Source organism: Streptomyces sp. KM273126, assembly GCF_004337435.2.
Classification (GTDB): Bacteria; Actinomycetota; Actinomycetes; order Streptomycetales; family Streptomycetaceae; genus Streptomyces; species Streptomyces acidicola.
Genome location: NZ_SJXB02000002.1, coordinates 1664206 through 1721219, shown reverse-complemented (window position 1 = coordinate 1721219; position 57014 = coordinate 1664206). Strand labels below are relative to the sequence as shown.

General features: G+C 70.0%; 50 protein-coding genes and 5 pseudogenes (2 of these 55 only partly in view). 31 read left to right on the top strand and 24 right to left on the bottom strand.

What is annotated here, in order from left to right; all coding sequences use genetic code 11:
- The 4 genes from E0500_RS38305 to E0500_RS38290 all read left to right on the top strand — a co-directional run.
- On the top strand, positions 1-628 hold the 3' portion of the coding sequence (locus E0500_RS38305; RefSeq protein WP_131564409.1) for a hypothetical protein. 203 nt of this gene lie to the left of the window's left edge; the window shows 628 of its 831 coding nt (coding positions 204-831); its start codon lies beyond the left edge, outside the window; the stop codon is at positions 626-628.
- Positions 625-1854, top strand: coding sequence for an ABC transporter substrate-binding protein (locus E0500_RS38300; protein ID WP_131564411.1), 1230 nt, complete (start codon positions 625-627; stop codon positions 1852-1854). Before E0500_RS38305 ends, E0500_RS38300 begins: the two co-directional genes overlap by 4 nt.
- Before the next feature lie 17 nt (positions 1855-1871).
- On the top strand, positions 1872-2222 hold the full coding sequence (locus E0500_RS38295; protein WP_131564413.1) for a CU044_2847 family protein: 351 nt from the start codon (positions 1872-1874) through the stop codon (positions 2220-2222).
- A 991-nt stretch (positions 2223-3213) separates the two neighbouring features.
- Complete coding sequence (locus E0500_RS38290; RefSeq protein WP_131564415.1) at positions 3214-4047, top strand: SDR family oxidoreductase; 834 nt, start codon at positions 3214-3216, stop codon at positions 4045-4047.
- 76 nt (positions 4048-4123) lie between these two features.
- Here E0500_RS38290 and E0500_RS38285 read toward each other — a convergent pair whose 3' ends face one another.
- On the bottom strand, positions 4124-4690 hold the full coding sequence (locus E0500_RS38285) for a nucleoside deaminase (protein WP_131564417.1): 567 nt from the start codon (positions 4688-4690) through the stop codon (positions 4124-4126).
- Positions 4691-4801: 111 nt separating this feature from the next.
- On the opposite strand from E0500_RS38285, the gene E0500_RS38280 reads away from it, so the two are divergent.
- Positions 4802-5722 (top strand): antibiotic biosynthesis monooxygenase, encoded by a 921-nt coding sequence (locus E0500_RS38280; RefSeq protein ID WP_131564419.1) that lies wholly within the window; start codon positions 4802-4804, stop codon positions 5720-5722.
- A 223-nt stretch (positions 5723-5945) separates the two neighbouring features.
- Positions 5946-6461, top strand: coding sequence for a DinB family protein (locus tag E0500_RS38275; RefSeq protein WP_131564421.1), 516 nt, complete (start codon positions 5946-5948; stop codon positions 6459-6461).
- 18 nt (positions 6462-6479) lie between these two features.
- Here E0500_RS38275 and E0500_RS38270 read toward each other — a convergent pair.
- Positions 6480-6621, bottom strand: a pseudogene (locus tag E0500_RS38270) (IS5/IS1182 family transposase); the annotation flags it as partial.
- Positions 6622-6995: 374 nt separating this feature from the next.
- Here E0500_RS38270 and E0500_RS38265 point away from each other — a divergent pair.
- Positions 6996-8558 (top strand): phosphodiester glycosidase family protein, encoded by a 1563-nt coding sequence (locus tag E0500_RS38265; RefSeq protein ID WP_309505290.1) that lies wholly within the window; start codon positions 6996-6998, stop codon positions 8556-8558.
- A 114-nt stretch (positions 8559-8672) separates the two neighbouring features.
- Entirely contained in the window at positions 8673-8915 is a 243-nt protein-coding gene (locus tag E0500_RS38260; RefSeq protein WP_131564425.1) for a hypothetical protein, read from the top strand.
- A gap of 85 nt (positions 8916-9000) precedes the next feature.
- Here E0500_RS38260 and E0500_RS38255 read toward each other — a convergent pair whose 3' ends face one another.
- Together E0500_RS38255 and E0500_RS38250 are read right to left on the bottom strand one after the other, a co-directional pair.
- Entirely contained in the window at positions 9001-9990 is a 990-nt protein-coding gene (locus E0500_RS38255; RefSeq protein ID WP_131564427.1) for a DUF6397 family protein, read from the bottom strand.
- Positions 9991-10126: 136 nt separating this feature from the next.
- The gene (locus E0500_RS38250; RefSeq protein WP_131564429.1) at positions 10127-10528 is read right to left on the bottom strand and encodes a roadblock/LC7 domain-containing protein; all 402 of its coding nucleotides are present in this window, start codon (positions 10526-10528) and stop codon (positions 10127-10129) included.
- 96 nt (positions 10529-10624) lie between these two features.
- Here E0500_RS38250 and E0500_RS38245 point away from each other — a divergent pair, with 96 nt between their 5' ends.
- Positions 10625-11053, top strand: a complete 429-nt coding sequence (locus E0500_RS38245; RefSeq protein WP_131564431.1) for a PPOX class F420-dependent oxidoreductase — start codon at positions 10625-10627, stop codon at positions 11051-11053.
- A gap of 10 nt (positions 11054-11063) precedes the next feature.
- Here E0500_RS38245 and E0500_RS38240 read toward each other — a convergent pair.
- Positions 11064-11195 (bottom strand): annotated as a pseudogene (locus E0500_RS38240) (ATP-binding protein); the annotation flags it as partial.
- A gap of 19 nt (positions 11196-11214) precedes the next feature.
- On the opposite strand from E0500_RS38240, the gene E0500_RS38235 reads away from it, so the two are divergent.
- From E0500_RS38235 to E0500_RS38225, 3 genes are all read left to right on the top strand, one after another.
- Complete coding sequence (locus E0500_RS38235; RefSeq protein WP_131564433.1) at positions 11215-11814, top strand: class I SAM-dependent methyltransferase; 600 nt, start codon at positions 11215-11217, stop codon at positions 11812-11814.
- A gap of 130 nt (positions 11815-11944) precedes the next feature.
- On the top strand, positions 11945-12241 hold the full coding sequence (locus tag E0500_RS38230) for a hypothetical protein (protein ID WP_131564435.1): 297 nt from the start codon (positions 11945-11947) through the stop codon (positions 12239-12241).
- Positions 12242-12375: 134 nt separating this feature from the next.
- Positions 12376-13218, top strand: coding sequence for a hypothetical protein (locus E0500_RS38225; RefSeq protein ID WP_131564437.1), 843 nt, complete (start codon positions 12376-12378; stop codon positions 13216-13218).
- 42 nt (positions 13219-13260) lie between these two features.
- Here the strand turns inward: E0500_RS38225 and E0500_RS38220 are convergent, their stop codons facing one another.
- Positions 13261-13449 carry a hypothetical protein gene (locus E0500_RS38220; RefSeq protein ID WP_165935034.1) on the bottom strand — a complete coding sequence of 63 codons (189 nt, stop codon included), beginning with the start codon at positions 13447-13449 and terminating at the stop codon, positions 13261-13263.
- Between the two features lie 245 nt (positions 13450-13694).
- On the opposite strand from E0500_RS38220, the gene E0500_RS38215 reads away from it, so the two are divergent.
- Positions 13695-16547: a DEAD/DEAH box helicase gene (locus E0500_RS38215; RefSeq protein ID WP_131564441.1), complete on the top strand. Its 2853-nt coding sequence runs from the start codon at positions 13695-13697 to the stop codon at positions 16545-16547.
- The gene (locus tag E0500_RS38210) at positions 16544-17806 is read left to right on the top strand and encodes an SWF or SNF family helicase (RefSeq protein WP_131564443.1); all 1263 of its coding nucleotides are present in this window, start codon (positions 16544-16546) and stop codon (positions 17804-17806) included. The genes E0500_RS38215 and E0500_RS38210 overlap by 4 nt, the downstream gene beginning before the upstream one ends.
- A gap of 162 nt (positions 17807-17968) precedes the next feature.
- On the opposite strand, the gene xylA is transcribed toward E0500_RS38210, so the two are convergent.
- Complete coding sequence (gene xylA, locus E0500_RS38205; protein ID WP_131564445.1) at positions 17969-19135, bottom strand: xylose isomerase; 1167 nt, start codon at positions 19133-19135, stop codon at positions 17969-17971.
- A 210-nt stretch (positions 19136-19345) separates the two neighbouring features.
- Here xylA and xylB point away from each other — a divergent pair, with 210 nt between their 5' ends.
- From xylB to adh, 5 genes are all read left to right on the top strand, one after another.
- Positions 19346-20791 carry a xylulokinase gene (xylB, locus tag E0500_RS38200; RefSeq protein ID WP_131564447.1) on the top strand — a complete coding sequence of 482 codons (1446 nt, stop codon included), beginning with the start codon at positions 19346-19348 and terminating at the stop codon, positions 20789-20791.
- A gap of 113 nt (positions 20792-20904) precedes the next feature.
- Positions 20905-22113, top strand: a complete 1209-nt coding sequence (locus tag E0500_RS38195; protein ID WP_131564449.1) for an ROK family transcriptional regulator — start codon at positions 20905-20907, stop codon at positions 22111-22113.
- Between the two features lie 335 nt (positions 22114-22448).
- Entirely contained in the window at positions 22449-23048 is a 600-nt protein-coding gene (locus tag E0500_RS38190) for an N-acetylmuramoyl-L-alanine amidase (RefSeq protein WP_131564451.1), read from the top strand.
- Positions 23049-23186: 138 nt separating this feature from the next.
- A complete protein-coding gene (locus E0500_RS38185) occupies positions 23187-24479 on the top strand; it encodes a GAF domain-containing protein (protein WP_181587362.1) in 1293 nt (430 codons plus the stop codon).
- A gap of 197 nt (positions 24480-24676) precedes the next feature.
- The gene (gene adh, locus E0500_RS38180) at positions 24677-26200 is read left to right on the top strand and encodes an aldehyde dehydrogenase (protein ID WP_131571131.1); all 1524 of its coding nucleotides are present in this window, start codon (positions 24677-24679) and stop codon (positions 26198-26200) included.
- 158 nt (positions 26201-26358) lie between these two features.
- On the opposite strand, the gene E0500_RS38175 is transcribed toward adh, so the two are convergent.
- Both E0500_RS38175 and E0500_RS38170 read right to left on the bottom strand, forming a co-directional pair.
- Positions 26359-27927: a glycoside hydrolase family 10 protein gene (locus E0500_RS38175; RefSeq protein ID WP_131571133.1), complete on the bottom strand. Its 1569-nt coding sequence runs from the start codon at positions 27925-27927 to the stop codon at positions 26359-26361.
- Between the two features lie 269 nt (positions 27928-28196).
- Complete coding sequence (locus E0500_RS38170; RefSeq protein WP_131571139.1) at positions 28197-28937, bottom strand: peptidoglycan-binding domain-containing protein; 741 nt, start codon at positions 28935-28937, stop codon at positions 28197-28199.
- 822 nt (positions 28938-29759) lie between these two features.
- Between E0500_RS38170 and E0500_RS38165 the strand changes: the two genes are divergently transcribed.
- Positions 29760-30188, top strand: a complete 429-nt coding sequence (locus tag E0500_RS38165) for a VOC family protein (protein ID WP_131571141.1) — start codon at positions 29760-29762, stop codon at positions 30186-30188.
- Positions 30189-30264: 76 nt separating this feature from the next.
- Here E0500_RS38165 and E0500_RS38160 read toward each other — a convergent pair.
- The 11 genes and pseudogenes from E0500_RS38160 to E0500_RS38115 all read right to left on the bottom strand — a co-directional run.
- Positions 30265-30372: pseudogene (locus E0500_RS38160) on the bottom strand (IS5/IS1182 family transposase); the annotation flags it as partial.
- Positions 30373-30499: pseudogene (locus E0500_RS45625) on the bottom strand (IS5/IS1182 family transposase); the annotation flags it as partial.
- Between the two features lie 417 nt (positions 30500-30916).
- Positions 30917-31876 carry a sugar kinase gene (locus E0500_RS38155; protein ID WP_131571144.1) on the bottom strand — a complete coding sequence of 320 codons (960 nt, stop codon included), beginning with the start codon at positions 31874-31876 and terminating at the stop codon, positions 30917-30919.
- Positions 31873-32226, bottom strand: a complete 354-nt coding sequence (locus E0500_RS38150) for a hypothetical protein (protein WP_131571147.1) — start codon at positions 32224-32226, stop codon at positions 31873-31875. The genes E0500_RS38155 and E0500_RS38150 overlap by 4 nt, the downstream gene beginning before the upstream one ends.
- The gene (locus E0500_RS38145; RefSeq protein ID WP_399121054.1) at positions 32223-33455 is read right to left on the bottom strand and encodes an MFS transporter; all 1233 of its coding nucleotides are present in this window, start codon (positions 33453-33455) and stop codon (positions 32223-32225) included. The genes E0500_RS38150 and E0500_RS38145 overlap by 4 nt, the downstream gene beginning before the upstream one ends.
- A gap of 338 nt (positions 33456-33793) precedes the next feature.
- Positions 33794-34828, bottom strand: coding sequence for an NAD(P)-dependent alcohol dehydrogenase (locus E0500_RS38140; RefSeq protein WP_131560944.1), 1035 nt, complete (start codon positions 34826-34828; stop codon positions 33794-33796).
- A gap of 33 nt (positions 34829-34861) precedes the next feature.
- On the bottom strand, positions 34862-36382 hold the full coding sequence (locus E0500_RS38135; RefSeq protein ID WP_131560942.1) for a mannitol dehydrogenase family protein: 1521 nt from the start codon (positions 36380-36382) through the stop codon (positions 34862-34864).
- A gap of 1 nt (position 36383) precedes the next feature.
- Entirely contained in the window at positions 36384-37607 is a 1224-nt protein-coding gene (gene manD, locus E0500_RS38130; RefSeq protein WP_131560940.1) for a D-mannonate dehydratase ManD, read from the bottom strand.
- On the bottom strand, positions 37604-38584 hold the full coding sequence (locus E0500_RS38125) for a 2-hydroxyacid dehydrogenase (protein WP_309505289.1): 981 nt from the start codon (positions 38582-38584) through the stop codon (positions 37604-37606). Before E0500_RS38125 ends, manD begins: the two co-directional genes overlap by 4 nt.
- Positions 38585-38622: 38 nt before the next feature.
- Positions 38623-39636: a LacI family DNA-binding transcriptional regulator gene (locus tag E0500_RS38120; protein ID WP_131560938.1), complete on the bottom strand. Its 1014-nt coding sequence runs from the start codon at positions 39634-39636 to the stop codon at positions 38623-38625.
- Positions 39637-39914: 278 nt separating this feature from the next.
- Positions 39915-40505, bottom strand: a complete 591-nt coding sequence (locus E0500_RS38115; protein WP_131560937.1) for a TetR/AcrR family transcriptional regulator — start codon at positions 40503-40505, stop codon at positions 39915-39917.
- A 103-nt stretch (positions 40506-40608) separates the two neighbouring features.
- Between E0500_RS38115 and E0500_RS38110 the strand changes: the two genes are divergently transcribed.
- Together E0500_RS38110 and E0500_RS38105 are read left to right on the top strand one after the other, a co-directional pair.
- A complete protein-coding gene (locus E0500_RS38110; protein WP_131560935.1) occupies positions 40609-41040 on the top strand; it encodes a tautomerase family protein in 432 nt (143 codons plus the stop codon).
- On the top strand, positions 41033-42043 hold the full coding sequence (locus E0500_RS38105; RefSeq protein WP_131560933.1) for a zinc-binding dehydrogenase: 1011 nt from the start codon (positions 41033-41035) through the stop codon (positions 42041-42043). Before E0500_RS38110 ends, E0500_RS38105 begins: the two co-directional genes overlap by 8 nt.
- 108 nt (positions 42044-42151) lie before the next feature.
- On the opposite strand, the gene E0500_RS38100 is transcribed toward E0500_RS38105, so the two are convergent.
- Positions 42152-42817, bottom strand: coding sequence for a TetR/AcrR family transcriptional regulator (locus E0500_RS38100; protein ID WP_131560931.1), 666 nt, complete (start codon positions 42815-42817; stop codon positions 42152-42154).
- Positions 42818-42918: 101 nt separating this feature from the next.
- Here E0500_RS38100 and E0500_RS38095 point away from each other — a divergent pair, with 101 nt between their 5' ends.
- Positions 42919-44355, top strand: a complete 1437-nt coding sequence (locus E0500_RS38095) for an FAD-binding oxidoreductase (protein ID WP_131560930.1) — start codon at positions 42919-42921, stop codon at positions 44353-44355.
- Positions 44356-44399: 44 nt separating this feature from the next.
- On the opposite strand, the gene rraA is transcribed toward E0500_RS38095, so the two are convergent.
- On the bottom strand, positions 44400-45353 hold the full coding sequence (gene rraA / locus E0500_RS44590) for a ribonuclease E activity regulator RraA (RefSeq protein WP_309505288.1): 954 nt from the start codon (positions 45351-45353) through the stop codon (positions 44400-44402).
- Between the two features lie 116 nt (positions 45354-45469).
- On the opposite strand from rraA, the gene E0500_RS45215 reads away from it, so the two are divergent.
- The 4 genes and pseudogenes from E0500_RS45215 (at position 45470) to acnA (ending at position 49737) form a co-directional block, all read left to right on the top strand.
- Positions 45470-45913 (top strand): beta-propeller fold lactonase family protein, encoded by a 444-nt coding sequence (locus E0500_RS45215; protein ID WP_131560929.1) that lies wholly within the window; start codon positions 45470-45472, stop codon positions 45911-45913.
- 42 nt (positions 45914-45955) lie between these two features.
- Positions 45956-46096, top strand: a pseudogene (locus E0500_RS45210) (GntR family transcriptional regulator); the annotation flags it as partial.
- A gap of 310 nt (positions 46097-46406) precedes the next feature.
- The gene (locus E0500_RS44575; RefSeq protein ID WP_258573760.1) at positions 46407-46847 is read left to right on the top strand and encodes an FCD domain-containing protein; all 441 of its coding nucleotides are present in this window, start codon (positions 46407-46409) and stop codon (positions 46845-46847) included.
- 196 nt (positions 46848-47043) lie between these two features.
- Positions 47044-49737, top strand: a complete 2694-nt coding sequence (gene acnA / locus E0500_RS38075; protein ID WP_131560925.1) for an aconitate hydratase AcnA — start codon at positions 47044-47046, stop codon at positions 49735-49737.
- A gap of 72 nt (positions 49738-49809) precedes the next feature.
- Here acnA and E0500_RS38070 read toward each other — a convergent pair whose 3' ends face one another.
- The gene (locus E0500_RS38070) at positions 49810-50574 is read right to left on the bottom strand and encodes a FadR/GntR family transcriptional regulator (RefSeq protein WP_309505287.1); all 765 of its coding nucleotides are present in this window, start codon (positions 50572-50574) and stop codon (positions 49810-49812) included.
- A 250-nt stretch (positions 50575-50824) separates the two neighbouring features.
- Here E0500_RS38070 and E0500_RS38065 point away from each other — a divergent pair, with 250 nt between their 5' ends.
- Positions 50825-51481, top strand: coding sequence for a maleylpyruvate isomerase N-terminal domain-containing protein (locus E0500_RS38065; protein ID WP_131560923.1), 657 nt, complete (start codon positions 50825-50827; stop codon positions 51479-51481).
- A gap of 63 nt (positions 51482-51544) precedes the next feature.
- Here the strand turns inward: E0500_RS38065 and E0500_RS38060 are convergent, their stop codons facing one another.
- Positions 51545-52561 carry a LacI family DNA-binding transcriptional regulator gene (locus E0500_RS38060; protein WP_131560921.1) on the bottom strand — a complete coding sequence of 339 codons (1017 nt, stop codon included), beginning with the start codon at positions 52559-52561 and terminating at the stop codon, positions 51545-51547.
- 440 nt (positions 52562-53001) lie between these two features.
- On the opposite strand from E0500_RS38060, the gene E0500_RS38055 reads away from it, so the two are divergent.
- The 3 genes in view from E0500_RS38055 to E0500_RS38045 are tightly spaced (at most 13 nt apart) and all read left to right on the top strand, a layout consistent with a single transcriptional unit that may run on beyond the window.
- The gene (locus tag E0500_RS38055; RefSeq protein ID WP_165934908.1) at positions 53002-53142 is read left to right on the top strand and encodes a hypothetical protein; all 141 of its coding nucleotides are present in this window, start codon (positions 53002-53004) and stop codon (positions 53140-53142) included.
- Complete coding sequence (locus E0500_RS38050; protein WP_131560919.1) at positions 53139-56408, top strand: discoidin domain-containing protein; 3270 nt, start codon at positions 53139-53141, stop codon at positions 56406-56408. Before E0500_RS38055 ends, E0500_RS38050 begins: the two co-directional genes overlap by 4 nt.
- Positions 56409-56421: 13 nt before the next feature.
- Positions 56422-57014, top strand: partial view of a family 43 glycosylhydrolase gene (locus tag E0500_RS38045; RefSeq protein ID WP_131560917.1) — the 5' portion only. Its footprint extends 922 nt past the window's final position; the window shows 593 of its 1515 coding nt (coding positions 1-593); it begins with the start codon at positions 56422-56424; its stop codon lies off the right edge, out of view.

Sequence of the window (57014 nt, the reverse complement as noted above, 5' to 3'; positions counted from 1 at the left end):
CGAGGCGCTCGACGCCGCCTCCAGGACCGGGGCGATCGACCTGATCGGCACCGGCGCCGACTTCGCCAACGCCACCGCACGCGTGAGCTCCCACCTCACCTCCGCGACGGAGGGCAACGCGGCCGGGCAGCGGGGGCTGAGCCACATCCAGTTCGTCCAGGGCCAGTTGGCCACGTGTGTGCAGATGGCCAACACGGCGGGCGTGGCGAGGGCCCGCGACGCGCTGAACGACGAGCCGGAGAAGGACGGCAAGAACACGGTCCCCTTCACGGGCGGCCTCAGGCAGTCGCTCGAGGATCTCGAAGAGCTGGAGGTCGAAGCCCGTCATGACCAGCTCCGGTCAGGCTGGCGGAACCCCCGCCTCCTCTGGCCCCTGTTCATCGGACCGGTGACGGTCCTGCTGCTGCTGGTCTGTGCGACCGGCTACCTCGTCGCCCACCACTTCCGGCGGTACCCCAGCCCGGCGCTCGTGGCGGCTCTGGCGGTCACCGCGTCGATCGGCATCACCATGTGCACGACCGACCCACCCGCCATGGCGATCGCGCTGCCCGTGCTCGCCGCCGCCGGTGCGCTCGCGTATCTGGCCTATCGTCCCCGTCTCACCGAGTACAGATTCCCTCGCTCATGAGAAGACTGACGGCACCACTCGTGCGCTGCGCCCTGGTCCTCGGGCTGGTCCTGGCGCCGGTCGCGTGCGGTGAACCCGAGAAGGACAAGGTGACGATCATGGTTCCCTGGTCCGACACCGAGTTCAAGGCGTTCTACGCGGTCGTCAAGGACTTCGAGAGCCACCACGACATCGACGTCGAACCGCAGGTCACCCGCGCCCTGACCCAACAGCTCGACGCCGCGGTGGCCGCGGACGCGAAGCCCGACCTGGCCGTGCTGCCCAGTGTGGGAGCGATCGCCAAGTACCGGAAGGAAGGGGCGCTGAAGAAACTCGACGTCGACACGAAGGCGTACGTGCAACCCTTCCGCGGTCTGGGCATGAACGGCGAGGACGTTTACGCGGTCCCCGTCAAGGCCGACGTCAAAAGCCTCATCTGGTACGACGCCGAGGTCACCCCGCGGCCTCCCGAGAGCTGGACGGCTCTCCGGTCCCGTTCCGACAACTGGTGCCTGGGTCTGGAGTCCGGTCCGACCTCCGGCTGGCCCGGCGCCGACTGGATAGCGGACATCCTGCTCGCCGGCGGGGGCGTCGACACCTACACCGCCTGGGCCTCGGGGGATACGGAGTGGGACTCGGCGCCGATCGAGGATGCGTGGACCGTGTGGGGGGACCTCATAGCAGGCACCCGCAAGGGCGCGTCCACACTCAACTTCCGCGATGCCGCCGAGAAAATGACCAAGAAGGGGTGTTCTCTCAGCCACGGCGCCCTGTCCGCGATGCCTTTCAAGGCGGCCCAGGTGAAGGACGACCGGTACACGTACGTACCGTCCTCTCGTGAAACCCTGGAGGTCTCGGCGGACTTCGTCGGACAGTTCACCGGGAACAAGAGCGCCGACGAGTTCATCGAGTACCTGGCGGGCGCGGAAGCCCAGCAGGCCTGGGTGAACGAACCCGGCTTCGCGCTCTCCGCCAACAAGAGGGTGACGGAGTACGACAACACCACTCAGGGCCGGATAGCCGGGATGCTCCGCTCCTCCCGTCACACGCTCTGCTTCAGCGCCGCCGACGCGATGGATCCCGACGTGACCGCCGCCTTCTACCGAGCGGTCCTCGACTACGCGAACGCCGAAGAGCCGACACCACCGCTGACAGCACTCAGCAAAGTCCAGAAGGAACTGGGGTATTCACGGCCAGATTCTCCACCACCACCCAAACCGCTCTGCAATAACACGAACCGCCCCTGATCAACCCAGGAGCCCCCATGCCGGACGCCATCCAGTTCACCCTCGACGACGGCACGGTCGTCCTGGTAGCCCTACCCGCCCGCACCGGCACCGGAGCCGTGGGCCTGGGAACCCGCCTGGAGAGCGCGGGAAGAAGCCTCCGCGAGGCACTGACGCCGATCACCTCCGCCGCCTCCGAGGTGATCGGCCAGTTCCGCAGCGTCGACCAACGGCCCGACGAGGTGGAGGTCACCTTCGGCGTCGTCCTGGACGGCAAACTCGGCGCGGTCCTGGCGAGCGCCAACGCCAGCGCACACCTCGACGTCACACTCCGCTGGAGCGGCACGGAGCCGACACCACCGAACTCCGGCGGCCCCGCGCCCTCCTGAACGGCAGCGCCCGGACGTTGAAGCGAGGCGCCGAGCACAGAGCCGCCACTTTGTGACCGCCATTGCACTTTCACGCTGCGGTACAGACGAGGTCCAGCCCTTCGCAGCACGGACGGCCCGGCAGCAGCAGGCCTCCCAGTGCCCGGGCTCGCCTGCTTGACTCGGGGTCGCCGACCACTGGCCGTCCAGGCCTACGTCGACCTGAAGGGTCGACCCGTCAGGCGCACCACGGGCGGCGCCACGTCGGCCACCCATTTGTCGTGACGAGTTCCATGCCGAACAGCCGCAGCCCGCGGGCACGCCAGTGCCGTTCGGTGGCCACCGTCCACCCTCGGTCGAGGTGGGGTCCAGGGTGACGGCTTCCAGGCGCTGGCAAACGACGAACAGCGGGCGCGGATCCGGTGTGGTGCCCGCGCCCATGGGGAGGGCGCAGAACCGGCTGGTGCCAGGCAGCCAGCGACCCGGAATCCGCCCACCGCCTGTGGGCCCTGTCCGAGGAACTCACCGGGTGTCACGTTCCCCGAACCACTGCGAACCGCAACGACGACCGCCTCGCCCGTCATCGGCTGCGGCTGCCGTCCGCCCTGAAGGCGCACTGCGGTGTTGTGGTGCGGCAGCGGAGTACGGCAACCCCCACCACCGCAGCCGACCATCAATGGCCCACAGCAACCCCGGGACCAGCGTCCGGGACCTCCATGACCTTGCGGCCAGTGGTTCGGGACGAAGAGGCCGCGTGCCGCAGCCGCGCCGGATACGAGGGTGGTCGGCCACGGTCAACAAGGCTCAGTGGCAGGCGCATACGTGCCTGCCGGCTCGGGACACGGAAGCCGCAATTCGAACGAGGGGGCCTCTTCCGAGGGCACGCTGAGAGGCGGTCCGGGACCATATGGTGCAAGCTGCGAAGAGGAGGCGGCACCTCGCCGACGGGCGGCGGTGTGAGGATCGCGCCCCCTCAGCTTGCCTTGGGCCGGATGACCTGTGAAGGGCGGTCATGAACGTGAGGGATCCGAACGCCGGGCACACGGAAGCTGCGGATCACGGCGTTACGGCGGCAGACGCCGGCGCCGCCGATGGCGATGCGCCATTGGCGGGATGTGTGGCGCTGGTGACCGGTGCGTCCAGCGGCATCGGTGCGGCCACCGCCTTGTCGCTGGCGCGACAGGGCGCCGCTGTGACAGTGGTCGCCCGGCGTACGGGGCGGTTGGAGGAACTGGCCGCCCTGATCCGTGAGCGGGGTGGCTCGTGCAGCGTCCTCACCGCTGACCTCGCAGACGCAGTGCAGGCACGTCGGGCCGTCGAGGACGCCGTGGATCGCTTCGCGCGGCTGGACGTGCTCGTGAACAACGCCGGTTACGTGGCCATGGGCCCCGTCGAGGAGGGCAACCCCGCCGACTGGGAACGGATGGTCAATCTCAACTTCAACGCCGTCCTGCACATGTCACAGGCGGCTTTGCCCCACCTGCTCCGCGCGGCAGCGGACGGCCCCCGAGGGGTCGCTGATCTTGTGAACGTCAGCTCGGTCGGAGGCCGGGTGGTGCGGAAGAACAATGGCATCTATTCGGCGACGAAGCACGCGGTGGGGGCGTTCAGCGAGGCCCTGCGTCAGGAGGTGACCGGAAGGAGCATCCGGGTGGGGCTGATCGAACCGGGTATGACGGCGACGGAGATGGCGACCGGCCCCGGCTCCGCTGCCGCCCGTGGCGTACCGCAGAACGTTTGGCTGCGTGCCGAAGACGTTGCCCGTGCCATCACCTTCGTGATCACTCAGCCGTCGCACGTCGCGATCAATGAGATCATGGTGCGCCCTACGGCGCAGGAACACTGACCGCTGGCGCGAGAGATGTACGCGAGCGAATGACGGCGGCACAAAGACGGCGGAAAGGGCTGATATTGACCGCCGGTCAGTATGGATGATGGTTCGGCTTTTCCCTCCACGCCTGGTAGGCCTTGGCACCCAACTCCGGGTACATCTGCTGGATGGTTATGCTCCGCTGGTCGGAGGGCCGCTGGAAGTCGGCGTACTGGAAGTCGTCGCTGAACCCGATCTCCTCGGTGGCTTTCCAGTCGCAGCTGTAGTAGACAGCGTCGATCCGCGCCCAGTAGATAGCGCTCATGCACATCGGACAGGGCGCTCCGCTGGTGTAGATCGAGCATCCCTGGAGCATGCGAGCACGCTCCGGCAAGATGTCCGGGGAGCCCTCGGGGCGAGGGACCAACTCCAGTGTGTACTCGTTCTGGCGCTCTTCGGAGACCGTGGGGGCATCGGGGTTGAGGAACTGAATCGCCTTGCGGATGGCTTCGACCTCGCCATGCGCGGTGGGGTCCGCCGTGAGCAGCACGCGGTTCTGTCCGCGAGCGATGATCTCACCGTCATGGGCGATCACCGCACCGAAGGGGCCTCCCCAGCCGTTCTCGACAGATTCAGTGGCCAGTTGCGCCGCTTCGGCCAGGAATTCCTTCTGTCCCATGTCAGCGCCTCCGATCAAACCTCACATTTGCGCCAAGTAGTCTTTTTATCTACTATAAAAGGCGTGAGTGCCCGTGCAACCCCTGGCTCCCACGACGACAGCGCGACCGTCGTGACCTCCCAGAAGGTCCGTCCGGGATATGAGGACGACTACCGGCGCTGGCAGGATCGAACGAATGAGGTCGCAGGCGAATTCGCCGGGTTCGAGGACACGGAGCAATACCCGCCGACCTCCACCGAGGGAAACGAGTGGGTGGTTGTTTTTCGCTTCTCCCACCTGGATCAGCTGACCGCGTGGCTGGACTCCGATACGCGCCGTGAACTCCTCGAACAAGGCCGCGCCCTGTTCGAGGAGCCCCCCACACAGGAAGTCCTCGCGGGTGGCACTCCGGTCCATGACGCCGTCACTGCCGTGATCTCGCACGATGTACGGCCTGACCAGGAGCGGGCGTTCGTGAGTTGGCAGGAGAAGATCCTGACAGCCCAGCGGAAGTTTCCCGGCTTCATGGGCTCGGAGTTGTTCCGGCCCGTAAAAGGCATCCAGGACAAGTGGGTCACCGCCTTCCGCTTCGACACCCGGCAACACCTGGACGAGTGGCTTGAATCCGCCACACGCCGCAAGCTCCTCGACGAGGGGCGAGACGCCTTCGTCTCCTACGATGTGCGCAAGGTCGGCTCCGCGTTCGGCAGTTGGTTCCGCTTCGAGCAGGGTGCGGAAGAAGGCGTTCCGCCCAACTGGAAGCAGGCCATGTCAGTGGTGCTGGCCCTCTATCCCACCGTCGAGGTGCTCAACCTCACGGTGGGCTCCCAGCTTGATGCTCTCGGCATGCCCGGATATCTCGCCCTGTTCATCTCGAACGTGTTGAGCGTGTCCATCCTGACCTGGCTGTTGATGCCGTTGGTGAACAGAGCTCTCGCCTTCTGGCTGATGCCCGGCCGGGCGCGATCCCTCCGCATTGATGTGGCAGGTGTAGCAGTGGTGGTGGTCTGCTGGCTGGCGTTCATCGTGATCTTCGGCCTGACCACCGGCTGACGGTCGGCCCCCGGGGAGGCTCCCGTCATCTGCACCACTTGTGGCCGACCCCTGCCGACCTGCGGAACCAGAACCTGACCAAGCACTATGAGGGACTGTCCGGCGGATGACTGTCCGGCGGATCTTGCCAGGCCGTCGTTGCACACGGCAGCTCCCCAGCACTCGACGGTGCCACTCTTTAACTTCTCGACGCCCCCTCTGACGCTGCGGCAAACTTCCCGCAATGACGCGACGAACCGATACGCCTCCCACATGGGACGAGCGCACGCAGCTGACCACGTACCTGGACTACGCCCGTGACACGGCGCGAGCCAAGTGTGAGGGCGCGTCCGCGGAGGATGCCCGCAAGGCCCCACTCCCGAGTTCACCGCTGATGACGATGTGCGGACTGATCAGTCATCTGCGATGGGTCGAGTATTACTGGATCCACGTGGTTTTTCTGGGGGAGGAACTCGTAGGGCCGCTCACGGAGGCGACCGACGATGACCCCGATCCTGAGATGCGGACAGCGGTCGATACGCCGTTGCCCCAGCTTCTCACCGAATACGAAGAGCAGAGTGCCCGCTTTCGTCGCCTGGTGTCCGACCACGACCTGAACTCAACGGCCAAACGCCCCATCAGTGACGGCCGCCACGTGGACCTCCGCTGGGTGATCCTCCACCTCATTGAGGAGACGTCCCGCCACAACGGCCACCTCGACATCGTGCGTGAGCTCGTCGACGGTCGGACCGGCGTCTAGGCCTGTCTGCCCTGCGGCTCATTGGCGGAGCCGGAGTCGGATCGAGGCGACGGTGATGGTGCCGTGGAAGATGTAGGCACGTTTGTCTAACCTCGTGGCCACTGTCCAGAAGTTCTTGAGGGCGTTTTTTCTGCTCCACTTCGTTCCTGCGCTTGTAGTGGGTGACGCCCGGCGCACCGGGGTGAGGGCGTCGGCAGCGGCCCACCTCGACGCGGCCACCGAGCGCGGGGCGCGCCTGAACCATGGGGGCCGTCATCTCTGTCGCGAGGCAGCCGCGCGAGTGACTCCGCCGGCACTCCATCTCGGCCACAGCCCGTGCCCCCGACCGGGTGTGGATGTTGCCGAGGGTTCCCCGGCAGGTCCCTGCCCCGTGACGCCATCGTCCCCGCACGGGACTTGGATGGTGGCCGAGCGCTGTGGCCGGCTTGCCGCAGGGCACCGCAGGAGCCGTACGTCAGGAGAGGCATGTCCGTCACAGCTGAGACGCCGAGACCCGCAACGCGCCGCGGAAAGCAGGGAGCCGGAAGGGGGGTCGTGCTCGGGACCGTGCTGGCGCTGATCGCCTTCGTCCCGTCGGCCGCCGCAAGCGAGCAGGCCGCCGCTCCGGCGACCAGCACGATCGCCTGGACCACGCAGGACGTGGCGCCCGGCGTCCAGGTCCGCAGCGGGGTCCTGAGCAATCCCGACGCCGCCGGTGCCTGGACGGTCACCGTCCAGGCACCGGCCGTCAACCGTCTTACGGGCGCGGCCACTTGGGCTCCTCTCGGGGACCGCGACTGGGCCGACGCCACCGCCGGACGGCTGCGGGCGGCCGGGTTCGAACCGCGGCTGGAACGGGTGGAGTGGGACCAGTACTCCGATACACCGCGCGGCACGATGGGCTGGCAGGTCAGGATCGGGCGGTACGTCACCCAGGCCGAGGCGGGCACGCTCAACTCCGCGGTGTCGGCGGTCGGTTTCCGTACCGCCGTCGAGTGGACGGGCTATGACGGCCGGCAGAGCGCCGACGCGGAACGCATCCATGTCGCCGTCGTCGATCCGGCCCGGCTGCGGGGCACGATCGAGGTCAGCGACGGCGGTGATGTCGCCGACCGGGAGAAGACCTCCACGGTGGCCGCCCGACTCGGCTCCCTGGTCGGCGTCAACGGCGGATTCTTCATCACTTCGGACGGGGACGGCGTCCAGGGCACCATGGCCGGCCTGTCCGCCGTGCACGGCGAACTGGAGTCGATGGCGGTCGGCTCACGCGCGGCACTGATCCTTGAGGACGGCGGTCGGCGCCCGCGCGTCGCGGACCTGTCCACCACCGTCACCGTTCGGGCCGGCTCCGCCACCTACGCGGTTCAGGGCATCAACCGGGTCCCGGGCAAGCTGCGCAACTGCGGCCGTCCCGGCGCCGTCCCCATCGAACAGCCCCGCCACGACACCACCTGCACCCTCGCGGACGACCTGGTGAAGTTCACCCCCGCGTTCCGGGCCCAACTGCCTACGGGCACGGGCGTCCAGGTGGTCCTGGACCGGCACGGTGTCGTCGTCTCCCGCAGTGACCGGGGCGGCTCGGTGCCAGCGGAAGGCTCGGTGCTCCAGGGCACCGGGGCGGCAGCCGCCTGGCTCACCGAGCACGCCGACATCGGCCGGCGTCTGACGGTGCACGAGGTCGTCCGGGACGCCTCGGGGCGTGAGGTCGAGCTCGGGCCTGACGACAGCATCGTCAGCGCGGCACCCACCCTGGTCGAGGACGGCCGCGTCCACATCGACGCAGCCACCGAGGGCACCCTCGACCCGCTCGACCTCTCCTTCGGGTTCGCGTGGTCCAACGTGCGCCAGCCCCGCACCCTGGCCGGCATCGACCGCCGTGGACGGCTCCTGCTGGTGACCGTCGACGGCCGCCGGCCCGGCGTCAGTGAGGGCTTCACACTCGCCGAGGCCGCCGAGTTCATGCGCTCCCTCGGCGCCGTGCAGGCCCTCAACCTCGACGGCGGCGGCTCCACGGCGATGGCGGTCAACGGCGCCCTCGCCAACACCACGTCCGACGCGACCGGCGAGCGTGCCGTCGGTGACACGATCCAGGTCCTGCCGGGCCCCGGCCGGGACTGACCCCGACCGAGCGGGGCGGTGCTCCGCCGGCGACCACCTCGTGTCGTGGGCCGGCGCGAGAGCCGCCCCGTCGCCGTGCCACCGGAGCTTGTCGCAGGCGTCGGGACACCCGACGTGGGCGACTCGACGCGCCTGTGGATCACCGCCAGGCCGGCCTTCCTCGTCCACGCAAGGGTGGAACAGCCGCGGGACCTCCCGATCCTCGACGAGCGTGGTGTGCAGAGCGTTCGGCCCGCATCGCTGGAGCCGCTCCATCCACTCCTGGACGTACGACTGGGCCGCTCGATGGTGACGGTGGCGTTGGTGACGGTGGCGTGCCAGGCGGCGTCGGGGGCGCAGCTGCTCGGCTCGGTGTAGAGGGCGAAGCCGGCGAAGCCCTTGACCGGGTCGGTCAGGCTGAGCTTGAAATGCGTGTGGGCCGACTCGGCTCCCCTCAGCGGTATCAGGGGGTTCTACGACGCAGCCATCCCAGCAGGCCGCGTGGTTTCTCCGGATCCTCGCCGAGGTGGGACGGCGCCCCGCATGCCGGCTCTCCCGACCGTACGGCACTCGTTGCCCGCGCCACGGGCACTCCATGTTGTGCCGCACCCGGCGACTGTGTCTTCGGTCCAGGGCGTGGCGCCGGCCGGTGCTCGCGGGCCTCGGCGACGGTCTGGCGAAGATCGGACCGCAGCCAGTCGATCTCGTCGGGGTATTCGGCCGTCATGATTGTCGCGGCGACCTGTGCGGCCGGTGAGTCGGGAGCGCCGTGGGCCGGCTGTGCAGGTCGGAGGCGGTTCAGGTACGCGCGCTCGTAGGGGTCTCCGACGATCTCCGCGACCTGGACGGGGTCGAGGAGGGACGCCACGCCCGCGGCCCGCGCCCAGGGATCCTCGGCCTGGCGCAGCAGGAAGCCGAGGTGGCGTCCCCGCCAGTTGCGGGGGCGGAGGTCCAGGCCCTCATCCAACTGGTCGCGCAGGTATTCCGGCGTACGTCCGGTCAGGAACGGGGCGTTCTTCTCGTCCGCTGCGAACTGCTGGATTTCCTCCGCGAGATACAGCCAGACCACTGCGCGATAACGGTTCAAATAGAACTTGACGGGTGCCACCTGGCCCAAGCGGGCGAGGCGAGTGAACCGGGCGGTCGTCACGTCCAACAGGACCGCGCCGTCAGAGGTGCCCACCACCCTGACGCGCTCCCTCAACGTTTCGGGAAAGCCGCTCTCGGAGCTCACCCGGTCGATCTCCGCCCGGGTGACGCGGAAGCCTCCGCCTCCGTCATCGGCCACGGTGCGGATACATCCCATGTGGACGGCGAGGTCGAACTCTCCTCGCTTCAGCCCCAGCTCCCGTGCGGCGCGGCTCCCTGAGAGCGAGGTGCCGCGTACCCGGGGGCGGGCCGGGCCGGCGGGCACGATGGCCGTGACGGAGTGGGTGACGGTGTTTCCGGACATGACGGTTCTCCCCCGTGCGATGACGTGACGGCGCTGGTCTGCGCTCGCATCGGAAAAAACCGTAGCCGTTTTGCCGGACATCGCGGCAAGCCTGTGGATAACTCCTCCGACCTCAGCGAACCCGCAGGTCAGAGTTCTACGGCGCACGTTCGGGCTGGCGCGCATCCAGGCCGAGGTGCTCTCCGACGCGGTTCACGAGCAGAGTCATCTCGTAGGCGACCTGACCGATGTCGACTTCCGCGGCGCTGAGCACGCACAGACAGCTGCCCTCTCCCGCCGCGGTGACGAACAGCACCGCGTCGTCGAACTCGACCATGGTCTGACGCACGTGACCGGCACCGAAGTGGCGGCCGGAACCCTTGGCGAGGCTGTGCAGTCCGGAGGAGACGGCGGCGAGGTGTTCGGCATCCTCGCGTTTCAGCCCCGAGCTCGCTCCGGTGACGAGCCCGTCACTCGACAGCACCATGGCATGCCGTACCTGTTCGACGCGCTCGGTCAGGTCGTCCAACAGCCAGCCCAGTCCCGCGTTCTGCGGCATGTTCAGTTCTCCCCGTGGTGTCGTTTCCCCCCTGGCCGGAGGATCCGACGCATCAGCCTCCCCCACCTCCGTCGTCCGGGCAAGCAAGATGAGTACATGGCGCAGAAGATGACCGACGAGCAATGGCGGGCCTTCGTTTCACACGGGACCCGCACCGGCAAACTCTCGACCGTTCGTGCTGACGGGCGGCCACACGTCGCCCCGATCTGGTTCTTGGTGGACGGTGACGACGTGGTTTTCAACACCGGGCAGGACACCGTGAAGGGGCGGAATCTGGCCAGGGACGGCCGGGTCGCCCTGTGCGTGGACGACGACCGGCCCCCGTACGACTTCGTCGTACTTGAGGGGCGGGCCGAGTTGTCGGAGGACCTCGACGAGGTCCGGCACTGGGCCGCGCGGATCGGCGGGCGTTACATGGGTGAGGACCGTGCCGAGGAGTTCAGTGCCCGCAACGGGGTTCCGGGTGAGCTCCTCGTCCGCGTACGGATCGACAAGGTTCTTGGGTACGCGCGCGTAGCCGACTAGACACCCGCTGTCAGCCCACGGAGTCGAGCAGCCGAGTGGTGTGCACCCGCCCGGCGTACTCGACGAGCCGTATCAGCACCTCGTTCCCGGAATCGCGGTCGCGGGCGTCGTAGAGGACCACGGGTGCTCCCCGGTCGAGGTCAGTGAGGAATCATGCGGACATGAGCGACGACCACACACACGTCCAGGAGTTCTTCACGGCGCGCGCGGCCGACTGGGACAGGCGGTTCCCCGACGACGGTCCCGCGTACGCGGCCGCGGTCGCCGAGCTCGGGCTCCGTTCGGGCGACCGCGTGCTCGACGCGGGCTGCGGCACCGGACGGGCCCTGCCACCGCTGCGTGCGGCCGTCGGTCCCACCGGAGTCGTTCTCGGGGCCGACCTGACGCCGGCCATGCTGGAAGCAGCGGTCCAAGCCGGTCGGGACCGTGACGGGCAGTTGCTCCTCACCGACGTGGCCGCCCTGCCTCTGCACACGGAGTCGCTGGACGCGGTGTTCGCGGCGGGGCTCATCGCGCACCTGCCGAATCCCACCGAGAACCTGAGGGAGTTGGCTCGGGTGGTGCGCCCCGGCGGCACGCTGGCGCTCTTCCACCCGATCGGCAGGGCGGCGCTGGCGGCACGCCAGGGGCGGCGGATCACCCCGGACGATCTGCGTGCCGAGGCCAACCTCGGGCCGCTGCTCGCGGGGGCGGGCTGGCGGATGACGTCTTATGTGGACCCGGACGACCGGTTCCTGGCACTGGCCGAACGCGACGGCTGAACCCCGCCTGCCCGGGGCCGAGGTGCCCGCTGCACCACGCAGGCCCTCTTCTTTCGCCGAAGCTGCAACTTTACGTTGAGTGGAGCACTTGTGCGATCAGCGACATCAACGCAGGGGGAAGGCAGCCCACATGTTCGGCAGGCTCCGCACATCATTCGGCAGATTCGTCAGCTCCACGCGCACGGACGTCGTCACCAGCGAGGGCCAACGCCCGCGCAACCTCTTCGAGGCTGCCGCGGCGTATGTCTCGGCGTGCGCCGAGGACGATCAGGACCGCATCGACGAAGCCGCAACGTGGGTGTCACCGGAAGCGCTGTCCTTCGGAGTGAACGAGTTGGCCTGCCGGGCTGTCATCGCGCTCGCTCGGGAGCGCGACGAGTCGCCCCGGACGGTGGCGCGGGATCTCCTCGGACTGCCCGCCGCCTGACCGAGTGGCGGCCTACGGCCCATTCGTCCCTCCCGCAGGGCGACCGTAGCTCCACTCGGAGCTTCGCACTCGTGACAAGCACCTTCCGGGCACATTAGGGTGCGCCGACGGACGAGAGCGATGGGGAGGCTGGGATGGCCGGGACGGACGAGGATGCCGTCGCCGCCGGGGACGACGACGCACTGTATGTGCTGACAGCGGTACTGCTGACGCCGGCGCAGTTCCCCAGCGTGCTGGGCGACGACTATCCGGAGGCCTGCGCCGCGCTCGACCTCGCGCCGCTCGCCGACGGGTACGGCCTCGTGCTGGGCCAGGACGGCGACGGGGCGCGCTGGACGGTCGTCGTCGACGACGTGTCGCTGGTGGCCGTGGCCATCGCGTCGTGGGACTGCGGCATGGAGTACGACCTGTCGCCGGACGAGCGGTCGGTCGTGGCCGCGCTGCCCGGCTGGCCCCTCGCGGTGGCCGTGGCGGCGCCCAATGTGCCCGCTCCGCACGATCCCGCGCCGGAGATTGCCGAGCGGCCACCCCTGTGCCCGCCGAACACCGAGGTCTGGGGTCCTGCCCAGCGGCGTCTCGGAGCCGACGAGATCGCGCTCCAGTGGGCCATCTGGCGGGAGCAGATCGACGACGACACGTTTGTGAACGGGGAGGGCGGCGAGACGGCCGGCACCCCGGAGACCCAGGACGATACCGGGCAGAGCAGCACTCGCAGCAGCATCCGCCGTGTCCTCGCCGAGGTGCGCGCGTACGTGGACACGCCGCCACCGCTGGGGCGCGTGCGCTCGTCCTTCGCGCCGGGCGAGGCCCGGACCCTCCGTGCCGACGGTCCTGGCTGGTCCATGGTGGCCAGGACCGACGACATCGCCTTCCTCCTCCTCGACGAGGAGCCCGGTGAGGTACTGCCGGTAGGGCGGGGGCCGGAGCTGCCCGGGCTTCTGGAATCCCTCGACAAGATCGCCGTACGCCCCAACTGAGCCCTCATCGAGCACCGGCCCGCGCTGCGGGCCGGTGACCGCTCAGCGGCCGAGCTCCTTGCGCGAGACGCGGCGAAGCCTGCGCCGCTGCGAGGGGTCCAGCGTGAGGTACGCGGCTGCCGGGATCCCCAGCACTATCAGGAGGTTGGCCCAGAAGGGGAAGGGCAGCAGGATCAACAGGACGATCCCGATGGCCACACCCCCTGCGGCGATCTTCGCGTTCTTCGACATCTCCGTCGCCTCCTTCGCGGCCACTGCCGCTCTCTGTCCTGACAACGGGTCCGCGCTTCGGGCAGTTCCAGGTCCCGACCCTGATGTGCCCCTGATGGAACCCTGATGCACCCCCTAGGTCCTCAGAAGCGCCCCGCGCCGCCCTCGCACCTTCCAGCCGTCCCGCCGTCTCTCGGAAGCACCCGGAGTGCTGTATCCTCGGCGGCTCGACTCCAGTAGTCAAGTTTGAGGAACACGTCATCACTGTGCAGAGGACTCCCGCAACCACACCGACCGAGATCGCCGGACTGGCCTGCTGCTGTGCCGTGTTCGTGCCCGCAGACCCGGCCCGTACCGGCCATGTCGCCTTCTGGCGGCCCGACGGTGCGGCACCCCCGGTGCCGACTGCCGGCTCCACCGGCGCGGTGACCGTCGTCGTGCCCGGCGACCAGGACGTCGAGACGGTGACCGTACCCACTGTCCTGCTGCCGGTGCGGGCCGCGCTGCCGGTCCTCACGCGCGCGCGTGCGGCCGCCGGTGCACACCGGGCGACCGCGTTCTGGGGTGCGGCCGCGGTGTTCGCGCTCCAGCTGGCCGCGCGGGGGCTTCTGCTGCCCGGACTGTCCGCCACCGACCACGACGCGTGGCGCACGGGCCCGCTGCGGGCTGACGACCTGGAGCGACTGCGTGAGCTGGCCGCCGCGATGCCGCCCGAGGCCCACGCCGTGCCCCTGGACGACGTCGAGTCGCTGCGCCTGCCGGACCCGGAACGACTGGTACGCGGTTTCCTCGACGCGGTTGCCGACTCGCTGCCCCGCTCCCCCGCCGCGGGCCTCGCGGCGGGCGGGCCGGCGTTCGCCGCTCCGGAGCCGCAGCACCTGCCCGGGCAGCGTGCCTGGGCGTCCGATGTCGCCGCCGGACATGACGCCGGGGTCCGCCTCTCGTTGCGTGTCGAGGTGCCCGGTCTCGCGTCCGACCCGCCGGACGAGACACGGCTGCCGTTCCGTGTCGTACCGCAGGTCCACAGCGTCAGCGATCCCGGGCTCGTCGCGGACGCCGCCTCGGTGTGGGCCGGGACCGAGGCCTTCGGCCCCCGCGCGCGCATGGACGCTCTGCTCGCGCTGCGGCGCGCGGCCCGTGCCTGGTCACCTCTGGCACCGTTGCTGTCGGCGGCCGTGCCGGACTCATGGGAACTCGCCGACGACGAAGTCACCGACCTCCTCGGCGAGGGCACCCGGCTCCTCGCCGTCGCCGGAGTCGACGTGCACTGGCCCAGGCAACTCGCGCACAGACTGACCGCCCGTGCGGTCATCGGACCGCCGGACGACGACCAGGACCCGGACGGCCCCGAGTCGGACACGCCGTCGTTCCTCTCCGCCGACGCGCTGCTCGCCTTCAACTGGTCCTTCGCGCTGGGCGACCAGCAGCTCACCCGGCAGGAGCTGGACCGTCTCGCCGAGGCGAACCGTCCCATGGTGCGGTTGCGTGACCAGTGGGTCCTCGTGGACCCCGAGGAGGTACGCCGCGCCCGCGCGCAGCAGGACCGCAAGGTCACGCCCGTCGACGCCCTCAGCGCCGCCCTGACGGGCTCCACGGAGATCGACGGCGTCCGGGTCGATGTGCGGCCCACGGGATGGCTGGCGACGCTGCGGGAGCGGCTGGCGGACCCGGAGGGGCAGGAGCCGGTCGGGCAGCCCGCCGCGCTCGCCGCGACGCTGCGCGACTACCAGCTGCGAGGGCTCAACTGGCTGGCCCGGATGACCTCGCTGGGGCTCGGCGGCTGCCTGGCCGACGACATGGGCCTGGGCAAGACCATCACGCTCATCGCCCTGCATCTGCTCCGGCAGACCGACCCGTCGGCCGCGGGCCCCACACTCGTGGTCTGCCCGACCTCACTGATGGGCAACTGGCAGCGCGAGATCGAGAAGTTCGCGCCCGGCGTCCCCGTGCGCCGCTTCCACGGCTCCAGGCGCTCCCTGGAAGGGCTGGACGACGGCGAGTTCGTGCTCACCACGTACGGCACGATGCGCCTCGACGCGCCCCAGCTGGCCGAGGTCGCCTGGGGCATGGTCGTCGCGGACGAGGCACAGCACGTGAAGAACCCGTACTCGGCCACGGCGAAGGAGCTGCGCAGCATCGGTGCACGCGCACGCGTGGCGCTCACCGGCACTCCCGTGGAGAACAACCTCTCCGAGCTGTGGGCGATCCTCGACTGGACGACACCGGGCCTGCTCGGCAGGCTCGGCACCTTCCGCACCCGGTACGCGCAGGCAGTCGAAGGGGGCCAGGATCCCGCCGCGGCGGCGCGGCTCGCCCGGCTCGTGCGGCCGTTCCTGCTGCGCCGACGAAAGTCGGACCCGGGTATCGCGCCCGAGCTGCCGCCGAAGACCGAGACCGACCGCGCCGTGTCGCTCACGAAGGAACAGGCGGGGCTGTACGAGGCCATGGTGCGCGAGAGCCTTTCCGAGATCTCCGGTGCCGACCACATGGCGCGGCGCGGGCTGATCGTGAAACTGCTGACCGGACTGAAGCAGATCTGCAACCATCCTGCGCAGTTCCTCAAGGAGGAACGACCGAGGATCACGGGCAGGTCGGGGAAGCTGGAACTGCTGGACGAACTGCTCGACACGATCCTCTCCGAGGGGGCGAGCGTTCTCGTCTTCACCCAGTACGTGCAGATGGCGAGGATCATCGAGCAGCATCTGTCCGCGCGCGGCGTGTCATCGCAGTTCCTGCACGGCGGCACGCCGGTCCAGGAGCGTGAGGAGATGGTCGGGCGGTTCCAGGACGGCGCAGTCCCCGTCTTCCTGCTGTCGCTGAAAGCCGCGGGCACCGGGTTGAACCTGACCCGGGCCGAGCACGTCGTGCACTACGACCGCTGGTGGAACCCGGCCGTGGAGGCGCAGGCCACCGACCGCGCGTACCGCATCGGCCAGACCCGGCCGGTCCAGGTGCACCGCTTGATCGCGGAGGGGACGATCGAGGACCGTATCGCGGACATGCTGCTGCGCAAGCGGGAGTTGGCCGACGCGGTGCTCGGTTCCGGTGATGCGGCGCTCACCGAACTGTCCGATGCCGAACTGGCCGATCTGGTGGAGCTGCGAGGGGGCGCACGATGAGGGAACACGACACCGAGCGCACGTTCGCGGCGCTGCCGCCCGCGCACGGGCGGGGTTTCGCCCGGACCTGGTGGGGCCTGGCGTGGCTGAAGGCTCTGGAGGACGCGGCCCTGGACTCCGAACAGGTCAAGACCGGCCGCAGGCTCGCGCGCGCGGGAGCCGTGGGCTCCGTGTCGGTGCGCCCGGGGCGCATCACCGCCGTCGTCCAGGACCGCGATCGCACCGCGCACCGTGCCGACGTCCTGCTGCAGGAACTGTCCGCGGAACAGTGGGACCGCTTCCTGGACATGGCCGTCGAACGGGCCGGGCACATCGCGGCCCTGCTCGACCGTGAGATGCCACCGCATCTCGTCGAGGACGCCGCCGACGCCGGGGCAGAACTCCTGCCGGGGCTCGGCGACCTGGAGCCGGAGTGCGAGTGCGGCGCCTGGGACCACTGCGGTCACACCGCGGCGCTCTGCTATCAGATGGCGCGGCTGCTGGACCAGGATCCGTTCGTACTGCTGCTGATGCGTGGACGCAGTGAGCGCGAGGTCCTCGACGATCTCCAGGTACGCAGCGTCACCCCGAGCGAGGAGCCCACGAACTCCCAGGAAGCCTCTCAGGAGGGCGTGGACGCCGCCGAGGCCTACGCGACCGGGAGCATCCTGCCGCCGCTCCCCTCTGCCCCGGAGCTGCCCGCGCAGCCCGGCTCCCCTCCCTCGCTGGACACCGAGACCCCGCCCGCACCCGGTGTCGACCCGGCCGCTCTGACGTTTCTCGCGTCGCGGGCCGCGGCGGAGGCCCACCGGCTGCTCTCCGCGGCGCTTGTATCGGAGCACGAACAGGACGCGGTCGAGGAGGAGTTGACGCTCTTCCAGGATGCCGTCCGACTCGCCGCCGACGCTTCCGAAGCGGCGATTGCCGCACGCCTGGCCGAGGGGACGGGGCGCGGGCGGGAGGAACTGGAGATCGCCGTCCGTGCCTGGCGGTACGGGGGTACGGTCGCGTTGTCGGTGCTGGAGGACGAGTGGGTCCCGGAGGCAAAATCGCTCGCACGCGCGCGTGCCGCCCTGGAATCGGCCTGGGACGATGGTGATCGGCCGCGGCTGCGCACCGCCCACAACCGATGGACAGTGATCGGCGCCTCGACCCAGCTGCGCCTCAGCCGGGACGGCCGCTGGTGGCCGTACCGCAAGGAGCACGGCCGCTGGGTGCCCGCCGGACCGGCGGCCCATGATCCGGCCACGGCGTTGGCGTCGGTCGACGGCGAGGCCTGATCCCGCGGCCCCCATTGCGCGCGGGATCCGCCGCTCTCGGCGGGCGCCTTCTCGTTGCATCATCCGTCACCGTTGAACAGAGGATTCCGGCGCCCTTCCGGAGGCATGCCTCCGGAAGGGCGCACCAGAGGCACTACGGGCCCGAGACCCGCGCACGCGTGATCAACCGCGGGCACCCAGCAGATGATCCATCGCCAGCTGGTCAAGCCGCTCGAACGCCATCCCGCGCGCGGCGACGGCCTCCGCCTCGAAGTCTTCGAAGGCCGTACGGTCCGCGAGAAGCGCCTTCAGGCCGTCGGCCGCCGTCGGCTGGGCCAGCTCGTCCAGGCGGGAGGCACGCAGGGCCTCCTGGACCTCGGGGTCGGCGCGGAAGGCAGCCGCCCGCTCCTTGAGGATGAGGTAGTTGCGCATGCAGCCCGCGGCCGACGCCCACACGCCATCGAGGTCCTCGGTCCGCGGCGGCTTGAAGTCGAAGTGGCGCGGGCCCGCGTAACCGGCGTTCTCCAGGAGGTCGACCAGCCAGAAGGCGGCGCGCAGATCGCCGGCTCCGAAGCGCAGGTCCTGGTCGTACTTGATGCCGGACTGGCCGTTGAGGTCGATGTGGAAGAGCTTGCCCGCCCACAGGGCCTGGGCGATGCCGTGCGGGAAGTTGAGGCCGGCCATCTGCTCGTGGCCCACCTCGGGGTTGACGCCGTAGAGCTCCGGGCGCTCCAGGCGCTCGATGAAGGACAGGGCGTGACCGACCGTGGGGAGCAGGATGTCGCCGCGGGGCTCGTTCGGCTTGGGTTCGATCGCGAAGCGGAGGTCGTAGCCCTGGGAGGTCACATACTCGCCGAGGAGGTCGAAGGCCTCCTTCATGCGGTCCAGCGCGAGACGGACATCCTTGGCGGCGCCGGACTCGGCGCCCTCCCGGCCGCCCCAGGCGACGTAGACACTGGCGCCCAATTCGACCGCCAGGTCGATGTTGCGGATCGTCTTGCGCAGCGCGTAGCGGCGTACGTCGCGGTCGTTGGCGGTGAACGCGCCGTCCTTGAAGACGGGGTGCGTGAACAGGTTGGTGGTGGCCATCGGCACAGTCATGCCGGTCGCGTCGAGAGCCTCGCGGAAGCGCTTGATGTGCGCCTCGCGCTCGCTGTGCGAGGACCCGAAGGGGATCAGGTCGTCGTCGTGGAAGGTCACTCCGTGGGCACCGAGCTCCGCCAGACGCTGCACTGTCTCGACCGGGTCGAGGGCGGGCCGAGTGGCGTCGCCGAACGGATCCCTCCCCTGCCAGCCGACGGTCCACAGGCCGAAGGTGAACCTGTCCTCGGGGGTGGGCTGGTAGTTCATGCCGCGGCTCCTTGCTCGCTCCGACTATTTCGTCATGGCGCTTAACAAATTAGTATGCGGAGGCATCTCTGGGAAGAGAGGCATCTCTGCGAAGAGGCGACGTGTCTCCGTGTCTCCGTAAGGAGACTGTGTGTGGCATCCGGGCCGCGCGGTCCGGGAGACTCCACGTAGCAGGAAAGATCCCGCGAGCCGCGGAAGAGGGAGAGCCCGATGTCAGCAGCCGAGGGTCCGCTCGTCGTCGGGGTGGACACATCCACCCAGTCCACCAAAGCCCTGGTCGTCGACGTGTCGACCGGGCGGGTGGTGGCGAGCGGTCAGGCACCGCACACCGTGTCTTCCGGGGCGGGCCGGGAGAGTGATCCGCGGCAGTGGTGGGACGCGCTGTGTGCGGCGCTGCACCAGTGCGGGGAAGCGGCGCACGAGGCCGCAGCCGTGTCGATCGGCGGACAGCAGCACGGGCTCGTCACACTCGACGCCCAGGGCGACCCCGTTCGTCCGGCGCTCCTGTGGAACGACGTGCGGTCGGCTCCGCAGGCCCGCCGTCTGGTGGAGGAGCTGGGTGGCTCGAAGATCTGGGCCGAACGCACCGGAAGCGTGCCTGGTGCCTCCTTCACGGTCACGAAGTGGGCCTGGCTCGCCGAGAACGAGCCGGAGGCGGTCCGCGCGACGGCCGCCGTACGTCTGCCGCACGACTACCTCACGGAGCGCCTGACCGGACAGGGCACGACGGACCGCGGTGACGTCTCCGGTACAGGGTGGTGGGCGTCCGGGACGGAGGCGTACGACGAGGAGATCCTCGCCCACGTGGGGCTCGACCCGGCGCTGCTGCCGCGTGTGGTCCGCCCTGGTGAGGTGGCCGGCACGGTGCGGGACACGCATGATCTGCCGTTCTCCAAGGGCACGCTGGTCGCCCCGGGCACCGGCGACAACGCGGCGGCCGCGCTGGGGCTCGGGCTGCGTCCCGGCACACCGGTGCTGAGCCTCGGTACCTCCGGCACGGTGTATGCCGTCTCGACACGGCGTCCCGCCGATCCCACCGGCACCGTGGCGGGCTTCGCCGACGCGCGCGGCGACTGGCTGCCGCTCGCCTGCACCCTGAACTGCACGCTCGCCGTCGACCGCGTGGCGACACTGCTGGGCCTGGACCGCGAGGCCGTCGAGCCCGGCACGAGCGTGACCCTGCTCCCCTACCTGGACGGCGAGCGCACCCCGGACCTGCCGCACGCTTCTGGTCTGCTGCACGGTCTGCGGCACGACACGACGGCCGGACAACTCCTCCAAGCGGCGTACGACGGCGCGGTGCACTCGCTGCTGGGCGCCTTGGACCTGGTACTCGACGCGGACGCGGACCGCTCCGCGCCGCTGCTGCTCATCGGCGGGGGTGCGCGGGGAACGGCCTGGCAGCAGACGGTACGGCGACTGTCGGGGCGTCCTGTGCAGGTACCCGAGGCCAAGGAACTGGTCGCGCTCGGCGCCGCCGCCCAGGCCGCCGGGCTGCTGACCGGCGAGGACCCGGCGGCGGTCGCACGCCGCTGGGACACCGCCCGCGGACCCGTTCTGGACCCGGTGGAACGGGACGAGGCAACGCTGGCCAGGATCACCGGGGTACTCTCCGACGCGGCGCCGCTGCTGGAGCGGGAGCCCGACCACCGCTGACGGGGGCCACCTCCACGAGGGTGGGGCGCCGAGCAGAACAGCCCCGGGGCCGGACACGTTCATCGGGCTCGGCGCCTCTCGCAGGAGACGTCCGGACGAGGACTGACGGAGGAATGACCGCACCACTGCACGAGGCTCACCCGACGAGTCCCGGGCGTCGGCTGCCCGACACCCAACAGGGCATGCGCCGTCGCAACCTCTCCCGGGTGATGCACACCCTCAACGCCGAAGGGCCGCTGTCCCGTGCCGCCGTCGCCTCGCACATCGGCCTGACGAGGGCGGCCGTGTCGACGCTGGTCGACGAGCTCATCCGTTCGGGTCTGCTGGAGGAGCTGGGGCCCGAACGGCCCGGCAGGGTCGGCCGGCCGGGTTCCGCGCTTGCCCTCAGCGGGCGCGGCCCGGCCGGAATCGGCGCGGAGGTCGGCGTCGACCATCTCGCGGTGTGCGCGGTCGACCTGCGGGGCGAGGTACGGGCACGGGCCGTGCGGCACGGCGTGAACCGCGGCCGCTCACCCGAGCCCGTGATCGGCGAACTGACGACGCTGGTGGAGCAGGTCGTCGCCGCTGCGGCACAGGAGGGACTGTGGCCCGCGGGCCTCGCGGTCGCCGTACCGGGCCTGGTGGCACGGGACGCCCGTACGGTGGTCCGCGCCCCCAACCTCGACTGGCACGACACGGACCTCGGCGCGCTGTTGTCCGGCGACCTGCCGCTGACAGTGGACAACGAGGCCAACTTCGGCGGCCTCGCCGAACTGTGGCTCGGCGAGGGGACCCCGCGCGACTTCCTGCACGTCTCCGCCGAGATCGGCATCGGTGGCGCGGTGGTCGTGGATGGCCGACTGCTGCGGGGAACCCGCGGTTTCGCGGGCGAGTTGGGACACGTGCCCGTCCGTCCGGAAGGGCCTCAGTGCGCGTGCGGCGGGCGTGGATGCCTGGAGCAGTACGCCGGTGAGGAGGCCGTCCTGCGGGCGGCCGGTCTGACACCGGGCGAGGATCACGTCGAGTTGCTGGCGGAACGTGCCGCCGAGGGCGACAAAGAGGTGCGGCGTGCCCTGCGCGGTGCCGGAACCGCGCTCGGTATCGCGCTGACCGGTGCGGTCAACCTGCTTGACCCGCAGACCGTGGTGCTGGGCGGGGCGCTGGCGGGACTCGCGCCGTGGCTGCTGCCGTCGCTGGAGCGGGAGCTGGCCCGCCGCACGGCAGGCCCCGCCTGTGCCGTGACCGTGTCGCGCCTGGGTCCCGAAGGCCCTCTGCTCGGAGCGGCACATTCGGTGGTGCGGGGCGTGCTGGACGATCCTGCCGCGGTGGCTGGGCGGCCGTAACGCACGGGTAAACAGGGCGGCTTCCCTCATGTGAGTGACGAAGTTATCCACATTTCCGATGCTGTCCACCGGAATCAGCACGTTCTTCCTGACTGATCGCCGAACGCCGTACCGTGATCCACGTGAGGCGCAACCGCCCTGACGGTGACTGCGTGTTCGCTCGCATCGGGATTCACACATCGGGGGGTCACATGGTCATGGAGACGGTTCCAGAGCTGCTGCGCGAGGCCCACGGCACGCGGCGGCTCCCGTTACTCACGACGCCACAGCCACCACCTCGCGCACTGCCGCACCCCTCCTCCTGCCTCACCCCCCACTCCCGAAAGGCCATCACCATGGAGCGAGCCAGATCGTTCCCCAGCAGGCGACGGCTACTGAAAGGCGCAGCCCTCGCTGCGATCCCCTACGCGCTACTGCCGGATCCCCAGGCCGGCGCGCAACCGCAGGCACTTGACTACCCGCACGCCATATGGCGGCCGGCGAGTGCGTCCAACTACACGGAGGCGGAGCGCCCAACGAGCCACTCCCTCGACTACGTGATCATCCACGTGACACAGACGACATACAGGAAGGCCCTGTCCGTCTTCCGGGACCCGCGGAAGAAGGTGTCCGCCCACTACCTCGTGCGGTCGGCCGACGGCTCCGTCGCGCAATGTGTGCGGGAACGCGACATCGCCTGGCACGCCGGCAACTGGGACCACAACACGCGGAGCATCGGCATCGAGCACGAGGGCTGGGTGGACCAGGCCTCGTACTTCACCAACGCGATGTACCGCCAGTCGGCCAAACTCGCCGCTGCCATCTGCACCAAGTACGGCATCCCGAAGGACCGGGCCCACATCATCGGCCACCACCAGGTACCGGGCAGCGACCACACCGATCCCGGGCCGAACTGGGACTGGGCACGGTACATAGAACTGGTCAATTCCTCGTGACGCCGTATCGGGGCCGGCAGCTCGTCCAGACGGGACTCGGAGGTGACAGTCTCGGAGGTGACAGTCGAGGAACTTGTCCGGGCTCGCGGTGAGGGCGACGATTGGCTGGGAGCCGCATCGCTTTCCGGGGAGGCCGAGTTGACCGATCCATGGGTGGCCCTGGAACCGGGCGCCGATCCCGTCGAGCGGGTACGGGCACTGCGTCGCGCGCATGAGACGTTCACCGAGGCGGGCACGGTGGGGCGACCGGTGCGTTCCGTGGTGGCCGACTCGTGGCGGCGTTCGGCGAAGGCGGGGGTCGGCCCGGACGGCACCGCGAGCGTGGAGCTCACGGACGGGGACCTCGGTTCCTACCGGGCGGAGCACCCGCTGGCGCGGGTGATGCCGTTGGTCCGGGAACTCATGGGCACCTTCGCGTCGGACGGCGAGCATCTGGTGGCGGTGTGCGACGCGCAGGGCAGGATGCTGTGGGTCGAGGGGCATCCGGCGACCCTGCGGCGGGCGGACCGGATGAACTTCGTTCCGGGCGCGCGCTGGGCGGAGAGCGCGGTCGGCACGAACGCGCCGGGTACGGCGGTCGCCGTGGACCGGCCGGTGCAGGTGTTCGCGGCGGAGCACTTCAGTCGGCGGGTCCAGCCCTGGACATGCGCGGCAGCGCCGGTGCACGACCCGCGCACCGGCCGGGTGCTCGGCGCGGTGGACATCACCGGTGGGGACGGGCTCGCGCATCCGCACAGCCTGGGCTTCGTGCAGGCGGTGGCGCGCGCCGCAGAGTCCCAGCTCTCGCTGCTCATCCCGCCCGAGACGGCGGCCGCCGACGCGCTCGGCCTGACCGCGCTCGGACGGGACGAGGCCCACCTGGTCGTGGACGGCCGGAAGATCAGACTCAGCCGTCGGCACAGCGAGATCGTGGTGCTGCTCGCCCGGCACCCGGAGGGGCTGACCGGCGACGAGCTGCTGTGCGCGCTGTACGAGGACGAGTCGGTGACACCGGTGACCCTGCGCGCCGAACTGGCCCGGCTGCGCAGGCTGCTCGGTCCTGCGCTTCTGGGCTCCCGGCCGTACCGGCTCATGCTTCCGGTCGAGTCCGATGTCGCCGTCGTGGAGAGGAGGCTGGAGACGGGCACGGTCACGGCGGCCGCGGCGGCGTACGGCGGTCCGCTGCTGCCAGGTTCGCAGGCCCCGGCGGTGGTGCGGCTGCGGCAGCGGCTCGCCGACGGGCTGCGTACGGCGCTCATCGCCCGCCGCGACCCCGACCTCCTGGCGGACTGGGCACACGCGCCGTGGGGCGAGGACGACCTCGACGTATGGCGCGCTCTGGCGGCCGTCCGGCCGACGGCAGCTGTGCGGGTGCGCTTGGAGGAGCTGGAGTCCGAGCTGGCGGCACCACCGGGGTGGGCACGTCAGTCGGCCCGCCCGACGCATCACTGACTCACCGGCACCGCCCCGGCACGCCCCGCACCCGCCCCCGCCCCCGCCCCCGCCCCCGCCCATCAGTACCCAGCACCCAGCACCCAGCACCCAGCACCCAGCACCCAGCACCGCAACGTTCTCGCAACGTCGGTGTTCCTAGCCTCGCGGCGAGAGCTGCCCAACGGCGGGCAGTGCGTTCTCGGGAGGCAGGCACCATGACGCGTTACGCAGCGCCCGGTACTGACGGCGCGATCGTCTCGTACGAGGCGCGCTACGACCACTTCATCGGCGGCGAGTACGTACCGCCGGCCACTGGGCGGTACTTCGCGAACCCGAGTCCGGTGAACGGGCAGCCGTTCACGGAGATCGCCCGGGGAACCGCCGAGGACGTGGAGCGGGCGCTGGACGCGGCGCACGCGGCCGCGCCCGCCTGGGGCCGCATGTCCGCGGGCGAGCGTTCCGACATCCTGCGCAAGATCGCCGACCGGATGGAGGCGAACCTGGAGAAGCTGGCGGTTGCGGAGAGCTGGGAGAACGGCAAGCCTGTCCGGGAGACGCTGGCCGCCGACATCCCGCTCGCCATCGACCACTTCCGGTACTTCGCGGGAGTGATCCGCGCACAGGAGGGTTCACTCGCCGAGCTCGACGACGACACGGTCGCGTACCACTTCCACGAACCGCTCGGCGTGGTCGCGCAGATCATCCCGTGGAACTTCCCGATCCTGATGGCGACGTGGAAGCTCGCGCCCGCGCTCGCGGCGGGCAACGCGGTCGTCCTCAAGCCGGCCGAGCAGACACCGGCGTCCATCCACTACTGGCTGAGCCTGGTGGCCGATCTGCTGCCGCCGGGGGTGGTGAACATCGTCAACGGGTTCGGCGTCGAGGCGGGCAAACCCTTGGCGTCGAGCTCACGTGTGGCGAAGGTGGCGTTCACCGGCGAGACCACGACGGGGCGGCTGATCATGCAGTACGCCTCGGAGAACATCACTCCGGTCACCCTCGAACTCGGCGGCAAGTCGCCGAACATCTTCTTCGACGACGTCTCGTCGGCGAACGACGACTTCCTCGACAAGGCGCTCGAGGGCTTCACGATGTTCGCGCTCAACCAGGGCGAGGTGTGCACCTGTCCCTCGCGGGCGCTCGTGCAGCGTGGCCACTATGCGGAGTTCATCGAGGCTGCGGTGGCTCGCACCGAACTGATCAAGGCCGGGCACCCGCTGGACACGGACACGATGATCGGCGCCCAGGCCTCCAACGACCAGCTGGAGAAGATCCTCTCCTACCTGGACATTGGTCGGCAGGAGGGCGCGAGGGTGCTGACCGGTGGTGAACGCGTCGAGTTCGACGGCGAGTTGAAGGGCGGCTACTACGTCCAGCCGACCATCTTCGAGGGCGACAACCGTATGCGGATCTTCCAGGAGGAGATCTTCGGTCCGGTCGTCTCCGTGACCTCCTTCGACGACTTCGACGACGCCATGAAGATCGCCAACGACACGCTGTACGGCCTCGGGGCGGGCGTGTGGACGCGGGACATCAACACCGCCTACCGCGCGGGGCGTTCCATCCAGGCGGGCCGCGTCTGGACGAACTGCTACCACGCCTACCCGGCCCACGCGGCCTTCGGCGGCTACAAGGGCTCGGGCATCGGCCGTGAGACCCACAAGATGATGCTGGACCACTATCAGCAGACGAAGAACCTGTTGGTGTCGTACTCGCCGAAGAAGCTGGGCTTCTTCTAGACGCAGAAAAAGGGCGCCTGACCAGGGAAGATGTCCGGCAGGCGCCCCTCTCGGCGCACATCTAAGCGAGCCGAAACACGCCCTTACTCCCGATATCTCCCACCCGTATCCCAGCTCTGACCAGCAGTTCCGGGGCATTTCCGGGCCAAGGCACGTCGTCACGGTACTTCGAGAAAGGGCGGGAACGTCGCTTTCGCGATAGCGCCCTTCGTCACCCTCACCACGGTCGCCGGAGCGCCGGTCACACCCTCCGGCAGGGACGGGGTGAGCAGATACACACCCGGTTCCACATGGGCGAAGCCGAACCAACCCGAGCCGTCGCTGAGCCGGATGGTCTTCTCACCGCCACTCGTGAGCGGGTCGAGTGTCACCGGCACCTGGTCCAGCGGGCCGCCGCCCCGGAACACGAGCCTGCCCGTGACATGCCCGTCCCGGGGTGACGCCTTCCACGGCATGCTGGGCACCGCCGCCTCGTCCTTGAACGGCGCGCCCTCGCCCTGCGTCAGCGCCTTCGCCAGCTTGGCCCGCTCGACCGCCGAGCCGTTGGCCGCTACATCCTTGCTGGGACTGGCGTACGAGTAGCCGCTCCAGCCGGCCGCGGTATTGCCTGCCGCGCTGGGCCGCAGTGCCTCCCTGATCTGGCTGAGCGAGTCCGCGACGCCGTTCAAGTACAGCGCGGGTCCGTTGACCGCCTGCCGCTCACCCTGGTGGTCGGCCAGGAACTCGGACCACTCGGAGAACATCAGCGCCTGGTCCGGGTTCCAGTTGCGCTTGTAGTTCATGGTCACGGCAGTGTCCATGATCCCCTCGTCCAGCCATCCCGCCCAGTCCTGCAGGACCTCGGCATAAGTACGTGTGGCCTGCCAGCCGCCGACCGCCTGCGGCCCGTGCCCGTAGGTGATGGCGTCCATCGACAAGCGGGCCTGCGGGTCGACCTCCCAGACACCGAGATAGATCTTGCGCACCAGATTGGTGACCTGGCTGCGCCGCCAGTCACTCCAGGCCGTGTCGGCCGGCAGGGGTACGTCCGTACGGCCCGTCGCCTGTTGGAACCGGGCGACGGACACATCGTTGTAACCCCAGTCGCTGTGCGTGGTGGTGGAACTGCCGTCCGGGTAGCGGACATAGTCGAGGTTGACGCCGTCCACGTCGTAGTTGCGGACAATGCTCTGGATGCCGCGGACGATGTAGTCGACGGCCGCCGGATGGCCGGGGTCGACATAGGCGTTGGCGCCCACCAGTTCCTGGCCGTCGGCCTTCTTGTTGAGCCAGCGGTCGGCGCCGGTGGCGCCCGGGCCGTGCTGGTTGAAGACGTGGTCCGGGGAACGGGGCGGGGTGGTGCTGTTCCACATGGTGTTGACGTTGACCCAGGCGTGCACCTGCAGTCCGGCCGCGTGCCCCTGCCGGACTATTTCCTCCAGCGGATCGTAGGGCTCCGGAGCGATCGAGGCGTCGGTGCGCGGGTACAGGGCGTTGTTGCAGAAGCAGTCGTAACGCCGGGCTGTCTGAACGATCAGAGCGTTGGCGTTGGCGTCCAACGCGTCTTTGACCAGCGCCGCGACCTGCGCGGGGGTGTAGATGCCCGGGTTGAACGCGTCCACCCAGTAACTGCGCCACTGGGCCGGCGCCGCCGCGCCGCCGTCGGCGTGGGCGGGCGGCGCGGTGACCGCGCCGAGGAGCAGGCCGAGGCCCGCCGCCAGGGTTGTGAGTACGCGAGGCAAACGCATGTGATGTGTCCCCCTGTGGAGTTCATCGGCTACGGGCGTACTTCGTGGGAAGGCGGTGGGCCCCGGCTGGTCCGAGTGCCCCGGCAGGCAGCGTGTGCCCGTCAAGAAGCGGCGTCCGGTGCGCGCTGTCGGCGTGCCGGCCGGAAGTCCTCGTGCTGTACGTACTCGGGCTTTCGGCCGGTGCGGCGAGCGGGCGTACCCCCTCCGCTCGAAGAGCTTGGGGGAGCATGCCGGGCGTCGCGACGGGGCAAACGTCGCCGGTTGGGGCACTAGTTGAACGTGGCACCCCAGGTGGCCGGCCCGACGATGCCGTCCACGTTCAGGCCCTTGCTCGACTGGAAACTGCGGCAGGCAGAGTCGGATCCCGGTCCGTACTGGCCGTCCACAGCGAGGGCGTAGCCGTGCGCGTTTTTCATCCGGTACTGCCAGGTCGCCACGCTGGCGTGCACGAAGGTCGGCGGCTGGCGGAAACTCACCCCGGGGTGAGGCAAGGGCCCGCCACCGGGGTTGACCTCGCCGGTGAGCACCCGGGAGTACAGGTTGCCCGGGCAGTCAGTCGCGTGGTGGTCGCGGTGGCCGGTGATGGCCTGCGCGGCGCCGCCCGACACCCGCAGGCGGTTTATCCCGTAGCGGATGGCGTCGATCAGCCCGGCCGTGATGGCGTCGTAGTCGCTGCTGGTACCGCCGGTCAGCGCACAGACCGCGTACCAGTCGTCATTGCCCTGCGTGGTGCCCTGGGCGGCGGTGCGGACGTTCTCACCGCGGCCCTCAAAGAGGTAGCCGTGGACGCAGGCGAGGTGGCTGTAGGCGATGTCCGACCAAAGGTTGGAGTCCATGTGGAAGTTCTGGATGCCCCGCACCTGGGCGGCGCAGTCGGCGTGACTGGCCTTGGCCACCTTGACGGCATCGACATGATGGACGACCACGCCGCCCTGTGCCGGGGTGATGTTGTTGCTGACGTCCTTGGGTGCCCTGGCGCCCCATTGGGAGCGGGCGACGAACGTGGCCATCAGCTCCGCCCCTCTCTGCCCAGGGCGCAGTTGACGGTGGCGTTCAATGGCTCGGCGTGGGCGCTGCGCGCTGTTTCAGGGCCATGGACGGCGCCGGGATGGCGGGGGTGCGTGACGATGGGAAGTTCACGGCTTCCCGACGGGAGGGGGGTGGCGGCACGCGCGGGTCCGGAACATATGGCGGGCAGCGCGAGCGCACCGGCGGCTGCCGCCAGCAGCGTCGCGCGGCGAGATGGGCCGTGAGTCAACGGTCCTCCAAGCTGTGGTGATGTGGGAGCGATTGTCGAATCATTGACAGGACCCCGTCAAGATATGGCCAGTCGTCTGATTGCACCTGGTTCACATGGACACATAAGGCGGCCACTTGACGCCATCGACGCGGGAGGAGGCTCTCACGTCAATCCAGGCGTGGGTGTCGGTACCGTTGCCGGCGGAGTAGTGGAAGGCGGGGCAGTGACAGCGCCGAGCTGGACCGGCGTGCCCTGCTGGAGCTCGGCAACAGCCATCCACACGAGTTGGCGAGGACGGCTGTCCATTCAAGGCATCCCGCGACTGTCAGCGCTCTGCGCTGCCGCAGAGCTCCTGCGGGGTTGCGGGCGTGGTGGCGGAGGTCGTCGGCGATGCTTGTGCGGCCGGTGAGCCGGGGCTGAATGGCCCGGCTCCTGAGGGCGGCCATGGATCGGGGTCGGGTGCGGTTCCGGTCCTCACTCGGGAGGCGTCTTCTCTGTCAGTGCGGTCCCGGCCAGCAAGGGCCGTCCTCCCGACAGCATGCGGATTCACACCGAGAAATGAGCAACAGAGTCCCCCTGCTATGGTGCGCCGATGTCATCGATCAAGCAGTTCCAGGTCACCTTCGACTGCGCAGAACCTGAGCGCGTCGCTCGTTTTTGGTGCGAGGTGTTGGGGTACGTCGTACCGCCGCCGCCACAGGGGTTCTCCACTTGGGACGATTTCAACCGCTCCCAGTCTCCGGAGGAGCAGGGTTCATGGTTCGCCTGCAGTGATCCCTCAGGTGTCGGCCCGCGACTGTACTTTCAGCGCGTTCCCGAAGGCAAGGTCGTCAAGAATCGGGTGCATCTTGACGTGCGGGTCGGCACCGGGCTCGTGGGTGAAGAGCGCCTGGCCGCGCTTGAGGCCGAATGCGCACGGCTGATCCCGCTCGGCGCGGTACGCGTGCGACTCCTGTATGACGGCAACGATTCGTGCATCGTGATGCAGGACATCGAGGGGAACGAGTTCTGTCTCGACTGAACGTCCTCCCAGCCGACGAGGTGGAGAGCCGTCTCCCTTGGGCCTCTGCCAAAGGCGGTCTCGTGTGGGGCGGAAGTCATCCTGTGAGGGCGAGGTTGTGCAGTCGGGCGATGCCGAGCATCACGGTGTGAGTGCCGTCGCCCTTCAGGCGGCAGTCGCGAAGGATCTTCCAGGTCTTCATCCGCAGGATCCAGTCCTCCGGGGGCCGGCACCACGGACCGGCCCTTGCGTACCGGGTCCGCACCCTAGCGCCGCATCGCAGTGACCAGCCTGCCGAACTGCCGCGTGCTCAGCCCGGTAAACGGGGCCATCCAGGACGGCTTCCGATGCCGTGTGGCAGTTTCCGGGGTAGAACACCAGTGCCGCACCACTCGGCCGAGGCGAAGACAGCCGATCTCGTGTCTCCACGATTCGGCTGAGTCTCACCTCACCCAGGTAAGTCAGTAACCGAACATCCCAAGGTCGTTCGACACGAACGGGCGGTTGCTGGACCACGCTTTGCAGAGCTCCCGTTTCAGGCCATGCCGTAGGCACTTGTGCGTCCGGGCCGACCAGCGGCATCGTCCGCTGCCCGATCCGCCGTCGCACCGCCGCCGGATCCCACAGCGGCAGCAGGCGGCAGGCGCCCCTGGCTCGCCGACCCCTGCCCCTTCATGTACGTGCGCACCCCCGCACCCTCAACATGTTCTGCGCAGACCCGGCCAGAGGACCTCACGGAGACCGTCCCGCTAGCGCAGTACGTCCCTCACCCCCGTCCAGCCGTCGAGCGCCGCGCGGGTGGGCATTCCCTCCCAGTCGCCGGGGACCGTGCAGAGCAGTGCCCCGGCGAGTGCGGCGGTGTCGAGGCGCTGTTTGACGTCGGCGCCCGCGACCAGTTCGCTCAGGTACGCGCCGACGAAGGCGTCCCCCGCGCCCACCGGGTCGACCACCCGCACCGGGACGGCGGCCCTGTGGTGCAGGGCGCCGTCCACCAACGCGAGTGCTCCCTCGGCGCCAAGCTTGATCACCGCGGTGGCAGGGCCCAGGGCGGTGAGGGCCGCGGCGAGTTCGTCCGGCGTGCGGGCGGTGGGCTCGCAGCCCGTGACGAGCGCGGCCTCGTCGTCGCCCGCGAAGACCAGGTCGGCCCGGGCGACGAGGTCGCGCAGGGCCGGAGCCGCCCGTTCGGGCGGCCACAGTGCGGACCGGTAGTTGACGTCGACCGACACCGTCACCCCGTGGGCGCGGGCCACGTCCACGGCGTACGAGACGGCTGCCGCGGCGGACTCGCCGAGTGCCGGGGTGATGCCGGTGACATGGAGGAGCCTGGCCCCGGTGACGAGACGGGCGTCGATGTCTTCGGGGGCCAGTCGGGAACCGGCCGCGCCGGCTCGGTAGTACCAGACCTTGACCGCGCCGCCGGGGAGGCGTTCCTTGAGCATCAGCCCTGTGGGAGCGCCGGAGTCGCGTACGGCGCGGACATCGATCCCTTCGGCGGTCAGTTCGCGCACCACGCGGTCGCCGACGGAGTCCGCACCGACCCTGCCGATCCAGGTCACCGGGGTGCCCAGCCTCGCCAGTGCGACGGCGACGTTGCTCTCGGCGCCGCCGATGCCCAGGGCCATGTGCGGTACGTGCTGCAGATGCCCGACGGTGGTGGCGGCCAGCAGGCCCATCGTCTCGCCCAGTGCGACGATCCGGCCGCCGGTCACGGCCGGGCTCCGGCGGCTGCGGCCAGGGCAGCACGTCGAGCCCGGTCGACCGGGGCCTTCAGATCATCGCCGCCGGACGGGGCGTCCCGGGTGAGGGAACCGCCGAGGTCGACCGCGTCGCCGAGGTTCTTGCGCAGCGGTTCCAGTGGGTTCAGGGCATCCAGGGCGCCCAGTGGGTTCGGGGCGCCCAGCGTGGTCGGTGTCAGTTCGCGGCAGACGACGTCGGTATGAGTCGGCGTGCAGGTCGCCGGTGCGGGATCCTGCGGGGAGTCGGCCCGGAGAGCGGCCACCACTGCGGTGCGTCGCAGTGCGTCGCCGGGTCGGGGCCGGGCCGATGTGGTGGTGGTCATCGAGTGCTCGTTTCGGTCGCGGCCGGCGCGGGGGCCGTGGCATCGACGGGTGAGGTCAGGTCGCGGTCGCGGGTCTCCGGAGTCATCAGGGCCGCGACCAGGCTGATGATCATCATCAGCATCATGTAGACCGCGACCGGGATCCACGAGCCGGAGAACGCCGTGAGCAGGGAGGCGCAGATCAGCGGAGCGACCCCGCCGCCGAGCACGGAGGAGAACTCCCGGCCCAGGGTGACGCCGGCGTAGCGGTAGCGGGTGCCGAACAGTTCGGGGAAGTAGCTCATCTGGACTCCGACCGCGCCCTGGCCGGCCAGCACGAAGCCGATGATCATGGTCACGGTGATGGCCGCCGGTGAGCCCGTGTTCAGGGCGATGAAGGAGGGACCGGGCAGCAGCACGAGGGCGGCGAGGATCGAGGCGTATACCGGCTTACGGCCGACGCGGTCCGACAGAACGCCGAATCCTATGGCGGCGAGACCGCCGCAGGCCGCTCCGATCATCAGGACCTTCGGCACGAAGGACGCGTCGACACCGACCGTGGAGACCAGGTACGAGGCCATGAAGACCTGGTAGGTGTACGACTGGGCGCTGACACCGACGTTCATGAACAGCACCAGCAGCATGGGCTTCCTGCCGTGCTGGAAGACCTCCTTCACGGGGGACTTGGGCTTCTCGTGCCGGCGCTTGAGGTCCTGGAAGACGGGGCTCTCGCTGAGCTTGCGCCGGATGACCATGGCGGCGACCGTGACCAGCAGGCTGCTGGCGAAGACCAGCCGCCAGCCCCAGCTCATCAGCTGGTCGTCGGGCAGGGTCTGGACGAGGATCCAGGCGACGGCACCCATCACGGTGCCGAGCGCGGCGCCGGTCATCACCAGCGAGGCGAGCCGCCCTCGGCGCCCTGTGACGGCCGTCTCCGTGAGGAGGGTGGCTCCGCCGGACTGTTCGGCACCGGCTCCGAAGCCCTGGAAGAAGCGGCACAGCACGAGCAGCGCCGGTGCGAGGACACCGACCTGGTGGTAGGTCGGCAGCAGCCCGATGGCGAAGGTGGAGCCGCCCATCAGGAACAGGGTGGTGATCAGGATCCACTTGCGGCCGAGCCGGTCGCCGAAGCGGGAGAAGAACAGTCCGCCGAGCGGGCGGGCCGCGAACCCCACGGCGTAGGCGGCGAAACTGGCCAGCAGGGCGACCGCCGGTGAGGCGTTGGGGAAGAACAGGTCGCCGAAGACCAGGGCCGACGCGGTGCCGTAGATGACGAAGTCGTACTGCTCGAGAGCGGTGCCGACGAGGCCTGCCCAGGCCGCGCGGCGGACCGCTCGGGGTCGGCGGGCGCGGGATCGGCGGGTGCGGGTGGGGTGGGGTCACTCGTCAGGGATCCGGTGGGAGTGTCCATCAGCCATGCCTCCTTGAATGGGATGGGTCCTCTGCACGGTGGGGGACGTAGAGGTGCGGCGAAACAGAAGAATGAAGCAGGAGAACGAAACAGAAGATTCGGGAGAAAACGCCGAGTTGACGGCGTGTGGGGCCCCCGAGGGGGTGAGACAGGGAGCTTGGTGCGGATCCGGCCCGGTCAGACGGATGTGCCGTCGGGGCGGACCACGACCTTGAGGTGCGTCGGGTCCTGGACCGGTGCGCGCAGCGCGTCGGCGGCGCGGGCCAGGGGGAAGCGACCGGTGAGGAGCGGAGCGAGGTCGACTCGGCCGTCGGCGGCCAGGGACAGAGCGGTGGGGAAGGCGTGGGCGTAGCGGAAGGCGGTGACCAGGTCGATCTCCCAGCGCTGCAGATGCGCCAGGGGCAGCCCGTCCACGGCGGGGGCGGCCTGGCCGACGACGGTCGCCCGGGCGGCGGGCTTGAGGGTGCGGATGCCCTGCCACAGCGCGGCCGGGTGTGCCGAACACTCCACCAGACGGTCCACGTCCGCGAGTTCGAGGTCCTGTGCGGCCGTGTTGACGGCCTGGGTGGCGCCCAGCTTGCGGGCCTGCGCCAGCCGGGCGTCGTTGACGTCGGTCACGATCACCTCGGCGGCGCCCGCGGCGCGCGCGACCTGGGCCACCAGCAGGCCGATCGGCCCGGCGCCGGTGACGAGGACCCGGTGTCCGACGGCGATCTCGGCGCGTTGTACGGCCCAGACGGCGACGGCCAACGGCTCGATCAGGGCGCCCAGTTCCAGGGGAATGGTGTCGGGCAGCGGGTGAACCGCGCGGGCGGGGGCGACGACGTGGGTGGCGAGCACGCCGTGGGTAGGGGGCGAGCCGAAGCAGGTGCCGGCCGGACACAGGTTGTACCGGCCCGAGCGGCAGGTGGCGCAGGCGCCGCAGCCGACGGCGGGCTCGATCGCGACCCGCGTGCCGGGCTCCAGGCCTGCCTCCGGCCCGGCCGCGACTACCGTACCGGAGGCCTCGTGGCCGAGGACGGTCGGCCGGCGGAGCTGGTTGGCGCCGTTGCGGCCGTGTGCGAAGTAGTGCATGTCCGAGCCGCAGACGCCCACGGCGTCGACTTCGACGAGCACGTCGCCGGGGCCGGGTGGCCGCAGCGGCATCTCCTCGATGCGGAGGTCTTCGGGGCCGTGCAGGACGGCCGCTCTGGTCACAGTGGGGAGGGTCATGGGGTCTCACATCCTTGTGAGGGGCAGGGTGTGTCAGGCCGCGGGCGGCGACTCCGAGTCCGCGGCCCGGGCCGCGTCGGTGGCCGCCGCGGCTGTGCCGTGCCGGGCGAGGACGCCGATGAGTTCGGCGACGCGGTCGGTGAAGACGGGGTACTCGGCGAGCCGGTCTCCGAGCAGTCCGCCGTCGATGACTGCGGTGACGAAGTCCCGTGCGGATGTGGCGCTTTCGGCGGTCTTCCGCAGTTCATTCCGGGCGGGTTCCGCCATGGCGGCGGCCTGTGGGCCCGGATCGAAGCCGGGCGGCGGTGCCATGCAGCACAGGTAGGCGGCGACGGTGAGGGCCAGATGGTGGGGAGTCCGCCCCGCGCGCAGATGCCCGAGTGCGGGTTCCGGTACGCGCTGGCGGAGTTTGACGGAACCGTCCGAGCCGACCTGGCGGGTGCGGTGGCCCAGCGCGGAGTTTCCCCAGCGCTCGAAGAGCTGTGCCACGTAGGCGTCGAGGTCGATGCCGTCGGGCACGGTCAGACTGGGCAGGTAGTCGTCGTGCAGCACACGGCGGGCCGCGTCGGCGACGAAGGGCTGCGCGATCGCGTCGGGGATGGTGGCCCGGCCGTCGAGCGCGCCGAGGTAGGCGATGAGCGAGTGGGTGCCGTTCAGCAGGCGCAGTTTGAGCAGTTCGTACGGCTCGACGTCGTCGGTGAACAGCGCGCCGCCGTGCTCCCAGGCGGGTCGCCCGGCGGCGAAGCGGTCCTCCAGTACCCACATGGTGAACGGTTCCGCGGGAACGGGGACGTCGTCGTGCAGTCCGAGCCGGTCGGCCACGGCCGTTCGGTAGGCGTCCGTGGTGGCCGGGACGATCCGGTCGACCATGGTGTTCGGGAAGGCCACGGCCTGGTCCAGCCAGTTGGCCAGCTCGTCGCCCTCGGTACCGGGCAGGGCTGCCGCGAACTCGCGTACCAGGCGGGCCGTCTGGGTTCCGTTGCCGGCGAGGTTGTCGCAGCTGAGCACGGTCACGGGCGTCGCGTGCCGACGCAGGCGCTGCTGCAGACCGCGTGCGATCTGTCCGATCACGGTCCTTGGCGGGGTGTCGCCCCGCAGGTCGGCTCGCACGTCCTCGTGGTCGAGATCGAGGTGTCCCGTGCGCGGCGAGAAGGTGTAGCCGTGCTCGGTGACAGTGAGGGAGACGATCCGGGTGCCCGGTGCGCCGATGGCGTTGACGACGGCCTCAGGACGGTGCGCGGCGACGAGTGCGCCGGTGTGCACGGCGGGCACGACGACCCGTGAGCCCTCCGGGGCGATCTCGACCACGGAGTACCGGAAGTCCTGTGCGCGCAAGGCGTCGGCGACCAGCGCCGAGCGGCTCGCCACGCCGAGGATTCCCCAGGGACCGTCGGTGCGTTCCAGCGCCGACGCGGTGTAGACGGCCTGGTGGGCACGGTGGAAGTTGCCGAGGCCCAGGTGCACGATGCCGGTCTCGGCGACCGTGCGTCGGTGCAGCAGCGAACGCGGGGGTACGGTCGCGGAGTTGAGGCGGGGAAGGGAAACGGTCGCCATCTCACCAGTCCGTCATCGAGCCGTCGCGACGCCGGGCGACGGGCAGGTAGGCGCGTTCGTACGGGAACTGCGCGGCCAGGTCCTCGTCGACGTCGACACCGAGGCCCGGGGAATCGCCGGGCTGCAGATATCCGTCGGCGTAGCTCCAGTCGTGCCGGAACACCTCGTGGACCAGCGGTTCGTAGCCCATGTACTCCTGGATGCCGAAGTTCGGTGTGGCCAGGCCGACGTGCAACGAGGCCGCCAGGGCCACCGGGGAGACGTCGGAGGGTCCGTGCGGGCCGAGCTTGACCTGCCAGACGTCGGCGAGCGCGGCGATCCGCCGGAGACTGCTGATGCCGCCGGCGTGCGTGACGCAGGTGCGCACGTAGTCGATCAGCTGTTCGGTGATGAGGGACTGGCACTCCCAGACGGTGTTGAAGACCTCGCCGATCGCGAGCGGCGTCGTGGTGTGCCGGCGGACATGGCGCAGTACTTCCTGGTTCTCGGCGGGGGTGACGTCCTCCAGCCAGAACAGGTCCACGTCCTCCAGGGCGCGGCCGAGTCGGGCGGCCTCGTTGGGGGTGAGCCGGTGGTGGGAGTCGTGGAGGAGGTGCAGGTCGGGGCCCACGTGGTCGCGGACCGCCGCGAGCGCGCCGGGCGCGTGGCGCAGATACGCGGCGGTGTCCCACACCTCCTCGGCGGGGGCGGCACCCCGGCCCGCGGGCTCGTAGCCCGCACCCTCCCGTGTCACCCCGTAGACCGTGTCGAGACCCGGCACGCCCATCTGGGCCCGGACCGCCAGGAAGCCGCGTTCCCGCTGGGCGTCGACGGAATCGAGGAGCTGGGGGACGTCCCAGCCGGTGGCGTGCGTGTACGTCAGGATGCGGTCGCGGACCGCGCCGCCGAGGAGCTGGTAGACGGGCTGGCCGGTGGTCTTCCCCTTGATGTCCCACAGTGCGAGGTCCACGGCGCCTATGGCGGTCATGGTCACCGGGCCGCGGCGCCAGTACACGCCGCGGTACAGGTACTGCCAGGTGTCCTCGATGCGGGCCGGGTCACGCCCGACGAGCAGCGGGGCGACATGGTCGCGGAGGTAGGAGGCGACGGCGAGTTCGCGGCCGTTGAGTGTGGCGTCGCCCCAGCCCACCAGTCCTTCCGCGGTGGTGATCTTGAGGGTGACGAAGTTGCGTCCCGGGCTGGTGACGAGGACGTCGGCGGCGACGATGGTGTCGTGCTTGCTCATCGGGCCACCGCCACGACGTTGCTCAGTCCCTGTCCCGCCGCCAGTCGGCGGATGTTGGCGGTGATGTCCTCCAGACGGCGGACGAACGTCTGCTGGGCGAGACCCGAGGAGTGCGGTGTCATCAGGGTGTTGGGCAGCTCGTGGAAGGGGTGGCGGCTGGGTGCACCCGTCCTGCCCTCCGTCGGGTAGTCGTACCAGACGTCGAGGGCGGCGCCACCGATCACGCCGTCGTGCAGGGCGGCGTAGAGCGCGTCCTCGTCGACGACCCGCCCGCGTCCGACGTTGATCAGCACGGCCGTCTGTCCCATGCGCGCGAGCTCCTTCGGTCCGATCAGTGAGGTGGTCTCGTCGGTGAGCGGTACGGAGACGACGACCACGTCCGAGGTCTCCAGCAGGGCGTCCAGATCGTCCATGCTTCCGGACCAGGCCAGACGCTCGGCCACGGCGTCGACGCCGCCGCGGCGGGTGACGGCCACACCCTGCGCTCCGAAGGACCGGAAGAGCTGCCAGGCGCGGGCGCCGATGTGCCCGAAGCCGATGAAGCCGACGGTGGCCTCACCCAGGAGACGGGGGTACGTCGGTGCCTCCCAGGTGCCCTGGCGCAGCGCCGCGTCCTCACGCAGGAAGCCCCGCCTCAGCAGGATGGCGGAGGCGACGGTGTACTCGGCGATCGCGTCCTCGTGGTGGAAGGTGTTGGCCACGAGCGTGCCCGGGGCGAGCGCGCCGACGTCGATTCCGTCGATGCCCGCGCCCGCGGCGTGCACGAGCCGTAGCCGCTTGCCCGCGGCGGCGGTCCCGGCGGGGCAGACACCCGACACGAGGACGTCGGCGTCGCTCAGCGCCGCCGACACCGCGTCGGTGTCGGCCGGGTCGGGCCAGCGTACGGTCGTCGCGGCAGGCAAGGCGGCCTCGAACTGCTCGCGCAGCCGCCGGAGATGGGGATCGCTGACGACGACGGTCAGCCCGTCCGTGTGCACAGCGGGAGCTCCTTCTCGGAGGTGGAGGGGCGGGTGTGTCATGCGTGCTCCCGAGTGACGGAGTGGGCGCGGCCGGCCACCTGGCCGGTGGACCCGCGGACGACGAGCTGGGTGGGCAGACGCAGCGTGCGCGGCTGGTGGCGCTCGTCGGCGACGGACTGCGCGAGCAGTTCCAGGCTCAGTGACCCGGCGCGTTCCATCGGCACCGCGATGGTGGTCAGCGCGGGGTGGGCGGTGGCGGCGAGGGGCATGTCGTCGATGCCGATGACGCTGAGGTCGTCCGGGACCCTGACGCCCAGCTGGCGTGCTCCGGTGATGACACCGAGGGCGACCAGGTCGTTGTGCGCGATGACCGCGGTGGCACCGGACGCGATCACGCCCGCGGCTGCGGCGGTGCCGCCCGCCACCGTTTCGGACTGCCAGCCCAGCACCTCCAGCCGGAGACCGGCCTGTTCGGCCTGCGCCCGGGCCACGTCGACGCGGTGGCTGTTGGACCAGGAGTGCTGCGAACCCTGGATGTACGCGATGTGACGGTGGCCCAGCGCCGCCAGGTACTCGGCCGCCTGCCGCAGACCGTCGCTCGCGTCGGCGAGGATGCAGTTGGCTGTCGTGGTCTCACGGTTGACCAGGACGACGGGGGTGTCACCGCACAGGGCGAGCACGTCCTCGGCGTCCAGCCGTGGCGAACACACGACGAGACCGGCCGACCTGGCGCTGAGCTGGGAGATCACCTCCCGCTCACGATCGGGGTCGAAGTCGGTGTCGGCGAGCACGATGGTCTGCCTTCGGTGCCATCCCTGGGCCTGGGCGGCCTTGACGAAGGTGCCGAAGACAGGGTTGGCGATGTCGGGGACGACCACTGCGACGGTCGCGGCGTCCGACGGTGTCTCGGCCGGGCGCGGTGGAGGCGGCTCGTACCCCAGTTCCTGAGCGGCGTCCAAGACCTTGCGCAAGGTTTCCGGGCCCAGGCGCTGCGGGTCGCTGAAAGCGCGGGAGGCCGTGGAGAGCGCGACGTTCGCGCGCTTTGCGACATCGGTCAGGGTGGGGGCCACGCTGCTACTCCGTTTCCTCGATGGTGCTCGGTGGGTTTCATCGGCGTCCGGTGGGTTCCACCGGTGCCCGATGGGATTCATGCGTGCTCGGCGGGACCTTCGGTGCTCGTCGGCGAAACCCGAACGGCGTGCGCCCATGGTTGGCAACCTTGCGCAAGCTTGTCAATGCTTGTGCAAGGGTAGGTTTCGGCGGTGGGGCGCCGACGCGACCGGGCCCGTCTCCGCACACAAGGCGACAGGGATGGCGATCGGCGCCTGAATCCGGGAGCTCTCCGCCGTCAGGCCGGGCGGTCGAGCGCGTCGGCGATCAGGGCTTCGAGTTGCTGCGCCACCTGGTCCAGGGGCTGCATGCTGCGCTTCGCACGGCACATGGCGATAGCGCCCTCGACGGACGCCACGATGAGGGCGGCGAGCCCCGGGGCCCGCTCGGGGTCGGCGCCGTGCTCCCGCAGCGCCCCGGCGAGCAACTGCTCCCAGTCCTCGAACGCTTCCGCGGCGGCGGCGAGGGCCGGGGGGATCTCGTCGGCCGGGGGCTCCTCGACGGAGACGGCCAGCACGGGGCAGCCGGCACGGAAGTCGCTCTCGACGACGATGCCGCGCCACAGGGCCAGGAAGGCGCGCAATCCGGCGGCCGGGCCGGCGTCCAGCTCCTTGCGCAGGATGCGGGCGACCGCTCCCCCCGCGTACCGCACCGCCTCGGTGGCCAGTTGCTGCTTGCCCTCGGGAAAGTAGTGGTAGGTCGAGCCGAGCGGCGCCTTGGCGTGTTTGGCCAGCTCCCGGATGCTCGTGGCGTTCAGGCCGCGCCTGCTGATCATGTCCGCCGCACCGGCCACGATGCGCTCGCGCGACGGTGCGCTGGGCTTGGCCAAGACCGTACTCCCCTCTGGCTATAACGCTCGTCATAGTCTAGCGTGACCGCCGAATATAACGATCGTCATATCCCGTCATGCCCAGCCGAAGGGACACTTCGTCATGTCGATGATCCGGCTCACCATCCCGCCCGGTTCCCTGACCGAGGAGGGCCGCAGGACCGTCCAGCGCGACCTGGCCGCCGTGCTGCTGCGCCGGGAGGGAGCGCCCGACACCGCGTTCTTCCGCGCCCAGGCGTGGAGTTACCTCGTCGAGCTGCCCGAAGGGGCGCAGACCACCGCCGAGGACGACTCGCCCCGCTTCCTCGTGGACGTGACGGTTCCCCACGGCGCGCTGTCCGAGCGGCGCAAGGCCGGTCTGGTCGAGGACGCCACCAGGACCGTTCTCGACGCCGCCGGGCTCTCCCAGGCCGAGGCCCTCCGTGTGTGGGTGCTGGTGCACGAACAGGCCGACGGCACCTGGGGGGCCGGCGGCTCCGTCATCCGCTACGCCGACCTGGTGGCCCTCGCGAAGGGGCAGCAGGCCGATGCGTGAACTGACCTACGTCGCCCGGCACACCGTCGAGTGGCGCGAGGGGCCCGACCCGAAGCTCCGGACCGACCAGGAGGCGATCGTCACCCCGGTGGCCGCCACCTCCTGCGACGTCGACTCCGCGATCCTGGCGGGACACGGATTCGTAGACCCACCGTTCGCTCTCGGCCACGAATGCGTGGCCCGGGTCGTCGAGACCGGCGACGCCGTCACCACCGTGACCCCCGGCGACCTGGTGGTCGTCCCCTGGTCCATCAACTGCGGCACCTGCGACCACTGCGGCGCCGGACTGACCGCGCACTGCACCGCCGTACCGCACATGGCCATGTACGGCGCGCCGATCGGCGGCAGTTGGGGCGGGCTCTTCTCGGACCTGGTCCGCGTCCCCTGGGCGGACGCCATGCTGGTGCCCCTGCCAGCCGGTCTCGACCCGGTCGCCATGGCCTCGGCCAGCGACAACTGGTCCCTGTCATGGCGCCTGGTCGCCCCCCATCTGAAGAACAAGCCCGGGGCCCGCGTCCTGGTCGTCGCCCGCGGCAGCATCGGCCTGTACGTCTGCGACATCGCCCGCGCGCTCGGCGCCTCCGACGTGCTGTACGTCGACCCCGACCCCGGACACCGGGCGCTCGCCGAGAGCTACGGCGCCCGCACCGCCGAGACGGTCGAGCCCGTCCGGCACGGATTCGACCTCGCCGTCGAGGCCACGGGTCGCGTCGACCAGCTCGCCCTGGCCGTCAAATGCCTTGCCCCTGAGGGCATCTGCGAGTCGGCGGGCAACCACTTCCGCCCCGGCGAGCTACCCCTGCTCGACATGTACCTCACCGGCGTCACGATGCGCATCGCCCGCGACAACGTCCGCAACCACATCCCCGACGCACTCGACCTCGCCCTCTCCGGCACCGTGGACCCCGCCCGCGTCGTCTCCCACGTCATCGACTGGGAACAACTCCCCGACGCACTGCCCGAGAAGCACCTCAAGCCCGTCTTCGTCCGCACCGACGGCTGACCGCGTCGCGCCCACGGCCCCCACCACGCCCCGACCACGAAACCCGACGACAGGGCTCTTCGGCCGGCGCCGGACGCGCAGGCTCCGGAAACTCGGAGCGGTGGCAGGTCAGATTCCGAAGCGCGTGCGGAAGAACTCGTCCAGGTCCGGACGGGTGGCTGCCGAGCCGGGCAGATGCTCGGCACCGGGGGCACGCAGGCCGTCGAGCAGGACGGACAGCTGACGGCCGGTCAGGTCGGTGGAGAGGCCGCCGCCGGCGCCGTCGTCCGCGATCCGCGGGGGCAGGGAGACCATCATCAGGACCAGGTCGTACGTGTTCACGTCCGCCCGAAGAGATCCCTCCCGCTGGGCGCGTCCCACCAGACCGTCCAGGCCGGACAGCAGCGCGTCGCGCGCGGCGACGAGGGCGGGACCTGACTCCGTCGTGCGCCTGCGGGAGACGGGGAACAACTGGCTGCTGCGCACCTCGGCCATGTGGCGCATCACGCGGGTGAAGGCGGACCAGGCGTCCGGCTCCTCGGCCAGGGCGCGGGCCAGGACCTCGCAGGTCTCCCGCATGTGGCCGATCGCGACCTCCTCGACAAGAGCGCGCTTGTTGGGGAAATGGCGGTAGATCGTGCCCATGCCGAGCCCGGAGCGGCGGGCGACCTCCTCGATGGACACCTCGTAGCCACGGTCCGCGAAGACGGCGCGGGCCGCCCGCAGGATCTGCCGGACGTTCTCGCGTGCGTCGGCCCGCTGAGGGCGCGCACCGGACGGGGCGACTTCGCTCATGATCTCGGATGTTACGCTCCTGAACCATACCGGAAAATGAATTTCCGGTTAGTCGCCGGGGCTGCCCGCGTCGCGGGCTGCCCGCCTTCAGGGAGGCACGCATGAGCCCGACCGGCTCGACCCCCACATCCCCCGCATCCCCCACTCACGACGATTTCCCGGCCGACTTCCGCGGCGCCGTCCTGCGCCCGGGAGAGGACGGCTACGACCAGGCCAGGGTCGTCTTCAACGGCCGGGCCGCCGACAGCGGACCCGCGCTGATCGCCCGCTGCACCGACGAGGACGACGTGGCCACCGCCCTGCGCCATGCCTCTGCTCGGGACCTGCCCGTCGCGGTGCGCGGCGGCGGTCACGGCACCGACGGCCACGCCATGCCGGGCGGAGCCCTCGTCCTCGACCTGTCCGGCATGCGCGAGATCACCGTCGACCCGGACACCCGCACCGTGCGGGCCCAGGCCGGCGTCCTGCTCGGCGAACTGGACGCGGCCGCACAGGAACACGGCCTGGTGGTGCCGTCCGGCACCGTCACCAGCACCGGCGTCGCCGGGTTGACCCTCGGCGGCGGCATCGGTCACCTCATGCGCCGCTTCGGCGCCACCGTCGACAACCTGCTCGCCTGTGAGATGGTCACCGTCGACGGGCGGAAGGTCCGCGCGGACGAGAAGGAGAACCCGGACCTTTTCTGGGCGCTGCGCGGTGGCGGCGGCAACTTCGGCGTCGTCACCGCCTTCGAGTACCGAGCCCACCCGCTGGGCCCGGACGTCGTCTCCGGGCAGATCATCTTCCCCGGCGACCAGGCCGCGGCCGTCCTGGCCCAACTGCCCGCCTTCATGGCCGACGCCCCCCGCGAACTCGGACTGGCGACCGCGCTCACCTTCGCGCCGCCGCTTCCCGCGATGCCCGAGGAGGCGCACGGCAAGCTGGTCCTGATCCTCATTCCGGTCCACACGGGCGACTTCGCGGACGCGGAGAAGACGATCGCGAAGCTCGCCGCACTGGGCACGCCCCTCGTCAACACGGTGCAGCGCACCACATGGCTCAAGACGAACAGCATGCTGGACGCGACTGCCCCCTATGGATGGCGCACCAACGCGCGGGGCGGTTATATCGCCTCACTCACGGAACGTGTGATCGACACGCTGGTCCAGCGCACGGCCGCCTCACCGAACCTCCCGGGCACGATCACCGCGATCAACGTCTGGTCGCTGGGTGGCGCGATCTCCGAGGACGCCGAGGAGGACGCCACCGCCTTCTCCCGTGCCGGAGCATCCTGGCTCTGGGAGGCCGCCACCGTGTGGACGGAGCCGGAACACGACACCCCCTACGACGCGTGGGCCGACGCGACCGCGGCCGCCATGCGGCCCCACACGCTCCCCAACGCCTACATCAACCTGACGCAGGACCAGGGCGAGGCCTGGCGGCGCAGCGTGTACGGAAGCGAGGCCAAGTACCAGCGGCTGGCCGGGATCAAGGCGGTGTGGGATCCGCGGAACCTGCTCCGCCACAACAAGAACATCGCTCCCGCACCCACGCAGTAGACACCGCCCAGGAGCCCCCGCACGCAGGTGCACGAACGATGGGATCACGGCAGGTCCGTCCACGGTTGCTTCGCCCACTGCGCGGGTCGGCGTCCTGTCGTGGACGTACCGCTGTCGGTCCCTGCGGAGAGTTCGGTCAGTGTGAAGGCCACCGGCAGGGTCTCCGTGGCCACACAGGCGGGACTGTAGACGGCGGGGGCCAGCTCGGCGACCAGGGCGGGTACGGCCTCGAAGGGGGTTGCGGCCGAGTCGCGAATCCGCTGTGCGGTGGCCAGATTGCGGCTGAGCCAGCTTCCGGCGGGCACCGAGGACGCCGCGTCGGCCAGGGCTTCGGCCGGCGGAACGCCGGAGACCAGCGCGGCGATGGCCTCGGCCATGGCCTGGGTGGCCCAGACGCCGTCCGCGGCGTGCGAGATCTCGGCGTAGCGGCCGGCGACCGTGGCGGCGGCACTCACCCGCCGCTTCGTCGCTACACGTCCTCCGGCATGTCCGGCTGACCCTCCTCTACCTGGTCGACGCGGAGCAGGGAGCAGCACGACCCCGTCCTCGTCGGCGTGCAGGATGTCTCCGGGTGCGAAGGTTACGCCCCCGAAGGACACCGGGACGTCCGCCTCGCCATGCCCTGCCTTGCCGCTCTTGCGCGGGTTGGTGCCGAGGGCCTGCACGCCGACGGACACACCGGCCAGGGCGACGGCGTCCCGGATCGCCCCGTGGATCACGACGCCGGCCCAGCCGTTGTCCCGGGCGCGCTCGGCCATGAGATCGCCGAGCAGGGCGGTGTGCAGGGAGGCGCGGCCGTCGACGACCACGACGTGACCGTTGCCGGGCTCACGAAGCAGGGTGTGCAGCAGGGCGTTGTCGTCGTGGCAGGAGACGGTCCGGATCGGCCCCGAAAAAGAGCGGACGGCTCCGTACGAGGTGAACTGCACGTCGCAGACGCGCAGTTGGTCGCCGTATTCGTCGGCGAGATCCGCTGTGGGAAGGGGCGTCGCGTGCACGGGGCCTCCGGAGGGCGAGCGCTGATGGGTGGATGCTTTGATCCGGGCCCTGTTGTATCAAACTAGCGAAAGATACAATCATCCCCCGTCGACAACCTCCAAGGACGGGAGCGGACGTGACCTCGTACGCCGGCAGCCTCGGTCAACGACAGCCCACGACAGCGGCCGCGGTGTCACGCCGGGCGGGGATCGCCCTTCCGGTCGCCGCCGTGGGAGCAGCACATGCCACCTCGGCAGTCGCCGCCCCGGCCGCACGCCGCAGAAGGACCGTCGCCTACGTGGGATCCCGGACCACGGCCGCACGAGAAGGGCGGGGCAAGGGCATCGAGGTGTACGACGTCGGCCCGGACGGCGACACCTGGACACTGCTGCAGACCGTAGAGCTGGACAATCCGACGTTTCTCGCCGCCGACCGCACCCGGCGTTTCCTGTACGCGGTGCACGGCGACACCATCGTCGCCTACGACGTCGACACCGCGGACGGCGGGCTGCGGCCCGCCGGCGGCGTGGTGCACACCGGCTCGCCGGTGTGTGTCCTCTTCCTCCAGGAGGATTCGTAGGATGAGGCTTTGCCGACCCACCACGTGAAGAGCGCAGGAGCGATGTCGCGGCCGAACCTGACCACGTCCATGGCCACCCGGCTGGTGGACCTGATGCGTCGCAGAGGCCTCGAAGAGGGCGCCCACGTCACCGAGCAGTGGGCGGCGGACGAGCTGGACGTCTCCCGTACGCCGGTGCGCAAGGCGATGGTGTTCCTGGCCGAGGTCGGCATCCTGGAACGGGTCCCCAACCGCGGCTTCTTCCTGGCGCGTGACGCGGGCACCCTCTCCCGGCCGGACCTCAGCGAGGGCGAGGACGTGGAGCAGGCGGCGTACTTCGAGATCGCCGACGACTACGTCGGCGGGCGCTTCACCGGCTCCTTCACCGCGGCCGACATCAGCCGGCGCTACCGGCTCACACCCCGCCAGGCCGACCGGGTGCTGTCCCGGATGGAGGGCGAGGACCTGGTACGGCGCAGGACGGGCGAGGCGGGGCTGGGAGTTCCAGCACGTGATGGCCACCATCGACGCGCACGACCAGAGCTACCGGTTCCGGATGATCATCGAGCCCGCCGCGCTGCTGGAGCCGGGCTTCACCGTGGACACCGAAGCCTTCGCGCACCACCGTCAGCAGCAGGAGTCCCTGCTGCACGGGGACATCCTGTTGCTGCCCCGGGCCGAGCTGTTCCAGGTCAACGCCTCGTTCCACGAGATGCTGGTGGGCTGCTCCGGCAACCAGTTCCTGCTGGACGCCGTACGCCGGCAGAACCGGCTGCGCCGCCTGATCGAGTACCGCCACCAGATCGACCGCTCCCGGCTCGCGGGCCAGGCACGGGAGCACCTGAGGCTCCTGGACCTGGTGGAACGCGGGGATCTGAAGGAGGCGTCCGCCTTCCTGAGCGCGCACTTGGACGAGGTCCGGTCGATCAAGACGGGCATCGTCGGGGAGAGCTGAGTCGACGCGGTCGACGAATCGGAGCACGGAGAGGAATCGACTACGTCGGCCGAGCCATTGTATTAATGAGCAGTCTGAGACAATATGAGGGCGCCCGTCCGCATCGGGCGCCCAAGCATCAGCAGCCGGTCCGCAGCTCGATTGATCACTGATGCGATCTCGCCGACACCTCGTCACGCCTACGACAGCAGGGATCATGAACGCCGACCGCACCGCTGTGCTCACCGTCGAGGGCCGTTCGTACCGCTATCAGCCCCTGGACCGGATCCTGCCGCGCGCGGAGCTGGACGCGCTCCCTTACGCGGTGCGGGTGTTGCTGGAGAACGTCGCCCGACGGTCACCCGCAGCGCTGCCGGACGTGGTGGCGCGTGCCCGCGCCGGAAGCGGACTTTGTGAGGTGCCGGTCCTTCCGAACCGGATCATGCTGCACGACACCACCTGCCTCCCGGCGCTGGCCGACTTCGCGGCCATGCGTGACAGCGTCGCGGAACTGGGCGGGGACCCGGAAGTGCTCCAGCCGTCGATCCCGGTGGACCTGACCGTGGACCACTCCGTGATCGTCGAGGAGTACGGTCGCGCCGACGCCGTCGACCGCAATCTGCTGATCGACTTCCGGCGCAACGGCGAACGGTACGAGATGGTGAAGTGGGCCGAACGGAGCGTGCGCAACTTCCGTGTCGTACCGCCGGGCACGGGGATCATCCACCAGGTCAACATGGAGGCGCTGGCCAGGGTGGTGTGGATGACGGACGCGGAGGACGGCGGGCTGCCCTGGCTGCAGCCGGACGTCCTCGTCGCCACGGACAGCCACACCCCGATGATCAACGCCCTGGGCGTCGTCGGCTGGGGAGTCGGCGGCCTCGAAGGGCAGGCCGCCATGCTCGGCGAACCGGTCACCATCCCTTACCCGGACGTGGTCGGTGTCCGCCTGACGGGGCGACTGCGCCCCGGCGTAGGCGCCACCGACCTCGCCCTGACCCTGACCGAACTGCTGCGCGCCACGGGCGTGGTGAACAAGTTCGTCGAGTTCTGCGGCGACGGCGTCACGACACTGGGCTGGGCCGAACGCGCCGCGGTCTCCAACATGGCACCGGAGTACGGGGCGACCTGCGTCTACTTCCCCTACGACGACGAAACCGCCGGCTACCTCCACCTCAGCGGTCGGGAGGAGTCCCATGTCGGACTCGTCGACGCCTATCTCACCGCCCAGGGGCTGAAGCGCACCGACGACCGCCCTGTCCCCCGCTACGACCAGTTGCTCGACCTCGATCTCGGCACCGTCGAGCCCTGTGTGGCGGGCCCGAACCTGCCGCACCAGCGGCTGCCGCTGTCCGAGGTCCCGGCTTCGTTCCGGCGAGCCGCGGTCCGTACGGCTGGCGGGTCGGGCACGGCTGCGAGGTCGGGCACGGCATCCTACGGCTTCGGCGCATCCGGCGCCTTCGGCGAACCACTCCCCGACGGCCCGGTCGCCATCGCCGCCATCACGAGCTGCACCAACACCGCCAACCCGGCCCTCGTCGTACAGGCGGGCCTGCTCGCCGAGCGCGCGGTGGCAGCCGGGCTGACCGCCAAACCCTGGGTCAAGACCTCGCTCTCCCCCGGCTCACGGGTGGTCGAGGAGTACCTGCGCGCCGCCGGGCTGCTGCCCGCCCTGGAGAAGACCGGCTTCCACATCGTCGGCTTCGGCTGCATGACCTGCATCGGCAACTCCGGTCCCCTGCACCCGGCGATGGAGCAGCTCGCCGAGGACGGCGCCACCGAACCGGTCGCCGTCCTGTCCGGCAACCGCAACTTCGCGGGCCGGGTCAACCCACGCATCTCCCTGTCGTACCTCGCCTCCCCGCCGCTGGTCGTCGCCTACGCCCTGGCCGGCTCGGTTCTGCACGACTTCGACCACGAGCCTCTGGGGACCGACCACGAGGGCCACCCCGTCCACCTCAGGGACCTCTGGCCCACCGACGACGAAGTCGCCGCATACGTCGCGGAGTTCGTCAGGCCGGAGATGTTCCGTGCCAACGCCGCCCGCATCCGGCAGGGCACCCGGGCCTGGCAGGAGATCGACGCACCCGGCGGTACCCGATTCCCGTGGAACCCGGAGTCGACGTACGTCCGCCGCCCGCCGCACCTCACGGATCTGTCCGCCCGCCCGCCGGCCCACCTCAGGATCGACCGGGCGAGGGTTCTCCTCCGGCTCGGCGACAACGTCACCACCGACCACATCTCCCCCGCCGGCGCCATCCCCTCCCGCAGCGCGGCCGGACAGTGGCTCACCGAACGCGGAGTCGCCCGCCACGACCTCAACCAGTACTCCACACGCCGCAGCAACCACGAGGCCATGCTGCGCGGCGCCTTCACCAACGCCGCCGTCACCAACCTGCTGCTGAGCGACACCGACACGCAGCCGGGCCCCGGCGGGTACACGTACACGGCCGACGGCTCCCACGTCCTTCCCGTCCACGAGGCCGCGCCGACCTACCGGGAGGCGGGCTACGACCTGGTCGTCGTCGCCGGCCGCAACTACGGGGCGGGCTCCAGCCGGGACTGGGCGGCCAAGGCTCAGGCCCTGCTGGGCGTGCGCGCGGTCGTCGCCGAGTCGTACGAACGCATCCACCGCAGCAACCTGATCGGCATGGGCGTGCTGCCGCTGGAGTTCGCCGAGGGCGACGACGCGTCGTCGTACCCCTTCGCCAGCGAGGGAGAGCTCTCCGTCGAAGGGCTCGACAGCCTGAGCGTCGGCACCAACCGCGTCACCCTCCACCTGCGGGGAGCTCAGGGACGCCGGGCCACCGCGGGACTGCGGCTGCGGATCTTCTCCCGCCAGGAGCTGACCTACCTCCAGCACGGGGGCATCCTGCCGTACGTCGTCCGCCGCGCTCTTCCCTCGTCATGAGCCTCACCCACGAGGACGGAGTTTCGATGCCACCGAGCATGAGGACGTCGGCCAATCGACGGTGTAAGCCCCTCAGCCCCGGCCGAGCCGGGCTCGCAGACGACGGGTCGCCGAGTCCATGTGGGCATGCATGGCGGACCGCGCCGCACGGGCGTTCCCGGCCCGTACGGCCTTCAGCACGGCCTCGTGCTCGGCCAGCCGCCCCTCCCCCGGCTTGCGGATGTTCTGCCGGATCCACACGGCGACCAACGTCTCGAGGCGGGCCTGGAGGCCGGCCAGTGCGCTGTTGTGCGAGGCCTGCGCCAGCGCCCGGTGAAAGGCCAGGTCGGCCTCCAGGTAACGCTCGGGGTCGTCGTGTGTGGCCGTCATCCGGGCCAGATGCGCTTCGAGCGCGGTGACGTCGTTGTCCGTCCTGCGCAAGGCGGCCAGTTCCGCGAGGTCGACCTCCACGCACGCGCGTGCCTCCAGGAGTTCGTCCATCGTGTGGTCGCCGAGCATCAGTCCCCACTCAAGGACCTGCGGCAACAGGTCCGAGGTGGCCCCCCGCACATAAGTACCGTCGCCCTGCCGGATCTCCAGCAACCCCAGCAGGGACAGGGACTTCAGCGCCTCGCGGACCGCCGAGCGGCCCACCCTGAAGGTCTCCGCGAGCTGCCGCTCCGGCGGCAACCGGTCACCGGCCCTGAGCTGGCCCGACGTCAACAGGTGGTCGAGCAGGCGCCGCGCCACCTCCACCGCGGGAGCCTGCGGCTCCTCCCGTTCGATCCGTGCCAGCCCGGCCATGCCCGCAGCCTCCCCTGTCTGGTGGTCCACCGGCGCGGCAGGACTGTCGCGCACGATCGACACGGTAACCGCCGGTCCTGCCCCGACGCCGACGCCGCATGTCCGTCGGATCACGCGTTCACCGCCCGGGAACCGGCCCGTGTTCTCCGAACCGCAACACTTCAACCCCGCAAGAATGCTTGGTCGGCTGTACGGATGCCGCGTCTGCGGCCCGCAGCAATGATCAACGGCTGGCGTCAACCGCTGTCCCGATGTCGCCATGTCCCGATGTCCCAATCCCCCCCCAAGGCCGTACCGTGCCAGTGTGGATCTCTTCTCACGCTCATGGACGGCGTTGCGCACAGCGGTCTCCCAACTCGCGGACGAGGACTTCGCACAGCCGTCCGGATGCCGAGGCTGGCTCGTACGGGACCTGGTGTGCCATCTGGTCATCGACGCACAGGACGTCCTGATCACCCTTGTGACCCCCGCCAATACGGAACCGACCCGCGACGCGGTGACCTACTGGGAGGTGGCCGAAACGCCGCCGACGGGTGACGACCCGCTCGACGCGCTGACCGTCCGGCTGGCCGTCGCGTACGAGGAGCCGTGGCTGCTCAAGTTCCACCTCGACGACGTCGGCTCGGCAGCCGGACGCGCGGCCGAACTCGCCGACCCGGGCCTGCGGGTCAGCACCCGCGACGTGGTCCTCACCGCGAGCGACTACCTCTCCGCGTACGTCATCGAGTGGACGCTGCACCACCTCGACCTGGTCGCGCACCTTCCGGGCGTGGCGGGACCGCCCGCGGAGGCGCTTGCCCGGTCACGCGAGATGTTGGAGAAGATCGCCGGGGCCACGTTCCCCGCGTCGTTCTCCGACAAGGACGCGTTGCTGGTCGGCACCGGACGGCGTGCTCCCACCGCCGGGGAGAAGGCGGATCTGGGCGGGCTGGCCGCCGAACTCCCGCTCGTCCTCGGGTGACTGGTACGTGCCCGGTGGCGGCCCGTTCTGGGGCGGTCGGCCGCTGCGCGTGCCCGGCTTCCGTCACTGGGGCATGGTCGATTCACGGATCGTCAGGCTGCAGGGCATGCGATGCACTCCCGAGGCGGCCCGGCCGTCGATGGCTGCGAACAGATGCTGGGCGGCCGTGCGGCCGAGGACTTCCAGGTTCATGTCGATGGTGGTCAGCGGGGGCCTGGTCTCGGCGGACAGGACCTCCCAGTTGTCGTATCCGACGACCGCGATGTCGTCGGGAACCCGGAGGCCGCGCTCCCGGACCGCCTCGACGAACCCTGCGGCGATCTGATCGCTCCCACAGAACACGGCGTCGGTCTCCGGGTCTCCGGCGAGCACGATCTCGGCTGCCTGCCGCCCCCAGCGCCGCGACCACGCGCCGAAGAGGGCCTGGCCGCCGGAGAGCGTGAGTCCCGCTTCCTCCAGGGTCTCGGCGGTGCCGACCGCCCTGTCCTGGGCGGCCCGGTAGTGGGTGGGCCCGGTGATGTGGGCGATGCGCCGCCTGCCGGCGGTCAGCAGATGCTGGACGGCGATGCGGGCCCCGCCCACGTCGTCGGGCACGAACGACACGTCCTGCGGGTCGTCGGAGGGCGCGTAGGCGTAGACGACGGGCACGGGCAGGTCAAGGCTGATGGACGGTCGTGGATCGGTGCTCTCCCCGACCACGATGATCCCGTCGACGCGACGGGCCAGCAGCGTACGCACGTAGTGCCGCTCGCGGATGGCGTCTCCGCGGGCGTCGCAGAGCAGGACGGCCATCTCACCCGTGCCGAAGGCGTCTTCCGCGCCGAGCAGCACGGGAATGCCGAACCGCCCGACGCTGTCGCTGGTGAGCAGCCCGACGGTGCGGGTCTGACCGGAGATCAGGCTCTGGGCGAGCGCGTTCGGCTGGTAGCCGAGTTCCTCGGCCGCCCGGAGAACGCGCTGCAGGGTCTCGGCGCGGACCTGGCTCCGGCCGTTGAGCGCCTTGGACGCGGTCGCGATCGACACCCCCGCACGCGTGGCCACATCGGTGATCGTGGTCGCCCGCCGTCGCTGAGAGCTCATCGTTCCGAAAACCTTTTTCACCGAGAGGAACCAGCCATATCAGACTCCCTCTGCTCAGTTTTGCCTGAATCTAGCCCGGTAAGCCCTTGCCAGGTAAGTGTGCGGCCCACTCTCGTGTCTTGACAGTGCATGGGTTCACATCTACGTTGCGAAAACCTTTTAGGTCAGTCTTATAAACGGACACTGTCCTCGCCTGAGCCTCTCCTTCACCTGGCGGCTCCCCCTGCGCTCCACGCATGTCAGGAGCACGACATTGTCGGCCCCGATGGGGACAGGTGCGGCTCGGACCGCCGGCAGAGGTGCGTCCACCCGCCCGGCACTCCTGACCCAAACCTCGTCCGCCGAGGCTCCCGTTCGCTGAGGCTCCAGGGAGACCCCGTCGGAGAACGTCAGCACCATCGCGAGCGAACGCCTGCTGTCAACCGGACAGGGAGCATCCGATGAGAAGACGAACGACGGCGGCCGTGTGTGAGGCCGCCACCGACACCCGGAAGCGCGACCACCACCCGAACGAGCGACTCCAGGGGATCCAGGCCACCCAAGGGATCCAGGGCATCCAGGAACGGCGGCCCCTGTCATGAAGCGCCTCTTCGTGGCCCTGCTGCTCATCATCGGTTCCGTCTGTTCCGCGACCCCGGCCGCCGCCGCGCAGACCATCGGGTTCCCCACCTTCAACGGACCCGCGATCCCGGCCCCGCCCGTCGCCTACACGCCGGGCGACATGATGCGGACCATCTACGACGCGGAGAGCTCGGGAACCGACTTCTGGATGGACCGTCTGCTGGCCCGTTCCGGCAACGACCCGGCCGGACCCTGGCTGATGAGCCGTGGGCGCGCGGTCTTCATGAAGGAGCACGACCCTTCGCGGCTCGGGTTCGCCGGGAAGGTCGCCTACTGGGAGAGCATCAACGACAACAACGCCTACACGGTCGCGATCAGCCCGGGCACCTTCACCGAACAGGTCTCCCAGCGCTGGCAGGCGCCCAGCCACTGGAAGAGCGTGCACACGGCCGGCTCGATCACGGTCAGCCAGACGAAGTTCATCACCGACAACAACGTCGCCGTGACCAACCTGTCCATCAAGAACAACGGCAGCGGCTCCGCGACGCTGCAGTTACGGGCGACTTCGCCCTATGCCACCACGGGCACCGGCAGCGAGCTGACCGGGCAGGTGAACGCCTACAACAACCTCACGACCATCCGTCCGCGGCTCACCGGCGACGGGTTCACCGCCTCCAGCGGCGGCCTGAACCGGTCCGTGACGATCGCGGCCGGGGCCACGGTGACGGCCAAGGTGGTGATGGGCTTCGTCACCGACGAGATCCCCCAGTCCCTCACCGAGTACAACGCCTACGCGGGGTACTCAGGCGTCACCGCGTTCGCCACCCACGTCAGGGACTACAACCGGTGGTGGGCGCAGAACGTGCCCTACATCGACGTGCCCGAGCCCGCGATCAAGAAGAACGTCTACTACCGCTGGTGGCTGATGCGGTTCAACAACCTCGACGCCGACATCCCCGGGCAGACCTTCCAGTTCCCGACCTCGACCGAGGGCGTCCTCGGTTACAACAACGCGATCGCGCTCACCCAGCCGATGCACATCGACGACCTCAAGTACCTGCGCGACCCGGCCTACGCGTACGGGGACTGGCTGAGCGTCGGCCAGACCTCCAAGGGCGGCCGCTTCCTGGACAACCCTGGTGACCCGGAGAACTGGTCCAACAGCTACACCCAGTACATCGCCGAAGCGGCATGGAAGAGCTACCAGATCCACGGCGGCCAGCCGGGCATCGCCGCCAACCTGGCCCGCTACGCGGAGGGAGACGTCAAGGGCCAGCTCTCCTACTACGACCACGACAACAACAAGCTCATCGAGTACGACTGGGGCGCCCTGACCGGCAACGACGCCGACGCCGTCTCCTTCCACTGGAAGCCCGGCAACATGGACCGCGCCGAGTCCGCCTACCAGTACAGCGGCGCGCTGGCCGCCGCGCAGGCCTACGAGGCGACCGGCAACACGGCCAAGGCCGCCGAGATGCGTACGCTCGCGAACCAGATCAAGGACGCCATCGTCAGCGTGCTGTGGAACCCGAACCGGCAGTTGTTCGAGCACCGGCTCAAGTCGACCAACGAGTGGGTGCCCTGGAAGGAGATCAACAACTACTACCCGTTCTCGGTCGGAGCCGTCCCCGACACCGCGACCTACAAGCAGGCCCTGCGTCTGTTCGACGATCCGACCCAGTACCCCGTCTTCCCCTTCTACACGGCCAACCAGGTCGACAAGAAGGCGGCGGCCGACGCCGGGCAGCCGGGCTCCAACAACTTCTCCACCATCAACTCCACCGTGCAGTTCCGGCTCTACTCCTCGGTCCTGCGCAACTACCCCAACTCCTGGATGAGCGCGACCGACTACAAGAAGCTGCTCTACTGGAACACCTGGGCGCAGTACGTCGGCGGCAACACCCAGTGGCCCGACGCCAACGAGTTCTGGGCCGACTGGAACGGCAGCGCGATCAACTACCGCTCCTGGATCCACCACAACATCCTCGGCAGCAGCAACTGGACCGTGATCGAGGACGTCGCCGGCCTGCGGCCCCGCAACGACGCGAAGGTCGAGCTCTCCCCCATCGACATCGGCTGGAGTCACTTCACCGTCAACAACCTCCGCTACCGGGGCGCCGACCTGAGCATCGTCTGGGACGACCCCGCCGACGGCGTGGTGCGCTACCCGGGCGTCCCGGAGGGTTACTCGATCTACGTCAACGGCAACCGCGTCGCCACCGTCGGCTCGCTGGTGCCCTTCACCTGGGACCCGGCGACCGGCGACGTCACCACGAGCGGCACGGTCACCCACCACACGGCCGTCCCCGGCCTGAAAGCCCCCAACCAGGTCGTGCAGGACAGTCCCCGGATGGTCGACATGCTCGCCAAGGCGGGCGTCGACCTGACCGCCGACCTGACCAACCTCGCCTCCGGGGCGACCGTGTCCGCGTCCCACACCGGATCGGGCAGCAACGTCGCGGGCGCGGTCGACGGCTACCCCACCAACGAGCCCTTCTGGGGTGCCGGAGGCTCCGCCAACAGCCAGGACTGGTACGAGCTGGACTTCGGCACCGCCCGCACGCTCGACGAGGTACGCCTGTACTTCAAGGACAGCCGGCCGGCGAGCACCACCTACCGGGCTCCGTCCGCGTACACCATCCAGTACTACGACGGCAGTTCGTGGGTGAACGCCCCCGGCCAGACCAAGAGCCCGGCCGCACCACGCGCCAACTACAACCTGGTGCGGTTCCCGGCGATCAGCGCCCAGCGCGTCAGGGTCCTGGCCACCAACGCCTCCGGCGCCAAGACCGGCCTCACCGAAGTCAAGGTGTACAACCGGGGCGGCGCCCAGTCACCGGGCAACCTGGCGGCGTCGGCGACGGCCTCCGCGTCGTACACCTCCCCCTGGGAGAGCGTCACCGCGGTCAACGACGGGATCGACCCGCCATCGTCCAACGACACCGTGAACCCGCGCTGGGGGACCTGGCCGGAGACCGGGCAGCAGTGGGCGGAGCTGACCTGGCCGTCGGCGAGGACCGTCGACAGGGCCGAGGTGTACTTCTTCGACGACGACGAGGGCATCGACATGCCCGCCTCATGGAAGCTCCAGTACTGGAACGGCAGCGCCTACGTCGACGCGCCCGGTGCGGGCGGCTATCCGCTGGCCAAGAACCAGTACAACACCGTCACCTTCACCGCCACGAGCACCACACGTCTTCGGGTGCTGCTCACCGGCAACGGCACCAGTTCCGTCGGCCTGCTCGAAGCGAAGGTGTACGGCCCCACCGCAACCTCCAAGCGCTGAAGGGTGTGCTCCAGTGACTCGTTCCAGATCCCTGTCCACGCTCATCGCCGTGCTCACCATGGCAGTGGCCTTCCTCGTGGCGCCTCCGCCCCCGCCCGCGGCCGCCGCCGTCGCCTTCACAACCACCGGGGTGAACCAGAACGGCGGCAACTGCCTCGACATCCCGGGCAGTTCGACGACCAGTGGCACGCAGCTCCGGGCCGGCACGTGCGGCTCGGGTGCGGGCCAGTCCTTCGGTTTCACCCCGGTCGTGGGGACGGCCGACACGTACACCATCAGTACGCACGCCTCCGGCCAGTGCGTCGACGTCTACGGCGCGTCCACGGCGGACAACGCCACGATCATCCAGTGGAGCTGCCACAGCGGAACAAACCAGCAGTGGCGGCTCGTTCCCGTGACCGTCAGCGGAACCGACAAGACCTTCAACCTCGTCTCGGTCGCCTCCGGCAAGTGCATCGCGCCGAGCGGCGGTTCGTCGGCCTCGGACACCGGTCTGGTGCAGCTGCCGTGCGGTACCGCGAACGGCAGGGTCTGGCGGCTGCCCGGTTTCACCGGCGGCGGAACGAGCCCGCGTACGTTCACCAACCCGATCTCCCAGCGCGGGCC

What these genes read in the sequence shown, in the direction of transcription:
- xylB (WP_131564447.1), top strand. Translation starts at nt 19,346, where the DNA reads ATGTCAGCAGCCGAGGGTCCGCTCGTCGTCGGGGTGGACACATCCACC.
- E0500_RS38255 (WP_131564427.1), bottom strand. Translation starts at nt 9,990, where the DNA reads ATGTCCGGAAACACCGTCACCCACTCCGTCACGGCCATCGTGCCCGCC.
- E0500_RS38210 (WP_131564443.1), top strand. Translation starts at nt 16,544, where the DNA reads ATGAGGGAACACGACACCGAGCGCACGTTCGCGGCGCTGCCGCCCGCG.
- E0500_RS38170 (WP_131571139.1), bottom strand. Translation starts at nt 28,937, where the DNA reads ATGGCCACGTTCGTCGCCCGCTCCCAATGGGGCGCCAGGGCACCCAAG.
- E0500_RS38165 (WP_131571141.1), top strand. Translation starts at nt 29,760, where the DNA reads ATGTCATCGATCAAGCAGTTCCAGGTCACCTTCGACTGCGCAGAACCT.
- E0500_RS38140 (WP_131560944.1), bottom strand. Translation starts at nt 34,828, where the DNA reads ATGACCCTCCCCACTGTGACCAGAGCGGCCGTCCTGCACGGCCCCGAA.
- E0500_RS38105 (WP_131560933.1), top strand. Translation starts at nt 41,033, where the DNA reads ATGCGTGAACTGACCTACGTCGCCCGGCACACCGTCGAGTGGCGCGAG.
- xylA (WP_131564445.1), bottom strand. Translation starts at nt 19,135, where the DNA reads ATGAACTACCAGCCCACCCCCGAGGACAGGTTCACCTTCGGCCTGTGG.
- E0500_RS38245 (WP_131564431.1), top strand. Translation starts at nt 10,625, where the DNA reads ATGGCGCAGAAGATGACCGACGAGCAATGGCGGGCCTTCGTTTCACAC.
- E0500_RS38095 (WP_131560930.1), top strand. Translation starts at nt 42,919, where the DNA reads ATGAGCCCGACCGGCTCGACCCCCACATCCCCCGCATCCCCCACTCAC.
- E0500_RS38050 (WP_131560919.1), top strand. Translation starts at nt 53,139, where the DNA reads ATGAAGCGCCTCTTCGTGGCCCTGCTGCTCATCATCGGTTCCGTCTGT.
- E0500_RS38175 (WP_131571133.1), bottom strand. Translation starts at nt 27,927, where the DNA reads ATGCGTTTGCCTCGCGTACTCACAACCCTGGCGGCGGGCCTCGGCCTG.
- E0500_RS38275 (WP_131564421.1), top strand. Translation starts at nt 5,946, where the DNA reads ATGACGCGACGAACCGATACGCCTCCCACATGGGACGAGCGCACGCAG.
- E0500_RS38055 (WP_165934908.1), top strand. Translation starts at nt 53,002, where the DNA reads ATGAGAAGACGAACGACGGCGGCCGTGTGTGAGGCCGCCACCGACACC.
- acnA (WP_131560925.1), top strand. Translation starts at nt 47,044, where the DNA reads ATGAACGCCGACCGCACCGCTGTGCTCACCGTCGAGGGCCGTTCGTAC.
- E0500_RS38290 (WP_131564415.1), top strand. Translation starts at nt 3,214, where the DNA reads ATGAACGTGAGGGATCCGAACGCCGGGCACACGGAAGCTGCGGATCAC.
- E0500_RS38110 (WP_131560935.1), top strand. Translation starts at nt 40,609, where the DNA reads ATGTCGATGATCCGGCTCACCATCCCGCCCGGTTCCCTGACCGAGGAG.
- E0500_RS38150 (WP_131571147.1), bottom strand. Translation starts at nt 32,226, where the DNA reads ATGACCACCACCACATCGGCCCGGCCCCGACCCGGCGACGCACTGCGA.
- E0500_RS38235 (WP_131564433.1), top strand. Translation starts at nt 11,215, where the DNA reads ATGAGCGACGACCACACACACGTCCAGGAGTTCTTCACGGCGCGCGCG.
- manD (WP_131560940.1), bottom strand. Translation starts at nt 37,607, where the DNA reads ATGAGCAAGCACGACACCATCGTCGCCGCCGACGTCCTCGTCACCAGC.
- E0500_RS38060 (WP_131560921.1), bottom strand. Translation starts at nt 52,561, where the DNA reads ATGAGCTCTCAGCGACGGCGGGCGACCACGATCACCGATGTGGCCACG.
- E0500_RS38135 (WP_131560942.1), bottom strand. Translation starts at nt 36,382, where the DNA reads ATGGCGACCGTTTCCCTTCCCCGCCTCAACTCCGCGACCGTACCCCCG.
- E0500_RS38190 (WP_131564451.1), top strand. Translation starts at nt 22,449, where the DNA reads ATGGAGCGAGCCAGATCGTTCCCCAGCAGGCGACGGCTACTGAAAGGC.
- adh (WP_131571131.1), top strand. Translation starts at nt 24,677, where the DNA reads ATGACGCGTTACGCAGCGCCCGGTACTGACGGCGCGATCGTCTCGTAC.
- E0500_RS38300 (WP_131564411.1), top strand. Translation starts at nt 625, where the DNA reads ATGAGAAGACTGACGGCACCACTCGTGCGCTGCGCCCTGGTCCTCGGG.
- E0500_RS38285 (WP_131564417.1), bottom strand. Translation starts at nt 4,690, where the DNA reads ATGGGACAGAAGGAATTCCTGGCCGAAGCGGCGCAACTGGCCACTGAA.
- E0500_RS44575 (WP_258573760.1), top strand. Translation starts at nt 46,407, where the DNA reads ATGGCCACCATCGACGCGCACGACCAGAGCTACCGGTTCCGGATGATC.
- E0500_RS38250 (WP_131564429.1), bottom strand. Translation starts at nt 10,528, where the DNA reads ATGCCGCAGAACGCGGGACTGGGCTGGCTGTTGGACGACCTGACCGAG.
- E0500_RS38225 (WP_131564437.1), top strand. Translation starts at nt 12,376, where the DNA reads ATGGCCGGGACGGACGAGGATGCCGTCGCCGCCGGGGACGACGACGCA.
- E0500_RS38220 (WP_165935034.1), bottom strand. Translation starts at nt 13,449, where the DNA reads ATGTCGAAGAACGCGAAGATCGCCGCAGGGGGTGTGGCCATCGGGATC.
- E0500_RS38195 (WP_131564449.1), top strand. Translation starts at nt 20,905, where the DNA reads ATGACCGCACCACTGCACGAGGCTCACCCGACGAGTCCCGGGCGTCGG.
- E0500_RS38100 (WP_131560931.1), bottom strand. Translation starts at nt 42,817, where the DNA reads ATGAGCGAAGTCGCCCCGTCCGGTGCGCGCCCTCAGCGGGCCGACGCA.
- E0500_RS38295 (WP_131564413.1), top strand. Translation starts at nt 1,872, where the DNA reads ATGCCGGACGCCATCCAGTTCACCCTCGACGACGGCACGGTCGTCCTG.
- E0500_RS38230 (WP_131564435.1), top strand. Translation starts at nt 11,945, where the DNA reads ATGTTCGGCAGGCTCCGCACATCATTCGGCAGATTCGTCAGCTCCACG.